This is a genomic window from Paraglaciecola arctica (assembly GCF_018861065.1).
Taxonomy (GTDB): domain Bacteria; phylum Pseudomonadota; class Gammaproteobacteria; order Enterobacterales; family Alteromonadaceae; genus Paraglaciecola; species Paraglaciecola arctica_B.
In genome coordinates this window covers 1-51,386 of sequence record NZ_JAHKQO010000042.1, presented here as the reverse complement: position 1 = coordinate 51,386, position 51,386 = coordinate 1, and the positions used below count along the sequence as shown (strand labels likewise).

Genomic DNA, 51,386 nt, shown 5'->3' with positions numbered 1-51,386 from the left:
GTTTTCTTAACTGATCGGCCTTAGCTTTTACAGCAGTCTATTCATCCCAATATTTTCATCCTGATGTATCACCACTGGCCAACCGGGAAATTGGTTTTCGCTATTGTTTTCGGTTGCATCAACCAAGAAACGGTAGGCTTGTATTTCATAGGTTTTGGCTTTGGTATCAAACTTAATAAATCCAAAACCCGAGCCTTTTTCATGAGCATGAATATAACGATTGTCTGATTTACCTACAATTGGATTTCCTACCGCATACACGTATATTTTGTTGCCAAAACTATCTAGGTATTCGCCAGTTTGCGATAAACCGTGAGAAGGACGATTGGAATGGGCCATGGGTAAATCATCAGGACGCCACCACCTTGGCCAACCAGCTGCAATTGCAGGGGTACAAAATGCCCAATTGCTATCCCGTTGTTTATCGACGCCATACTGAGATAACGTACCTAAATGGGTATCACCACAAATATGTAAGGCTTTAGATTGACGCATGATTTCAATGGCACGATTACGCGCTGTTCCGGGCCAACCACTACAATCAAAATCATATTTCAAATAACGATCTGGTAGCGGTTGATGAGTGGAAATACCAGCAAAAACTGTTTGGCTAATCACCGCTTTTAATGAATGCCCACGCCAGTCTGTGGCCCATTGCTCTAAAAAGGCTTCTTGACGTGTTCCCAACAATTGTAAGTCTTCTCGGTCAAATGCTGGGTTAATATAAGTTGGCGATTCACCTTGCCCCGTTTCACCCACTACAATTCCTAAACGATCTGGGCCACTTTTCCACTGGCGATCAGCCAAAATTGCAAACCCCACTCCTCCATACACCATATCAGTATAATAGACACTTAATCCTCTTTCTGAAGGAGTCGGGTCAACGGGATCAGGAAGATGAGCGGTATGAGTAAGGTGGCTTACATTTACCATTTTAATTGGATTGATGTAACCGCCCCATGCATCACTGCGACCTAGTTTATTGGCTTCTTCAGACATTTTTGCGCCTGCTTCGCCCCAAAGATTACCTTGCATTACGTCATGATCATCGGGTAAACAAATGGTTGGCGCATTACGCATGGCATCTCTAAATGCCCACCCAAATTGATAAAACTTGCGTAAGTAATTCAGTATCGCTAAAGAGGCTGGATTGCGGATCAGACCAAAACCTCCGTGATTTTCGTATATCTGATCGCCAGAAAATAAAACTAAATCAGGGGTGAGTTTTTCGACATTTTTAGCAACCGGCGCGTAGGGGAAGGCGTAATCGTTTTGGCAAGTTAGCGCCGCCATTCGCAGTTTTCGATTCTCTGGGTTAGCTTGCACAATACCATTAAAAAAGTCTGGCGCTTCACTGCCATCACGGCGCTTTTCTCGGTAAACCACTCGATAAGGTATATCTTGTTTTTCATCCCAGTTAACAACCCTAAAGGTCGCCACCCAAGCATCAGTGTCCAATTTTGCACTCGCAATAGACTGCCAGCGACCCGAGCGCTGTATTTCTAATTCAACATGATGATTATCTTTCGCCCCCAAAGGTCCTGTTAAGGCGCTGAGTTTTAGCACAAAACCTTCTGCACTACGAGTATCGCTGAGGGTATACATTGTCCATAAGATTGGTCCAAATTTTTGTTCTGGCTTATGGTTAAAAGCCTCACCCTCTATTGTCCATTGCGAGAATTGATACAGACTTCCTTTAGGGTCGGCTGCAATTTCCGATGACTGAGTAAAGTTACTCACAATAGCAACATTTCCCAATACTTTATCAATGGCAACCAGCTCATCTAGCTGACCAATTAGCTGGTTGTTTTCGACTAAACGTGCTTCTAAGGTGAGAGCAAATATTCCCGCACGCGGCTCACCTTTTAGGGTTAACACCAGATCGTTATCAGCAACCGACTGAGTTAGGTTAGTGCGTTGTTCACCCAGTGCTAACTGATTCTGAATAATACCGCCATCATAACCATGCTGTACAAAACAGTTACTGCGATATTCATCAATATCACTTTTGGCTCCTAAACGAATACCGGCGCCACCATCTATTGAACCTATCTTTGTTCGTTTAAGCTGCAAAGACAATTGAAAAGGTTGATGTGAACTTAATTGATGAAGCAAAGAATGCACGCTACGGTTTCCACCTGTACTTAAGCACTGAACGGCACCGTTAACAACCTGCCAATCTTCCATAGGGTTCGCCCAATATTCGCCACCAAGCCAAACACGATCATGAGTATTACTCCAGGTGTCGCTGCGCTTTTCATCTAGCACAGTAGACTTTTCTTTTTGCGTGGTGTTTACCGCTGACGAACAGCCCATAGTAGTTGCTGCCAGTCCTGCAGCTGCAAGTTTTAATGCATCACGACGGGAAACTTGATTTGTCATATGTCACCTTTTTAATTCGTATTTTGATTCAAATGTTTTATTCAACAACATATGGCTTATGTTCTTGCGCTTTTTGCAGCAATTGTTGATACCAATCCTCATAAAATTTCGCTCTTTGTTTCTTGTAAGGTTCTGCTTGTAACAACACATTTTGTTTGTTGTGACTATTCCATTGGTTCCACAAAGTAGCTAACTGAGCTTGAAGTTCAGGCTCTTGGCCATAAAGATTATTCGCTTCATAGGGGTCTGCCTGCATATCAAAGAAACTTTTGCCGACACCGGGTAAGGTTTGATGTAAATATTTATATTGAGGAGTACGCACTGCCCAAATATGGTCGGCTTCTTCTAAACGCCAAAATAATGCTGCGTGAGGTGAGCCAGATTTTTCCCTCGTGACATAAGGGGTTAAATCAACGCCGTCAAGATTGGCATCAGACGTGTCTGCGCCTGCCACTCCTAAAGCAGTGGCGGCAATATCCAAGGATGAAACTAAACCATCGATCTCTCCTGCCTTACCAAAACCTTGAGGCCAATGGGCGATGAATGGCACATGCACGCCCCCTTCGGTTAGACTTACTTTACCTCTTCTAAATGGAAAATTACTGGCCCACATGGAATTAGGCATCCAATATTCTGGGTACACTCCCCCGTTGTCAGACAAGAAAAATATTAAGGTGTTGTCGAACTTATTGCTTTGTTTGAGCGCCTCCACCACACGACCAACACCTTGATCCATCGAATCAATCATGGCGGCATAAATGCGTCTATTTTTGTCTTTAATATGGGTATATTTAGCTAAATCTTTTTTAGTCGCCTCCAAAGGCTGATGGGGTGCGTTGTAGGCCAAATACAACATAAATGGGCCTTTAGTTTCTGTGACAAACTTGGCCGCATCCCGACTTAACGCTGTGGTTAAGTATTCTTGCAACTGAGCGGGTTTACCGTTACGTACCATAGGCGCGTCGTAAGGATCACTGCTGACTCTAATTGATTCAGGGAAGTAATTATGCCCACCTGGTAAAAAGCCATAGAAATAATCAAAACCTCTATTGTTAGGGTGGAATTTAGGGTGTGAACCGACATGCCATTTACCGATTACCGCTGTTTTGTATCCAAGGGGTTGTAAACGAGACGCAAAGGTTTTTTCTTCTAGCGGCAATCCCATGTAGGGATCATCCGGCGAATGTGCAGCATTAACTTCCATACCAAATCGAGCTTGATGACGACCAGTTAACAATCCCGCCCGAGACGGCCCACAATAGGGATGACTGACATAGCCATTTTTAAATATCACTCCATTATTGGCCAGAGCATCAATATTAGGTGTTAAGATTTCTTTTGAGCCCGTAAAACCCAAATCCCCGTATCCTAGATCATCAGCAAAAATAACCACTATATTTGGCAGTTCATCGGCCAACACCATAGGGCAACGTATACTTAGCAACAAAAAAATGGCTAACATTGGTCGAAATATTTCCATATCGTTTAATTTATTAATCATGTCTTTGTGTTTCCAAGATGAAGATTGATGTTGAAGTAGGCTTCAAGACAAAAAAGTACACTGGGTTTACTGCTTCTTATGTTGCTGTGGAACCCTAAATTTATCCATACGACGCATGGCAGCGCCTTCATATTGGCGTTGCAGTTGCCACAAAGGGCGCTCTAAGGTCAGCTCCCACGCAAACAACAGTTGGTACAGTTGTTTCACTTTTTCAGGGTGCTGGCTAGCTAGATTGTGTTGTTCTGAAATATCCGTTGCTATGTTGTATAACTGAGCTGGACGGTCAGGGAAACGCAACAGTTTCCAGTCCATATCTCGAATTGCGCCACGGTTTTCCTTTTTCCAAAACAGAGTTTGGTGAGGACGAGTGAGGTTTTCACCTGTAATATAAGGAAGTAAACTTACTCCATCGATATCCTTAATCGCCTGCCAATCACCACCAGCGATGTCCACAAAGGTGGGAAGTAAATCTAATAAGCTCACTGGATACCCATAGGTCGCATTAGCGGCTAAACGTTTTGGCCAGCGCATCAACATTGGCACACGTATTCCGCCTTCAAGATGATTAGCTTTGCTGCCGCTTAGTGGGTAGTTGTTAGAATGGTTTGTATCTGACGGTCCACCGTTATCGTTGGTATAAATCACCAAAGTATCTTTTTCTACACCGCTATCGACCAAACTTTGCAACACTCGTTCAATGGCTAGGTCCATAGCATAAGTCATGGCGGCAAGTTGTTGGCGTTTCCCCTTTAGTTCTGGAAACAACGCCAAATGCTGGTTTACTACTTCCATTGGTGTGTGAACAGCGTTGAAAGACAACACTGCCATAAAAGGAGCTTTTTGGGGCTTTTGAATAAAGCGAATCGCCTCATCAGCCAATAGATCGGTAAGGTATTTATCGACCTTCTCAATCTTACCAAACCCACGTTCCCATTGATCTTGCGGGTGAACTTTTCTCTGTTGAGGACTAAGTTCGAAATAACTGCGCGATCCACCACGAAAACCAACAAACTCATCAAATCCACGCTTTAATGGGTGATATTTATCAGCATCTCCTTGATGCCATTTGCCAAACAAGGCCGTGGTATAACCAAGATCTTGTAAATAATTTGCTAGTGTTTTCTGGTTTAACGGCAACCCCATTTCCATGTCATGTAGACCTGACTGACTCATGTAACCAGGCACGTTGTTTTCTTCAAAACCAAAACGTTGTTGGTACTTGCCGGTGTACAATCCAGCCCGTGATGGGCCGCACGTTGCCGCGCTGACATAGGCTTGTTCAAATCGAATGCTTTGCTTCGCGAGTGCGTCTAAGCTAGGGGTTTTCATTTCAGAGCTGCCTTGGAAACCAAAATCGGCATAACCTGCATCATCACTTAGAATCAATAAAATGTTAGGTTGTTTAGCAGCAAAGGTATTGCTACTTAGCACCACTAACGAAAAAATGGCTAGGCGAAAATAGTGTAGCTTAGTCACTTCAGACCTTCCTTTTTAAGCGTGCTTATTTTGAAAAGTGCCCGCATCTAATATTTGTTTTCGAGTGGTGAATTTACAGATGTAATTCCAATTCCAGCTTGCGTCATATTTATGGGTCAACCCCCAAGGTATACCCGGTGCTGGCAGGGTGTTTTCTTTGAATTCTCTAAATAATCCTATGGCTTCAGGCGCACCTTTAACATAGGCCTTAATATCAAAGTTGATGCCATCTGGCGCAAACTGGATGGTATTTTTTTCTGGACCATCGGTGGTAATAAGCGAAGCGACGCCTCCTTGATAGTTCCAAACTACTACTTCATGACCGCTGTTAGAAATGGGGTTGTATGCCGATTTTTGGTAAGGCCCAAGTATGTCTTTAGCTATTGCCACACCATGTTTGATCTCGCGGCCACCTATGTTCATTTCTTCACCCATGGTTTCACCTTTGTAATAGAGGTAAAACTGATCGTTAAAAAGCAACAAACAAGGGTCATGGACCTTATGGCTATCGAAGCTGCCTTTAGACTTAACATGAAAACGGTTATCTTCCTCACCGTGCCATTGGCCATCCATTGAAGGACTTAAAATAGGCTTGTTACTTTTATGCCACGGGCCATTGGGTGACTCTGCCCAAGCAATAGCGATATGCTCATATTGGCGGTTGGTATAGGGAAACTGTACGGTTTGGTAAACTAGATAATATTTACTCTCATGTACAAAGATCTCTGGCGTAAATACGGCTCGGTCGTCAAACTCTCCGGCATTACCCCGTTGAATCGCAGGACCTTGTTCTTTCCATGTGATGGTATCTGCAGATGTCGCGTGCCAAACCTCTGTTAAATCCCAAGGAAACACTTTGTCGTCAGGATTGTTAGAGCCAAAACCTACAGTTTCTCCTTGCCCTTTGGTGTACCAGCAGTGATACACGCCATCAACAATAATGACGGATGTAGGGTCGCGACGTATCACACCTTCTTCAAAGGCAAAGTCCCCTTGTAAATCCACAACATCGAATTCAGTTAACCATTGTGGCCCTTGATTGTCATAGCCACGCTCAATGGCACGTTTGCTGGCTAAACTCAATTTGCATTGCGACATCTATTTTACACCTCTAAGTTAATGGCTTAAGCCATCCCTTTGTTTAACATTAATTCGATTTCTTCAATGGTTTTGTTTTTGGTTTCGGGCATGATTTTTAACATCAGAAAATAACCAATTAAACCGCTAATGGCGTAGAACAAGAAAATTTGCGAAGCCCCAAGATTGGTTAGTAACCAAGGGAAAAATTGCTGAACAAAATAACTCACCATACTTGATATAAAAGCAAAAGTCGGGATGGCGATACCACGCACATGCGTGGGGAATAGCTCTGAAAACAGTACCCAAAGTACTGGCCCAATGGTCATGTGGAAAGCCATGATAAAACTGATGATACCGACCATGATTATAGCTACCGGGATGGTACCGGCACTTTGCAAAATTTCACCTTCGAATTGTCTAAAGGTGCCCTCGCCTAGCACATTAATCAGCGCCGCTTTGAATTCAAAATCGCTATGGAATACCTGACCAACCAGACTTTCTAAGCCTTGCACTTGATGCTGAGTTGCAAGCTGCGCCACAAAATCAGCAGATAAACTATAGGTCGCCTGACCAAAACCGTAGTAACAAATAAACAGACTGATGGTTACCCAAGCCAGCCCCCATACAGCAAGTGGCCGTCGACCCACTTTATCAATAAGTAAAATACCTAAGACGGTAAACAGCATTCCTGTAAAACCAACGATAACCGCATTAAGAAAAGCAGCATCCGTACCCACACCTAACTGTTCAAATACCGTTGGTGCATAGAATAAAATGGCATTGATACCTGTCACTTGCTGGACAACCCCAAAAACAAAAGCGATGAACACCGCCATGCGCACACGTTGTTCAAATAAATATTTAAACGACTTCAAGAATGGTGTGTTGTCGTCTGTGCCTTTAAGGCTATCCTGAATCTGAGCTAACTCTTCATCAACTTTAGGGCCTTTACCAAAGGCATGTAACACCTCTTTGGCTTCATCCACATGCCCGCGGAGCACCAACCATCGGGGGCTTTTAGGAATGCTAAATAATAAAGAAAACCACACAACTGCCGGAACAATTTCAATCGCCAACATCCAGCGCCAAGTATGAGTTGTCAGCCCAAGATCAATCACCCATTGCGCAGTACTTTGCGATAACTGCAACATGCCATAATTAATAAAATAAGCGGCAGAAAAGCCCACTACAATACTAATTTGCACCATGGCCACCAAACGCCCTCTTAACGCTGGAGGCGCTATTTCGCCTATGTACATAGCGGCAACAGAAAGCGAAGTGAAGGCGAGTCCACCAACAAAACGAGCTACAACAAGGCTTTCATAATTGGGCGCAAAAGTAGAAGCAATAGCAGAGAATATATAAATGAAGGAAATACCAATAAGAGTTTTCTTACGGCCAATTCGGTTACAGGCAAAACCAGTGAACATCAGAGCAAACAACACAGCTAACCCTGGTGCACTCACCATTGTGCCTATTTGCATATCAGATAAGCCAAAGTCCGCTGATACAAATTTAATCGTACCCGAGATTAATGCAGCATCCAGCCCTAATATAAATGCACCGAAAGAAACAACGATAGCGCAATAATAGACACTGTGAAATTTTTGACCCATAACATTTACTCTGTTAACAAAAGCGTTAGCTTATACTAACGTAACAATCTTATTTTGTTAACAATTAAATAGATACAATTGAAATTAAATGACATCACCACTAACAACACACGCGACTTTATCAGCTGATGTGGCTTTGCTGGAGCGAGTCACATTTCTCATGGCATACATCGATAAGCAGTTTATTTGCTCGACCAATTAATTAACTTTTGTAAATGCAAAGTCGAACTCAATAACAGATGACTTACCTGCAACACCCCAGATTGATGGGCCTTTTCTAGATCGGCTCCACTGAGCTTAGTTAACGCCTCCTTATTAAATGCATACAACCCCTTTAGAGAGGCCTTCTCTTGATCAGCTAGCTCAATGTTTAAGGTAACAGGCTCTATTAGTTGAAGTTTATTGGCCTCTTCTAACACTACTTGTGTTTGTTCAGTACCCGACATTAATTCGGCAAAGGTTTTCTGTATTTTTTGTAAATATTCGCTTGCATTGCCTTGTTCATCAAACAAGGCTTGCCCCAACTTGGTACCTACTTGTTCGCTGGAAACATCAATGGCAATACGACCTTCACTTAAATGACTCGGATCTGGCACAAAGGCCTGAAACGGACGACGTAAAATATCCAAGGGCAAATAAGTCGCTTGCCATTGGTTATCTTTTAAATACAAATTTTCCCCAGACTTAAGACCTAAAATTGCCACTAACTGGAATTGTTCCGAACTGGGGCTTTTACTAATGAATATCGCATATTCATGCACTAAGGTACTTAACTCGCCAATAGTAACGGCTGCAGTATTTGTTTGGTTGTGTTTGCAATTCGTTAGCTGGTTGTTAATCTTCAATTTTTGGTGTTTTTCTTTATCTAATAGTTCTAACGTTGATGTCATGATTACCTCTGGCTCAATACTAATAAAGTTGCAAAGCCCTAACTGAACGGTGATTAACCCTAGTTCAGGTTCTAAAAGACTGCTGTTATAACCATAAAAGTTCAACAGACTGAATTGCGTTTTTGTTAGCTGCTACTGTTATACACCTTTAACACTTTGTCAACAATCAACAAAAAGCCCGGTAAAACCGGGCTTTGATTAAGTGTAGATCTCTCTCTGGTTTTAATTACATAGATTATGGGATAGCAATTAAACGCAAGTTATCAACATAGTACTGCGCATTGGCTTCAGTGAAAGTTATGTTCAACATCATTGTTTCCTGAGACCAATCGATATCAGCGGAACGCCCATAATCCTCAGAGATAATAATGTCTATTTCAGCTGCATCAGGCCCTGTAGTAGAACCATCCAAACTAGCTGCCACTGAGTCCGTACCGTTGGATAAGCTCACCATAAAGCCCACTTGGGTACTCGAGCCCACGCCAAACAAATCATCGTGGTTAATTAACTGTGCTTCCATCACAAGTGCATAACGCGCACCTGCTTTAATCGCACCTGTTTCTATTGGGAAGCTAATCGATACACCGGCGTCTGCGCCCGTTGTATCAATGAATAGTTTGTTAGCGCCTTCAACTTCCTGAATTTCGGCAATTCCACCATTTGAAGTAATAATTTGTTCAGTTTCAAATGTTCCAACATCGTCAACTAACATATCATGTGCCACTAAATCATAGTCACCATAAGCCACCACACTGAAGTCATCTAAATAATGAAGGCCATCAAAATCAGCATACTTCATAATATCCCAGCTCAATGTAGCGCCTTCGTAACCATCCCAGCTTCCTCCATCAAAGGTACTGACCACTTGAACGTGTTCCATCCACTGATCAATGGCAGTATCGAAGTAGCGTGATCCCAACCAGAAGCGATTCTCTGTCACACCTTCAGGTAAGGTTGAAGCAAAAATCGGGACATAAGGATTACTAGCAGCATTGTCACTGGCTAATTTATTTTGTATGCCATATGAAAACGCATACTTCTGATTATTAGGTAATTCTTCAATGATATTATTAATCAGTAAATCACAATACCGACCTTCAAATCGCATACCGTAATTACCCATTCTGGCATAATCCGCACCTATTGTTGGGGTTATACACCACCACGTTGCCCATCCAAAAGCAGAAAATCCCCCCAAATTACCACCAGCAACAATATCCCCTGATAAAGACTCATCTTCAAAATCATGATTGCTCATGGCCGATGCAATTAGATTGGTTTCTACACCATTTAAGGTAACGGCAAGTTCTGGCACGCCGTCAGAAGTATTGCCTTGATCGTCTGAAACAATATAGGTGAGTGTTTGCTCAATAGATTCGTCAGCATTAACCTCATTAAGAAATGCGTGAGGATCAATAGTTAACATATTGCCTTGTAGCGAATAACCATAGGGTAACGCTTTACCTCCCAACATTACGTCACTCACCACTATAGCGTCACCTTCACGCTCAACGATCTCATCAGTTAAATCAACTGTAATCACAGTTTCGGTTTCATCAAGCTCTATACTTTTGAAATAGTTAGTGACTAATGGCGCACCGGGAACATCTTGCACACCTAACACGTTAATAATCATAGTCTGCTCAATGTCAAACCTATGATCACTAACGGTATAACTAAATTTGAACTCCACTTTTTGACCATCAGGAATCGAGGACTCTACTGCCGCTATGTCCACATTGACTTCAGCACCATTACCACTAGCGGTAATAGGTAAATCATACAAATTACCGCTATCAGCCACTAAGTTAGTAATAGTTAACAATTCGTTATCTGCATCAAAAACAGTCGCCAAAAGATTGACCGTACCGACACCTGCATCACGGGTAAAGTTACCTACAACGGGTCCATTAGAAACAGGTGCAAAATCTTCGCCTGTAAAGGTTAAAGTAGCAGTACGCGGGGTTTTATTAACACCATCAGATATATTGTATGACACCACTATTGTGTGCATTTCACCATTATCTAAATAAGGAGCAATAGCAAGTGAGCGAACCCCTAATTGATTACCGTTAAGCTCTGCACCGGCATCCATAATTTCATCAGACCGAGAACCACTCCCTTCAATGACAACGTCAGTGACTCTTAGAAAATTACCGTCTGCATCTCTCGCCACCCCTTCGCCTGAAGAAGCGCCTGAAGGAGTCCCTAACAAATCAATAAAGGTTATCTCGTCTTTTTCATTAAAGGCTAATACGATATCTCCACCATGAGTAGGCGCTACCGTATTTGCTTGAGCTTCCGGCTTAAAATCACCTGATGAGTCATCACATCCTACCAAGGCAATTGCAATTGAGCTTGCTAACAAAGCTCTGAATGTTTTAATTGTATTCATAATATTTCTACCAATATCCTGTTCTAGACAAATGCGGAATTTCTTCCCCATAGCTATATAAATCCTTAGAAGTTCACCCTTAGGCCTAAACGATAAGTCGTACCGACTTTATACTTAGTGTAAGTACGATGCGTAGGGGCATCTCCGTCCAGTGGGTTGCCTTCTTCTAAAGCAACAAAGTCATAGCCCGCAGCATTGTCAGCATCTACTCGTACAACGTTTAACGTACGACTAGTAAAGTAGGTACGGTATGCTTCATCGGTTAAATTAATCGCTTGGAAAGTTAAGCTAATCTGCGGACTGATTTGATATGAAGCAGATATATCTAAGGTATTGCGCCCTTCATTCCAAATTGACCCTTGGTTCCAATTACGACCATATTGTCCATTAGCCCAGTCTTTGCCTACTAAGGAGTCGGTGGTCCCTCTAAAACTCAAACGTATCTGATGACCGTCTTGCTCCCAGAAACCGGTAAAGTTGTAACTATGTTTTGGTGTATCTGCTACAGGATATGACGGTAGCAATAAATTAGGATCTATGGATGAATACTCTGACTCATACTCACTTTCTTGGTAGGTATAGTTAGCTGAGACACCTAAACCAGCGGTCCATTGAGGTAACCCAAACGCTTCAGGTAAGAAGTCGTAAGTTTGCACATAACCCAGTTCTAGGCCTTGAATTTCTGCATCTTTGGAATTAACCGTTTTAGTTACGGTCATGTTGGCACAATTATCCGCTGGATCACCGCTGTATGTAGTGGGATCCCCAGGTTGGTAGCCAAACTCAGTTGTCGCTCTAATTGGATGACAAGCTGAAAGGTCACCATCACTCGTCAAAATCAAATCATTGCCACTTTCAGGCGCATCGGCTGCGTCCCTTACACTATTAACAAAAGATAATGTTGTTTCACGATCAGTAAAGTTAGACATATCTTTTCTAAAGTATGCCACGCTCAACATACTGGAATCGTTAAAGTACCACTCTAAAGATAAATCTAAGTTGTTCGATTCTAACGGCTCTAACTGAGTGTTATACATATCAACACGGCCAACATTTAAATTGCCACTCCCCCAGTAACTGCCTTCAGTCACTTTATAACCCGGGCGAAGTAAATCAATTTCAGGACGCGTCATGGTTTTTGATACGGCAAATCTACCGACAAATTCATCCGAAAAGGCGTAGTTTAAATTTAAGCTCGGTAGTACATTGCTATACTCATGAGTTTTATAGGCAGGTATTGCGGCAATTTCGTTATTCGTTGAAGTGCCCCAAGAATAATTAGTATTGACGCCAGAGGTTTGTCCGTTCCATTCAGGTAAGTTATCCCAACCATAGGTACGGCTAGTACCTACATCTGCATAACGCCACATTGACTGCCACAATAAATTGTAGTCCGATAGAGTTGGCGCATCCCCCTGCCCCGTGCGGAAAAGCGTTAACGCATCGGCATAGTCCGCAAATAAGGTATCGTGACAAGGACCTACATCAGGTGTTCTGACCCAAGTAGAAGGATCGGGTCCCGCGCTAGTATCCCACCCTAATCCATCAACACGCTGATATTTTTGTTCGTAATCTTGCACAATTCCGTCAGCCCCTAAATTTAACGTAGGGCATTCTGGTAACGACCTGTCCGCTAACTCCGAAAGGGTATGCCTATCAATCTCACGCTCTAAGTCAGAACCAGCTTGTTCGAAGTAACTAATACCTGAATAACCAAGTGCCTCGACTTCAGTTTCAACATAACGAACACCGATATCACCGGTTAACTTACCATCCAACAACTCAAAATTCGCTTTCAGGTAAAAAGCGTTGGTATCAATATTGGTTTCGCGAGAGGCAGTGTTATCTACATTTCTAATAACATCTCCGTCACCCAACACCATTTCTTTTGCTAACTTTACGTCAATCGGTGTCCAGTTTTGGGTTGCACCTTCTCGGCCATAACCGAGTGACGCCATAAAATCATCATATTCAATCGGATCGCCTGCTATTAAATCACCACGAATATCCGCTAACGAACCACCCAATTCAACAACCGTTTGGCCAGTAACAGGGTCTGTTATGATTTCAGTTGCTTGCAACGATTGGAAGCTATACGCTTGGTCATCAACGTCTTTATTACGAAAAGACACTTTGGCACCAAATTCAATAGAGGTAATACCAAACTCGTCAATATCCCAATCAAAATCAACTTGTGCATTGGTGATGGTATCTTCAACGATTCGCTCTGACTCGCCGATATAGCCTAAGAAAAAAGACGAAACGTCTTGAGGGTTAAAACCAGTTGAAACAACATTATCTATATTGCCCGCAACTCGTTGGCCATTTTCATCGGTGTAAGCGTATAAGTTTTCGCCTAAATCCACGAAAGAGTCACCGTAAACCATTCTGCAAGTGTCAGAACCGCCCGTACAGTCAACCCCCACGGGCTGAATAGCAGCACCGGCATCGTAAAGTGCAAAACCTGGTACTTGCTGGTAATTTTCCATTACAGTGTACGCATTAGGCATACTTTCTGAATTACTAAAAGAGTGACCAACTTGCGCTTCCATACGCAAAGTATCAGTGAATTCGGTTTTGAAATTTAACGTTGCACTGAAGTTTTCGTTTTCGGTGCCTCCATCTGAACGAACCATATTGCCGTTACCGTAACGGTTAACACGTTTGGTCATATCGTAAGTAGAAGTATCGACTTGGAACCAGTCAACTGGATCATTAAAAGGGTTAGGTGGTCTTACAAAACTTGAGGGCACCTCACCTTCAATCCAGTTAGGGTTGTTCGAAAAGCTTTTGGTTTGAATAGCATCATATGTTCTGACCAAATCTTGTTTGCTATAGGTCATGTCGAACATTAACTCGCTAACGTCGCTTGGCAAATATTGAATCCCCAAAGACACACCTTGACGATTACTTTCATTTTGATGAAGCTCGTAACTGGCGATGTTAGGCTCGATAACTTTAACACCGGATATCACGTCGCCATTTTGATCAACGGCCTGTGCATACTCTTGTGATTCAACAAAGTTACCGGCGTTATATTGGTCCTTACGATAGGCGTTTGATTCGTCATATACAGTCAATGCCACACCTAAAGTCTCATCTAGAAACTTCTCTGTAGCTGAAAACTGTATTTTATGATTGGTTTTGTCTGCAAAGTCATTATAGCGACCTTGCGCGGTAAACGAACGAACGGCTTCAGCCTGGTTTAGTGGCCTTATAGTAACCAGATTAACTGACGCTCCTAAAGACCCTTCATCATGATCAGCACTTGGGGTTTTTACCACTTCAAGCTTTGATAAAATATCAGCAGAAAAAGAGCTCAAATCAACAGCTTGTGAAAAATCTGTAGACGTCAGCGTTTGACCATTTAAAGTAATATTATTTTGGTTAGCATCAGCACCACGCACGGTAATCTGAGTTCCTTCTCCGTCGCTACTGACAACAGTAACGCCGGTAACACGTCCTAGAGCATCGGCAATATTTTGGTCGGTCGATTTGCCGATGTCTTCGGCATTAATCGAATCCATCACATTTTGTGAAAAGCGTTTATCATTTAAAGACTTTAAAAGACTGCCTTTAAGGCCCTTAATTTCAATAATCTCTGTATCGTCTTGCGCTTGTGTCTCGACATTATCTTCTTGCTGAGCATAAGCACCAACGCTTGTTGCGGCTAAAACCGCAGCGCATATCGTGCTAAGCTTAAATCTCTGCTTTGCCTTTATCATTTTGTGTGTCCCAAGTTTTTTTTGTGTTTCTAGTGTCATTTACAGTAAAGACATAGCTGAACCAGCAACCACGTCATTGTGTGTAATATATCGACACTTTAGACCTCCCCAGAACGACTTGTCAACACATTTTTGTTAACAATCTTCAGTTAACTATTCATATCATGTATAAATATTGTGAATAATAAAAACCATAAACCGAGTATCAACACCGCCACCCTTAATCCGTTGCAAGCATGCAGTATATAAAGAGAAAACCCTAAATCAAAGCTGTACAATAGAATGCAGCTCGTAAAAAAAATGTAAACAAACCTCATCAAAATTGGCTTTTTTATAATTACGGATCGTAAAATTATTTCCAGATATTGTTAACAATCTTTAATTAACAATATTGGAAATACTCAGGTTTGATGATACAGTTGAATCTAGGTTCTCATTCTAAATTTTTATAAGGTGTTAATAATGTTAAAGCGCTCACAATTTTACTTATTGGGCATGCTTAGTTGCCTGTTGGGTTGTCAGCAAGACACCACCAGTGCCTCGATTCAAAAACACGATATCAACAACATTGTGCAATTGGTTCACTTCCAAGAAGACAGCATTCCAGAGAACGTTAGATTAATGAATGCCAAAGCTAAGGTCACTGACAAAGGCTTGGAAATCAATTTCGAGTCACAACAGCATGCTTATTCATCTGTATCAATTGTTCCAAAGCAGCCTTATGACTGGGACCATCTGCAAGACTTTAACATTGCTTTTGATATTGCCAATCACGGACAACATTCTACGCAACTTAAACTTGATGTAACTGATATCGATGGCAAAAACTACACCCGCACTATTAGTATTCCTGTTGGCGGTAAACAAACTTACTACGGTAAAATGTCAGGGCATGATTTAATGCAACCCGATGGTGACGAAAGCATTGAACTAAACTTTGCTTCTGGACTGCGCTCTAACCCGGCCACTTGGAAGAGCGACGACAAGCAATTTATCTCTATGTGGGGATCCAAATTATTAAATTTGTCTGGAATTACGAAAATTTCCCTTAGTGTACAAGACGCATTACATAACAAATCCATTACCCTAAGCAATGTACGCTTACGCAAAAATCCTCCCAAAGATCCGGAGTTTCTTTCCGGCATAGTTGATCAATATGGACAGAATGCAAAAGTGGATTTTCCGACTAAAATCCACTCCGACAAAGAATTAGCCCAAGTTACAGCTGAAGAACTCGCTTCTTTTTCTGCTCCTAAGTTACAAGAGCGCAGTCAATATAATGGTTGGAAACAAGGTCCTAAACTTGCCGCCACTGGATACTTTAGAACACAAAAAGTCGACGGAAAATGGTGGTTGGTTGACCCACAGGGTTATTTATATTTCGCCACTGGCTTAGATATTATTCGCCTTTCAAATTCAACCACTATTACCGGTTATGACTTTGACAAAAAACAAATTCAAGAAAAAGCTAAAGACGATACGACCCCTGAAGATTCACAGGGATTAAATAGAGTGAATAATGAGGCAGTGGCTACTCGTTATGTTGCATCACAAAAACGTAAAAACATGTTTACTTGGTTGCCTACTTACGAAGAGCCTCTTGGTAAACATTTTGGTTACCGTCGCAGTGTGCATTCTGGAGCACTAAAAAAGGGGGAAACTTTTAGCTTTTATTCGGCTAATTTAGAAAGAAAATACGGTGATAACTACATGGAGCAATGGAATGAGGTCACGGTAAAACGCATGCTTAACTGGGGCTTTACATCCCTTGGCAATTGGACTGACCCGTCATTCTATCAAAATGACCAAATCCCCTACTTTGCAAACGGTTGGATCACCGGCGATTACAAAACGGTTTCAAGTGGCAATGACTTTTGGGCACCTATGCCTGACGTATTCGACCCTGAATTTGAGCAAAGAGCCAATTTAACTGCCAGCACTGTTGCCTCTGAAGTACAAGATAATCCTTGGTGTGTGGGTGTTTTCATTGATAATGAAAAAAGTTTTGGTCGTCCAGATTCCGTCACTTCTCACTATGGAATTGTACTGCATACACTTAGACGTAACGGTGCTGATGTTCCGACAAAAGCCGAATTTACTCGACTAATGAAAAAACAGTATACTGATATATCAGCATTAAACACAGCTTGGGATAAGGATATCGCAGATTGGGATTCGTTTGATGCTGAGGTCAACTCTGACATCAACACGGAGCAACAACTTCAAGATTACGGTGTGCTATTAGGTGCTTACGCAGCCAAATATTTTAAAACAGTACACGACGCAGTAGAGAAACATTTACCTAATCACATGTATTTGGGCTCAAGATTTCCCGACTGGGGAATGCCAATTGAAGTGGTCAAAGCGGCGGCTAAATATGCCGATGTAGTCAGTTACAACGCCTATAAGGAAGGACTACGTAAAGATAAATGGGCATTTTTAAAAGACATCGACAAACCTAGCATAATTGGGGAATTCCATGTGGGCGCGTCTGACTCGGGTCTATATCATCCAGGGTTGATCCACGCAGCCAATCAGAAAGACCGTGCAAAGATGTTCGAAGATTATATGCAGTCAGTGATTGATAACCCGTATTTTGTCGGCGCTCATTGGTTTCAGTATATGGACTCTCCTATTACTGGTCGAGCCTATGATGGTGAAAACTACAATGTGGGATTTGTTAATGTCACTGATACACCTTATCCCCATATGGTAGAGTCAGCGAAAACAGTCAACAGCAAAATTTACCAAGCTCGATTCAACAATATCCAGTAAATGAACTCACACCCTCAGTAAAACCGTGCTGGGTGCCTAGAATATGTCCCTTACAATTGACATATTCTAGGCACCTTTCCCTCTTTTTAAGCAAATAAAACTTCAACACATTGCCCTTTGACTAGGTCCAAAATAGTCGAAGATTGTAAACACCCAATTATTGTTAACAATTTACTGTTTACATAATTTCAATGATTGTTACAATTCAGTTTCAATATGACAAGTGAATGAGATTTTTATGCCAATACCTAACACAACTTGCCTATGGGTTTTGTTGCTTAGTTTGTGTGTTACTGCTTGCGGAGGCTCTAATGGCGCCGCTACGTCTCCTGACTCAACCAGTCTCAATTCTCAGACTGATAACGACACACTTCCCAATGCATTTACGTTCTCTAGTGTGCAAAACGTAAGCTTGAATACCCTACTCCACTCAGAAACAATCACTATCAGTGGCATCAATGCGGCTTCAACAATAAGTATCAACAACGGTCAATTTAAAATAAATGAGGGGGAATTCAGTTCCACAACAACCACGGTAGGCAATAATGATAAAATCACTGTAAGAATAACTAGTGCCAACGAGTACAACACCACCCACACTGCAACTTTAACCATAGGCACTGTTAGCGCTACCTTTGACGTGACGACCTTATCGAGCCCGATTCTAAGTAATCTGATAGATGTTAATTTGCATATCAAACACAGTGTTGGCGGCATTGATCATTTCGCTCGCGAAAAGTTTATAACTATCCACGCTAACCACACCGAAAACGACTGGTACACAGTAGGTAAAAATAAATTAGATGACCTAATCACCGAATTTACAGAAGGCTTTGATGTCTATTTTGGTCGCGATGCGGGGGGTATAGGCTGGAATTTAAGTAATCTTCCCCAAGATCCAAACAATTTTGGGTTTGTAGATCCAGAGGCCACCTCACAACGTGGTTTCGATGTTCGTTGGAATTACACTAACCAGACTGACCAACGGTCAGTCACACAACGAAGTTTACAATACCGTAATCACAATCTTATCGTTAGCGGTCAACAACATCCTTACTGGCCAGATGGTAAACTAACAGGCCAATATAGTGCTCAAAGCTGGGCCTTCACGCAGAATGACTCACTCGATGAACCTTTTGGTAGCGCCACAGGGGATTACATAGGGCGTTATGTGTCAGAGTTTTTCAATAATGCTAGTAACAACGCAATAGGTGCACCGCCACCTGCTTTTGTTGAAGTGATGAATGAACCACTCTACGATTTGTACGACGTGGCCGACAACCCGGTGGAACTGCGTCAAGTGTTTGAATTCCATAAAACAGTCGCCGATCGTATTCGCAATATCAATATTAATAACACCACACCGAATAGCAATATAAAAGTTGGAGGCTACACCGCGGCCTTCCCCGATTTTGATGCTCATAATTTTAAAGAATGGGAAGAGCGCGATAAGCGGTTTATCGATATCGCCGGTGCCGACATGGACTTTATTTCTTTGCATTTATACGACATGCCACGTTTTAACAATACAGTGCAATTACGTAAAGGCAGTAATATCGAAGCCACGTTTGACATGCTTGAACACTATACCAACCTCAAATTTGGAGCGCCAAAACCGCTTATCGTATCGGAATACGGCGCGCAAGTGCACAGCATGCTGCAATCACCTTGGTCTCCTGAGCGCGACTGGTTGATTGTTAATTCTCTTAGTGCCCAGCTAATGAACTTTCTAGAACGTCCACATTTAATTGCAATGACTATTCCTTTCATAACAGTCAAGGCCGAATGGGGACGAACGTCAGAGACCGTACCCTACACACATCGCTTGATGCGCCAGCAAAAAGAAGCAGAAGGTGAAACTGGCGATTTATGGGTATACACCGATTTAGTGAAGTTTTATCAGCTATGGTCTGACGTCAATGGCGTCCGCGCAGAATCAAAAGCCAACGACTTAGACTTGCAAGTTGATGCCTACGTTGAAGGCAAAAAAGCTTACATAATAGTCAACAGTTTAGAAATGCGAGCCACCACTTTTTCATTGGCGGTACACGGCATAGACATGGATGAGGTCACGGGTATAACGCTGAAACATCTATACCCACTCAATGACCAATCAGTATTAGATCAACAAACCCTAACCACTATTCCAGATAACATTGAGATCGGCGCTGAAGCCACCATGATTTTTGAGGTAAGCATGCAAAATAACATTGCCATGCCGCATACCGCTTTTGAACAAAAATACTACGCCACCCATTACAAAGAGCCAATTCATGCCGACATCAGCCACACATTTTCTATTGAAAACGTGGTAACAGCTGATGAAGGCGAGGCCCTACTGCGTCTAGGGCTTGGCCGTGACCACGACTTAAGTTTGCTTCCCACAGTTACCTTCAATGATGTAGCGGTATCGGTACCGCAAGACTATCGCGGTTACGACCAATATTTTGAGGGTAAAGGGCGTGCCAACTACTTTGGCATAATTGAGATCCCCGTGCCATTAAGCCTGTTACAAGAGAACAACTCAGTCAAGGTCACCTTTAGCGACACCGGCGGATTTATCTCCTCTGTAAGCCTACAAGTGCTAAATAGCGATACACAATTAATCCGAGGTTATTAAATCATGAACACTCTATTCCGTTATACAAAAGCAGCCTTGTTAACAACTGTGTTAGCTTCGCTTCAAGGATGTAGTCACTCAAATTTAGACAACAACGCAAAAACAACAGATGCGTTAACAAGCGACGCAATAAAAGAAAATACAGCAATAACAGTCATTGCCAATATTGCTGATTTTGATAGCAACATCGACAATTACACCCTTACCACTATGAATGCACAATCCCGTATTGTGGGGGACGATGCGAGTAACAAAGAGTTGCAAGTGCTTTACTCGCCGCAATCTGCTAAATCTGCTGTTGATATTGAATTTAAACAGCCGTTAAACTGGCAAGACTTTAAGGAATATCACCTCGCCATAGACGTACACAATACGGGTACAGAATCTGTCCAGCTTTATTTGGGTATCACCAATAACAACGGCCAAACGGCGACTCAACCATGGTCGACTTCAAATCGCTCAATCAATGTTGCCGCTGGGGAGTCGGCGACCTACTTCGCGGTGTTAGATGGCAGTTTCAGCGAGACCTACCCTGGGCTAAGAGAAAGTCCTAAACCCTGGCAAACCAATGAAGACATGTTCATCTGGCGCTATGGACATAAAGAAATGACGTTTAACAAGATTACCAAAATCAGCTTATTTACCCGAGGAAACTTAAACCCCAAATCCGTTATCGTAGATAATATTCGATTACGTAAAAACCCAGAATACAACAAAAGTTACCTAGCTAATTTAGTCGATGAATTTGGCCAAAATGCGCAACTCGATTATCCCATTAAAGTAAACTCTATTAGTGAACTGCAAGCGGTGGCGAAACAAGAACTCGCAGATCTAGGCGATGGCGATTTAATGGCCGACCGCTCCCGTTTTGGTGGCTGGAAAAATGGCCCTCGCCTTGAAGCAACGGGTTATTTCCGCACGACTAAAGTTGAAGGCCAATGGTGGATGGTTGACCCAGAAGGCTATTTGTTCTTCTCTCATGGAGTCGCCAATGTGCGCATGGCGAACCTTTTCACTTTAACTGGCGTCGACTTTAAAAACCCTGAAGCACGTTATGTTGATCCTAATGAAACCACCCCCGAAGATTCAATCGGTATTGTGACTTTGTCAGATAACATTCGTAGTAGTCGTTATGTGTCATCTTCAATTCGCCATGATATGTTTACATGGTTACCCGAGTATGATCACCCGCTAGCAGACCATTACAGCTACCGCCGCAAGGTTCATATGGGGCCAATGACATCCGGTGAAACCTACAGTTTCTATCGCGCCAACGTAGAACGCCGCTATGGCGAAACACAACCTCAGTCCTATTTGAAAAAATGGCAGGAGGTTACCCTTAAACGCATGCGAAATTGGGGATTTACCTCTATGGGTAATTGGGTTGACCCCGCGTTCTACCCTAATCAACAAGTGCCGTATTTTGCTAATGGCTGGATCATCGGTGATTTTGCCACCATCAGTTCTGGTATGGATATTTGGGCACCATTGCCCGACCCCTTTGATCCAGAATTTGTACGCAGAACCCAAATAACTATCGATGTGATTGCCGATGAAATACAAGGCTCTCCTTGGTGTGCCGGCATTTTTATCGATAATGAGAAAAGTTGGGGTTTACGGGAAGGTAGCATTGAGCAGCGTTATGGCGCGGTACTCAATGTGTTAGCCAAAACGCTAGACAAAAGCCCAGCCAAACACGCTTTTATTAAGCAACTAAAACAACAATACAAACAAATAGAAACTCTCAATACTGCCTGGCAGACCAAGTTTAGCGCATGGCAACAACTCAATGGCAGCGTCAAGCTGAACACTTACACAGCGCAAGCCGAGAGTGATTTTTCGCAGCTTTTGGAATTATTATCTAATGAGTACTTTCGGGTTGTTCACGATACATTGGCGAAAACCTTACCTGAGCATTTATATATGGGGGTAAGAATGGCCAGTTGGGGCATGCCTAAAGAAACCGTTAGCGCCGCGGTAAAATATTCTGATGTATTGAGTTTTAACATCTATCAAGAAGGAGTCCAGCCCTTGGCATGGGAATTTTTGAAAGACATCGATTTACCTAGCATTATTGGCGAATTCCATATTGGTGCGACCTCAGATAGCGGTGTATTTCACCCAGGATTGGTACAAGCAGCGGATCAACATGATCGCGCCAGAATGTACACTGACTATATGCAAAGCGTTGCCCGTCATCCGAATATGGTAGGGGCACACTGGTTTCAGTATGTTGACTCACCAATTACAGGTCGAGCTTTTGACGGTGAAAACTACAATGTGGGTTTTGTATCCGTTACCGATATCCCCTATCAACCAATGGTCGATGCGGCCAAGGCGTTTAACCGCAATATTTACCCCAAACGTTTTAGCAAAAAGATAGGCCAATAATGCAAAATCGACACGCCCCCCAAGATACGGCTATTCCTGTCCATGGTGACATCATTGGCAATGGTGACTTCCAGTATCGTATTAATAGCCATTGGGGCAAGCTGGATGCTGAAACAACGCCGGTGGAGAATTGCCATGATTTCGCCATCGACTCCCAAGGACGGATCATCATGGTGACAGATCATCCGGTGAATAACTTTATTGTGTATGACAAACAAGGTAATTTACTCGATGCTTGGGGGACGGAATATCCCGGAGCACATGCGATTGAAGTCGTCAACGAGAACGGTGAAGATTTTATCTATGTGGTCGACTGTGGTTGGGTTATTAATCGTCACTGGGATGGCAAATCGACCGATGCGTGGGACTCTCCTTTCAATAAAGTCGTCCCACAAGCAGGCTTTGTGGCCAAACTTACAATTGATGGTCGGCTGATTTTTACCATTGGTCATCCACAAACCGTGGCTGCTTACAGGCCCGACATGCCGTTTCGTCCTACCGATATAACAATAGCGGCCAATGGCGATATCTATATCACCGATGGTTATGGCTCTGACTTTGTATTGCAATATGATTCTCAAGGGCGATTTATTCGCTGCTGGGGCGGACACAACAATACCGATAGCCGTTATAACCTAAATAATACTCATGGCATCGCTATTGATAACCGCCAAGTAGATAATCCAATTTTAGTTGTCAGTTCCCGAGCGGATCAGTGCCTGAAACAATTTTCGCTACGAGGTGAATATTTAGGGTGCATCGATACCCCAGGCGCTTGGATCCATGGGCCAGTGTTTTACGGCAACCATTTTTATGCAGCGGTTTGTTGGTCTGATATTAAAGGCAAAAATGTCGATGACTCTGGCTTTATCAGTATTTTCGACAGCGCCAACAAAGTTGTTAGCAACTTAGGGGCTCACCCTGCTGAATATATACATGAAAAACTTCAACCCATGTGCAGCAACTGGCAAGTATTTAAACATGTACACGGATTATGTATTGATGACAAAGGCAATATTTACGTAGGCCAATGGCGTGCAAACCAAAGTTATCCCATCAAACTAGAAAAAATTAATTCATAACACTGGAGCGCTAATCATGCAAAGACGCGATTTTTTAAAAGCCAGTGCTGCAATTGCGGCAAGCTCTACCCTATCCTCTTGTGAAAGCCTAAATAAACAATCTGCTAATGTCACTTTGAGTAATATAGCTGTGCTACCTCAAAATCAAACTAGCCATTGGTTGGGACATGGGTTTTGGGGAAATCGTCTGCAAGATTGGCGTTTACATCAAGGACGTTTGCAGTGTTTACGGGGTGAGAAAAGTTTTGAAGTACGCACTGTATCCCTATTAACCCGGGCCTTATCCAACAGTTCGACAGCTGCGAAGTTACGTATGACGGTAGGCAATATAACACCTGATCAATCGGGATTTTGTGGTTTTTTACTAGGTGCAGGTAATCAACTTGATTACCGTGGTGCGGCTTTGGTACAACGTTTTGCGGGTATGCACGGTGGTGTAATGGCCCGTCTACACAGTGACGGAACCTTGAGCTTTAATGATTTTTCAGACCAATCTACCCCCCTTGGATTTACGCCATTGGCCAATCAAACCACAGGATCTATTGGTGAAGTTGCCGCTCGAACTATCACCCTAGAATGCCGTTTACTACCGCAACACAATGGCGATTTTACCCTACAACTCGATGCGTTTGACGCCAAGACACAACAATTACTAGGACAAGCAAGCTGTACTGATGTCGATGCCTATATTCTACAAGGCGGCATTTCTTTGTTGTCCTCTCCCGATGTTAAACAAGCTGGGGCCCGTTGGTGGTTTACGGATATTCAAACCGGTGGGGATAAAATCCAGCAGCATGACAATCGCGGTTTGGGCGAAGTCATGGGTTGTATGTATAGCCTGAATCAGAATGTATTGAAACTCACTAGCCAGTTTATGCCGATTGATTTAAACCTTCATCAACAAGCGCAACTTGAATACCGCTATAAGGGCGAGTCAAATTGGCACACTGGTCCTATTGCGACTATTGAGGACGGCTACGTAGCGTTATTCCGCATCAGTAATTGGGATCATGGCCGAGCGGCGCAGTATCGTATTCGTTTTACTAATGATGAAAAAGATTTATTCACTGGCGAAATAGTCAAAGATCATGGCAGTGCTCAGGAACTAAAAATTGCCCTGTACTCGTGTATCATCCCCACAGCCAAAAGTTTAGACCGAGACTTTTATACTAAACTTCACCCAAAAGAACGCTTGCTTGGTCGCTACACCACAGACAATGTGTTGTTTCCTCATAATAACTTGGTTAATAATTGTGATTCCCACCAACCGGATTTATATGTATTTGCGGGGGACCAATATTACGAAACCTATCCCACCCGTTACGGTAACAACACTAAAGATGCCAAATTAGATACTCTTTATCGGTGGTATCTTTGGTATTGGACGTTTAGAGACTCTATTCGAAATCGTCCGTCTATTGTACTGGCTGATGATCACGACGTGTTACAAGGCAATTTGTGGGGAAATAGCGGCAAAGATCCCGACACAGCTAAAGAAGAAAACGGTGGATATGTTTGGGATAAAAGCTTAATTCGTATGATTTACAACATCCAACATGGCCACAATCCTGATGCTTACGACCCCACCCCTATTGCCCATAACATTCCGGTCACTTACGGTTCATTTATATATGGCGGAGTCAATTTTGCGTTAGTAGAAGATAGAAAATTTAAATCTCCGCCTAACTACAAGGTGGATTTGTTAAAAACCACTGGGGAATTATTAGGGAAACGCCAGGAGCAGTTTTTATCCGAATGGAAAAATACTGCGCCCAACCTCCCCAAAATTTGTTTAACCGCCTCAATTTGGGGCTCGCCACAAACCAAAGGCATCAATACCCCCCTGTTAGATTTCGATTCTAATGGTTATCCTGCCGATGGCAGAAACCGTGCTGTGCAATTGGTGGCCGATGCTAAAGCTCTGATGTTAGCGGGCGATCAACATTTGGGCCTTGTTGCCCACCAAGGTATTAACAGTTTTGATGATGGCGCGTTATTTTTTGCGGGCCCTGCTGCGGCCGCCTTTTGGCAACGTTGGTTTGAAAGTGACGGAAGCTTAGCTAATAGTCTCCCTAACAGTCCGAATACCGGCGACTATATTGATACTTTTGGTAATAAAATGCGCGTTATGGCTGTGGCTAATCCGACAATTAGTTACGCAGACTTTGCTGCTGGTAATCAAACTTGGGGGATGTTTTTGGCCGATAACAAACTAAAAACTGAAGGTTATGGATTAGTTCGCGTGAACCATCAACAACAACATTTTGAGTTAGAATGTTGGCATTGGAACGCCAAACCTGGCCGTGATGAGCAGTTTGCAGGTTGGCCGATTGTACATGCTTTTCCTAGACACACGATCTAAATCAACAACCTAAAGAATCGGGGCTCATCACCTTTGAGCCTCGCAAACATTTTAATGTCCTAGGGATAAACCCTCATATTAACAACCCAATTGTTGGCTAATATTCTCTGCCGTTTGGTGCATATCTTGGATAATATCCATCTCATCGCCGTCCTGTACCATTTTCATACCTAATTTCGATACCACTAAACACGCAATAATTTTTCCTTCCGCTGAGCCAACGAGCACCGCGTGATCAGTCACTCCCTCAATAACTGGGTTATCGGCGATAAGTATTTTCTGCTCGCGAATATTATCGAGTTCTTTAGTTAATGCAGATTTTGCTTTGGTAGTCAGCAAGGCATAGTCTTCACTACGCTGTAAAATCATATCCCGCACTTCAGAATTACTGTTGGCTAATAATACTTTGCCAGAAGTAGTGGATAAGGTAGGAAACAACGCGCCCTCAGTAATATTAACCGACATCGGCACTTGGCTACGAGCTTGCACTATCACCATGGTTTGACTCTGATACAACATGGTTAAGTGGCAGGAATGATCGATACTCACGGCTAAGTCTTCCATATGAGGTAACGCACACTGACGTAATTGGTCGATGGGAGAAATTCGCCTCGATAAATTATAAATTTTTAACGAAGCGCGATAGAGCCCTGAAACCGCATCACGCACCAGATAACCTCGGGATTCTAAATTAATGAGTACTCGATAAATCTCATTGGCACCACGTCCTAATGCCGACGCAATTTCAGTTTGTGACTTTGGCAATTCCTGTTCAACTAAATATTCCAATACATCCAACGCCTTATCTAAAGCGGGAACGGCGTACTTGTTTTTACTGACTTGCTCGGTAGCGGTTTCACTTTTATTGGTTGGGTTTTTACTAGTTAACGTCACTTATTGGTTCTCAGTTAGTAAACGGGACAAATGTATCTTAACGGTATCATCAAAAAATTGGCAACACTTGCAACATATTGTTGACAATCAACATTAAGCAGCTATCATTATTTGTATTGGAATATTGTATTTCTATATAAATTTTAAAGCTATTTAAATTTTTATTCTCAAAACAGGTGATCCTATGACAAATAAGATATTGTCCGCTGAACAAATTAACGATTTCCATCGCGATGGTTACGTCATTGCTCGTGGGTTTTACAGCCAACAAGAAATAAAGCGCTTACAAGATAAAGCCTTTAATGACGATTCACTATACGAGCGTGCTTGGGACAAGAAAGATGCAAAAGGCACTGTCAGTAAGGTCTGCTTATGGCAAGAGTTGGGTGATGATCTGTATAGTATGTTCTCTCGAGGCCGTCGTTTATCCGACTCGGTAGATGCCATTTTGGGTGAGCCGGTTTATCACACCAGTACCAAAATCATGATGAAAGAACCCTTTGTGGGTGGCGCATGGGAATGGCATCAAGACTTCGGCTATTGGCACAACGATAACATTATGCTGTATCCCAAATTAGTCAGTTGTATGATTGCCGTCAATCAAGCTACCATTGAAAATGGTTGTTTGCAGGTACTAAAAGGTTCTCATCATATTGGTCGAATCAACCACAATAAAACCGGAGATCAAAAAGGCGCTAAATTACAATTTGTTGAAGAAGCCATGAAACATTTAGAGCTAGTCGATGTTGAACTGGAGCCTGGTGATACACTGTTTTTCCACTGTAATTTGTTGCACAAATCCAATCAGAACCAATCATCTGAACCACGCTGGTCGATTATCATGGCTTACAACGCAGAAAGTAATAAACCGTTCAAAGAAAATGAAGCCTTATACTTCCCCCTTAATCGCGTTGACGACGATGCTATTTTAAATTGGAAAGAAGCAACAACAGCCTAAAATTTGCAGTTATGTTGCCATGATAAGGTGCTATCGACTCCCCTATCTTATCGAATGATTTGGGGAGTCTATCTGATGTATCTAGAGCTTCGACCTGTTGAAACAATAAAACATCATAAATGCCGAGCTAGTTTACCCTACTGTGCCCTTCTTTTTATCGCCGTTATGGTTCTCTTTCGGTACCTCATCAGTTATTGTTAACAGTAAACCAAATGCGAATATTCGTTGATATAGCTCAGCCAACCGATATCCATTCTTAGCAGCAAATACTGAGCCTGATTTAAAGAGTCCAATATGAATCAAAAAGTGAATAATGTGGTTATTTTGGGAGGGGGTACCGCAGGCTGGATGAGCGCAGCTTTGCTGTCTAAATCCCTTAAAAACATCAATATTAAATTGGTCGAATCAGAACTGATTGGCAGTATTGGAGTGGGTGAAGCGACTATCCCTAGCCTGCACTTTTTTAACGATATGTTGGGGATCAATTCCACCCACTTTGTCAAAAAGACCTCTGGTAGTTTTAAACTGGGTATTCGATTTGAAAATTGGCACAAAAAAGATGCGAGTTATTTTCATGGTTTTGGCACAACAGGCTTAGGAATGTGGGCGGCGGGCTTTCATGAATATTGGAGACGAGGACTTGATTTAGGTATCAGTAAATCCTTTAGTCACTATAATTTTGAAGCCATGGCTGCGCTTAGTAACAAATTTGCGCATCAACAAAATGGCCCCAATTTTGCGTATCACTTAGATGCCAGTTTGTATGCCAATATGCTTAAACAAGAAGCTGAAAAAAATGCGGTGACACGCATTGAAGGGTTAGTAAAACAAGTTAACACTGATGTCGAAAACGGCGATATTTTGTCACTCGAACTGGCTAATGGCACAGTTGTCGAGGGTGATTTATTTATTGATTGTTCGGGCTTTAAAGGTGTATTAATCAACGAGACCTTAAAGACTCCCTTTGTTGACTGGTCCCATTGGTTACCCATGGACAGCGCGATAGCAGTACAAACCAAACTCTCATCCCCTCCAGCCCCTTATACACGCTCCATTGCTAACCATGCAGGTTGGCAGTGGCGTATTCCGCTGCAACATAGAATGGGTAACGGCATTGTTTATTCCCAGCAATATATGAGTGACGACGAAGCGCGAGCCTTATTGGTATCTAGCATAGAAGGCGAAATGCTAACCGAGCCGCGAAAACTGAGTTTTAAAACAGGCTGTCGAGAAAAACAATGGAACAAAAACTGCGTGGCCATTGGGCTGGCAGGTGGGTTTATTGAACCTTTGGAGTCCACAGCTATTCATATTATTCAGCAAGGGATGATGCAGTTGATTAAGTACTTCCCAAGTTACGGAATCAATGATCTGGAAGTCGAAGAATATAACCGCTACATGATGACAGATTATAACGAAATCAAAGATTTTATCGTGCTGCATTATTGTCAAACCGAGCGAGATGATTCGCCTTTTTGGCAGTTTTGTAAAAATATGCAGATCCCCGAAACTCTTAAATCTAGAATGGAATTGTTTGAAAAGACCGGGCGTTATGTACATCGTGATAAAGAAATATTCGTTGATTCTTGGTTACAAGTGATGATTGGCCAAGGTTTAATCCCAGAGCAATATCATGGTTTAGCCGACGAACTGTCAGAATCTGAATTGCGAGAGTTTTTGCAGCAAATAGAAGAGGACATTGCCACTAAAGTGCAGCAACTGCCGAGCCATGGTGAGTATTTAAATACTCACTGTAAGTCTTAGGTTTGAGCTCAGAAAAAGGTAGAGGAAAGCAGTGAACGACTAAAGTACTGCTGGGTCGATAGAGAAGATTTGCTTGCAGAGAGCGTTGAGTTGAAATTGACTGCAGCCCTTTTATTTCAACTATTAAGCATTTTGAAAAAACATTAACACCAATGTAAACGTTAAAATGGATTCCAGCTAAAAGACTGCTGGAATGACGTTGGGCATAGCGGGCTGATTTTTCATAAATTTGGGATAACCTGCTGTCTCTTCATAAGTTTGGGATCGCCTACTGTCTCTTCATAGGTTGGGGATAGCGTGTTGTTTCTTCACAAGTCGGGAGTCGCTGCTGGCTCTTCATACTTTCTATTCATACTTTCTACTCATAAATAGTGGGTACATTTAGATCTTAGTCGGCAAGGTCGGTACTTTATGGACGAAGTGGATAATCTAATGAGCGACGAAGATATTCTGTCGTGCAACTATGTCTTATGAGCAAAGCTCATGTTCCGGGCGCAAAGCGCATAAGTGAAAAAACTGAACCCAACTGTACCCATAAAAAAAAGGCCAAGGATTTCACCTTGGCCGTTTTATCAATTTATCAACTCAACTCAGATGATTTACACTTCTTTTAAATAAACCGTTTTCTTCTCTAGGTATTGCTCGAGGCCAAATTTGCCGTCTTCGCCCCCAAAGCCACTTTGTTTCCAACCGTTGTGGAAGCCTTGGTGTTGCTCTCCCATGCCGCGATTGATGTAGACCTCACCCACTTCTAAATCACTGATGGCTTGATTGATGTTAAAGAAATTTTGGGTGAATACATAGGCGCTTAAACCGTAGATACTGTCATTACAATATTCGATGGCTTGCTGCATACTGCTGACTCTGATGATAGGTAAAATAGGACCAAATGTTTCTTCATGCACCACAATATTGTCTTGATTCACATCGACTAATACAGTGGGTTGATACCAACAACCGCCTTCAAAACCGCTGACCTTAGCTACGCTACCGCCAGTCGCTACCGTGGCACCTTGTTTGATACTTTGTTGCACTATGTGGTCAATATTAGCAATTTCACGCTGGTTACACTTAGGCCCCATTTGTGTTGTAGGATCCATTGGATCACCCACTTTTAAGCCTGCAACCATAGGCAAGAATTTAGCCATAAATTCTTCATAGATAGCGTCGTGAACATATAAACGTTCTACACAAGTACAGACTTGACCACAATTAGCAAAACGTCCCCATAACGCGCCTTCAAGGGCCTGCTCTAGGTCGGCATCATCCATCACTATCATGGGCGCCTTACCACCTAATTCAAGCATCACCGGCGTCATATACTCTGCACTAGTTTTATAAATTTGTTTACCGGCAACGGTAGAGCCAGTCATAGTGATCATTTTAGTAATCGGGCTTTCACACAATGCTTGGCCGACTACCGAACCGGTACCGTTAATCACATTTAACACACCAGCCGGAATACCTGCTTCATTGGCTAAACGTCCCAATTCAGTGGTGGCCAGCGGGGTTTCTTGAGTTGGCTTTAGTACCATTGTATTCCCGGTGATTAACGCAGGGCCAATTTTACGACCGGCTAACGCCAATGGAAAATTCCAAGCGGTTATACCAACCACTACACCCCGAGGCACTTTATGGATATAAATTTTTTCATCTTCGTTATCTGAAGGAAGAATATCGCCTTCGATAGTTAATGCATTGTCGCAAGCGTAATCAATGAAGGTGGCAGTCACATCCACTTCCATCTCGGCAACAGACAACAATTTACCTTGCTCAGCGACAATCATAGGTGCGAGAACAGCTTTGTTTTCGCGAATTTTATTGGCAAATTTTCGTAAAATATTTTGGCGGGTTCGCGCGGTTAATTTGGCCCATGGCTTTTGTGCTGCCTGCGCCACATCAAGGGCGTGTTGCGCATCTTCTGCACAACCTTCTGGGATTTCACCTATCACCTTACCAGTAGAAGGGCTCAGAATTTCAATCATGTTAGTGGAATGAGAGCTAAGATATTTGCCGCCAACGAAATTAACATTATTTTGAAACTTTAAATTTTGTGCCGTCATTGCGTTTATCTCCCCATCCAGCCGCCATCGACCAGCAAAATTGCACCATTTACATAGCTTGCAGCTTCAGAAGCCAAAAATACGGCAGGACCTTTAAAGTCTTCGGGGTTTCCCCACCGGCCTTGCGGAATTCGGCCTAAAATAGCAGCCGAACGTTCTGGGTCATTACGTAACGCTTCAGTATTGTCGGTATCGATATAGCCAGGCGCAATAGCATTAACATTCACCCCTTTACCCGCCCATTCATTCGATAATGCCATCACTAACTGCCCAATCGCACCTTTACTAGCAGCATAACCGGGCACTGTGATACCACCTTGGAAAGTTAACAGTGAAGCGGTGAAGATTATTTTACCGGCACCACGTGTCACCATATCTTTGCCTATTTCGCGGCTGAGGATAAATTGTGAATTTAAATTAACATCAATAACCTTATCCCATAAATCATCGCCATGTTCAGCCGCTGGCGCGCGTAAGATGGTGCCTGCATTATTCACCAAAATATCGATATTGGGAAAGTCCGCTTTTACTTCTTTAATAAAGGCATATAACGCGTCGCGATTTGAGAAATCACACTGATAACCTTTAAAGTTTCGGCCCAATGCAGTCACTTCTTTCTCAACCTCAGACCCTTCAAGTTCTAGGCTAGCTGAAACACCAATGATGTCAGCTCCTGCTTCTGCTAAACCTAAAGCGATCCCTTTGCCAATACCACGTTTACAACCTGTAACTAAGGCAACTTTTCCGGCTAAACTAAATTTTTCAAACATATTATTCATTACTCAAACCTTGTCTTTGGTATCAAACTATTCTGCGTTACATTCAACCAACGCTTTCATACCTTGTGGATTGCCATCCATATTAGCGAATGCGCTACCGATATCAGTCAAAGGGCTAACAGAACTGATAAAGGGTTTAAGGTCAATTTGCCCAGATGCAATCAGTTGAATTGCCCAATCAAAATCAGCGGCTTCATAAACACGCGCGCCTAATAACTCTAACTCTTTCCAAAAGAATTGGAATAAGTCGATTTCGGGTTTTGTACTATGAATTGCCACCATCACAATACGACCTCGACGACCGGCTATTTGAGTCATGGAATCAATAGCAGGTTTAACACCCGACACTTCAAATACTACATCAGCGCCTTTGGTGCCGGTCCACTCTTCTACATAAGCGGCTAAATCTGTATCAATAGGATTCACTGATTTAACACCTAAGTCATCTGCAAACGCGCGGCGGCTTTCATTGGGTTCAGACACTAGCACCTCTGCCCCTACACTTTTAGCGACAGCGGCCACAAGCTGTCCGATAGGGCCACCGCCAAGTACCACTACTTTTTCGCCTGCTTGCAAACGCGAACGTCGCACATCATGGCAAGCCACTGACAAAGGTTCGATTAACGCACCTTGCTGTAAACCAACGCCTGCCGGCAATTTATGTAAGGTGCGAGCTTTTACCGTCCAGCTCGATTGAAATGCACCGGGAGTATCAATACCCATAAATTTAAGGTTTTGACAGATATGGGTATGACCCGCTTCACAAGTTGGGCATTCACCACACCAATCAAGAGGGCGCACCACAACTTTTTCTCCTATTGAAAAACCTTGCACCCCTTCGCCGATTTCTGCGACTACACCTGAAATTTCGTGTCCTATGGTTTGCGGAATAGATACTCGCTGATCCATTACACCGTGGTATATATGCATGTCAGTACCACAGATTCCTACATAACCAACGTTCAAGCGAACCTCGCCAGCTTGAGGGGTGATAGCTTGACCTTCGACAACCTTAAACGATTTGTTTCCAATATATTGTGCAGCTTGCATATGTTTCACCTTAAAAATGTTTAATTAAATGAGGGGCCAATAACTTGTCATCAAAAATAACCCCAGTCCCCGGCGTGTCGGGTGCTACAGCGAATCCGTTGTTGAGTACAATGGGATGTAACGTGTATTGATCTATTGGGAACGAATGTACTTCTAAATAACCTGCATGGGGTTGCGAGGCCAACAGTGACACATGCAGTTCATGCATGCCGTGACTGCATAATGGTAAATTATGCTGTTTAGCTAATTTTGCAATGTGTAAAAAACCGGTTATACCACCTATATTTGACGCATCTGGCTGAACAAAACCTAACTTGGATTGCGCAAAGGCATACTCAAATTCATGAATGGTATGTAAGTTTTCACCCATAGCTAAGGGAATATCAATGGCATCAGCGATACGCCCAAACCCTAAATAATCGTCAGGAATAGTGGGCTCTTCAAACCAGGTGATATTGCAATGTTCAATAGCTTTACCAAAACGAATCGACTCCTCTACCGACATCGAATAATTAGCATCAACCATAAATACTCGGTCAGGGCCTAATAGCGCCCGCACCGCTTCAACACGATGCACATCTTCTTGGTAATCCTCTTTGCCAACTTTAATTTTCACCGCTTCAAAGCCGCTGTCTACATAACCTTGAATATTGCTTAACAATTTGCTTTCAGTAAAATTAAGATCAATTCCACCGGCATAACACTTAGTCTTATTGCTTGCTCCACCCGCAACCTTCCATAGAGGAAGTTCTGCGCGTTTGCATTTGATATCCCATAAAGCAATGTCGACTGCAGAAATAGCAAAACTCAGAAGTCCTCCTCTACCTACATAGTGATATTCCCACTGCAACTTGTTCCAAATACCATCAATATCAGAGGCATCTTTACCTATCAACAAAGGCCGCATTTCATCATGAAGTAATGAACATATCGCACGGCCACCTTTACCGCCTGTATAGGTGTATCCAACACCCTGCATACCATCAGCGCAAGTCACACGACACAGCATTAATTCAAAGTGGGTATGGTCGCCGTGCTTAGCATCAGACAATACTTCTGCTAAAGGCACTTTGTAATACTCAACATCTATTGCCGCTATTCTATTTATATTCATTCTCTAGAAATCCAACTAATACTTAACAGTTTTGATTTAATTGTTAACAATTTACACCAATACATTGTTAGTTGTAAAGATAAATAATGGCCAGAAATTTGAGGTATTCTAGCGAAAAACAAAATGTTCACTTACACACGATAGTGGCTAGTGAATAAAACGGGATAGTGACAATGAGATTTAATAGCGCGTAAATTGAATAGACAGTCTTGTTATTTTTATAGACGCTACATTTTAAGCAACGCTAATTGTGAGGTATTCCCGCCTTGATGATTGTTAACAATATTCATACAACTCATTAAAATTCTAAGTAAATTTGCTTTAAAATTACTATAGGTCTTAATTCTATTGGCTTTGTTATGTTTTTTGTAAACAATAAAATATAAATCAAAAATTATCTAAAACCATTGTATTTCCCTGTCTGCTTCACTTATGATTCGTAAATTGATGACAACAAAGGAAAATTTATGAGCGGTAGTAGAGCACCCAAAATTCTGTCAGTAAAAGATCAAATTGCAGAACAAATGCGCTCAGATATAATTTCTGGCGATTTAGCACCCAATACAAAATTGAATGAGAAAGAACTTGCTGAAAGATTTGGTTTATCGCGAGGACCTATCAGAGACGTTATATTACAGTTGACTAAGGAAGGTTTATTGGTCTCTAAAAACAACGTGGGGGCTTCAGTCAATAGCGTGTTAGATCCGAGTCTGCAAAAACTCATGATAAGCCTTAGACGCAATATAGAAGTGTTTGCAATTGAACAGTTAAAAGAAAAGTTGACTGAAAAAGACTTTGCCGCCTTAGAAAAAATCTTATTCGATCTGCAAAGTGCTTTTGAAAGAGAAGATTTTACTGAAGTCACAAAAATCGACATCTCATTTCATAACTATTTAGTTCACAAAGCCGGCGGTGATGATCTCGTAAATATTTGGTATCCATTTGTAATGCGTATGCGCTTAAATTACAAAAGAATTACGTCTGGCGTGGAGTGTGTAAATGAACATGAAACCATACTCAATGCACTACGCGCTGGAGACACAGCCAAAGCCGTAAAAGGGTTAAAAGCGAATATCCGCTAGCCTTAAATTAGAGGTGCTAACTTTATGTTAGCGCCTGTGTAACCATTATTTATGTATTCTAGGTGTGAGTACTGCGCTTTCTCTGAGAGTGATGTTGCAATAGTGGTTAGGGTGCAGTACTCGCGCGTAAACGAATTATTACAAATGACGACTGAATCTAAACAGAGACCCTTGCTACAATTTGAATTCTGACTCACTAGCAGACGCCACACTACTCATAAAACCGCCTATATCAATGTGCATAATGTTTGCCGTTAGTTTCAAAAAGTTCTGGCCCTAAGTTTTCTTCAGGCAAAGTTGCCGGCCATGTTTTATCTCGCTGTTGCCACATTAGTTCTGCTTGTTGATAGGCTTCGCTCCATTCAAGATTATTGACTAGTACCAACATTACGCTCAGAGTACCTACAACCGCGTGGTCAGCGTAATGATTGTGTGACTGCCCCGTCCAAACTGCGATCAGTTGTTTGGGATCTAAGGCTTGGGGTTTACTGACAAAAGTATCGTAGGTGGCGCGCACGTCTTGACATACTTGTTGTGCATTACGACTGATATGTAAGGTGACATCCCTCAATGGGTTAAATTCAACTTCACCGCCTTCGCCTCTAAAACACAGTACATTTTGATCATTTAACAAAGCGGCGGTTTTGCGATGTTTTTCATCAACCAGACGATGAAAAATGCCTTGCAGACTGTGAGATGCACTTGTTGGGTTTAACATTCTGGCTAAGGTATTGGCGCAAGAGCGCAGCCCAAACTGTTCTCGTAATTGGATAATGGCATCGAGATGTGGGTTAATCTGTTGTAAATCCATATAGGCAAATCCGCAGCTATCAAGCGCCTTTTTTGCTTGTTGTGGATTTTTAGCAATGTCATAGCCCAACTGTGGTAACACTTGTTTTAAATACAAACGTTTTGAATCCGGCTCATGGGTACCATGTAAAAATATTCGTTTACCACTTTTAGCAAGCAATAAAACTGACAATAAAAACCAAGGTAGATGCCTACGTTTACCCGCATAACACCCCATATCTAAATCAACACTAAGTTGCGAAAACGGACTAGCAGTCAACTCACGAAACGCCTCACTAAAACCCGCTAACTCTTCTGCAGTTTCTTCTCTAACACGAAGTAACATCAAAAAGGCACCTTTTTGCTCAGCTGTAGTTTGACCATTAATGATCATACTCATTGCCTGTTTCGCTTCAGGCATGGTTAAAGTACGCCCTGCCCTTTGGCCACGGCCGATAATACGAATAAAGTGTTTAAAATCTAGAGGGGTGTCTGACATGGATTAACATTCTTATTTATTACGTTGGCCATGCTACCTTGAGCTTTGCGGCGACATGACATCAATCACACAACATCAGTTAAATAACAAAAATCAATCAAGAGTTAGGCGTTGGCGTATAACGGCTTTACGGAATTTGACAGTAGCGATAAATTAACCTGATAGCGCTTATTTACCACTTCTCCCACTATTGTTACGGCTGGCCCTTGAAAATTTTCACTGCTCACTCGTTGCGCAATATTGTCTAATGTACCAACACAGACTTGCTGTTGCGTGGTGGTAGCTTGGTCAATCACCGCAACGGCTGTGTTAGATGGCAGCCCATGTTTTTCTAGGCGTTGCATGATAGTGCCGATACGTTTAAGCCCCATATAAAACACTAAGGTTTCACCATAGCAAGCGCTAGCCCCTGCCACCAATGCCCGCCAATTGGGTTCGTCGCTTGCTGACTTTAAATGTGCTGTAATAAATCGCACTGATTGTGCACACTCTCGGTGTGTGAGTGGGATACCTGCATAGGCTGATGCACCAGACGCAGCAGTGATGCCAGGCACTATGGCAAAGTCGATTTGGTGTTGCGCTAAAATCTCACACTCTTCAGCAGCTCTTGCAAATATAGCCGGATCACCGCCTTTTAAACGTACGATATTTTTACCAGTTTGCGCCACCTCTACCATCAACTGACAAATATCCGCTTGTTGCATACTGTGTTGTCCGCACTTTTTACCAACAAAAATTCGTTCTACATGTCTTGGGATCATATTGATAATATCGGGATTAACTAACCAATCGAACATCACCACGTCAGTTTGCTGAATTAAGCGATAGGCTTTTAAGGTGAGTAACTCTGCATCACCTGGTCCAGCACCAATCAAATACACCTCACCATTTTCACCTCGAGTACGACGGCGCTCAAACTTCTTAGTAATCGATTCGTGGTTAATCCAATTAGCACGCTGCTTATTTGGAGTCAGGTGAAGGTTCGATAAAAACTGTTGAATTCGCCATAATCCCCAAGGCAAAGGTGATTTTTCGATTATCATGATACAGCCTCCAAGGCGATAATATGTTGTGACTCTACATGCAATTTCTCAGGTTTATGTTGTTTCAAAAGTTGGCTTAATTCAGTTTTACAAGAGCCACAATTGGTGCCACATTGCAGTTTACGCCCAAGGCCGTCGACTGAATCACAGCCGTCATTGATGGCATCAACAATGGTATTTTCACCGACTTTAAAACAACTACACACCAGTTTTCCTTGTGTGAATTGTTCGTCTGGCTGCTGATTAAGTAAACCATGTAGCTGTTCGGGTGTAATATTTTCAATGGTGAGTAAGCTATTTATCCAACCAAGGTCAAGGTTAATGTGCTCAGTTGATACAAACATGATTAACGACATTTTTCCTTGGCGCAGTGCACAGGTACTATTTAAATCGCTGCTAGATGCGGTAATCCATTCGTCATACAGTGGCAACTCAAGTTGCAAGCTTTGCTTAATACCAGCTGGTTGTTGGTCAGTTGCAAAATACACTAAATGACCATTTTCTAATGGGCTGGTGACAAAATAATCAAAGTGTTTCTTTAATAATTCGACATTAAGATCTTGCTGAATAAATAACTGACCAGAATATTCAAACTTCACCTTTTGTAGGCTTACCGCAGCGTGTTTCAGCTCTGGCTGCCCCGAAATTTTGTCGTTTGCATCGGTAAATAGGTGGGTAACATTGGCACTAGAAGCATTGCTCGCGCTCCAATGGATTGGAGCAAACACTTCACCTTGGCGTTGACTATTATCTATGGATACGGCTAAACAAACCGGCGACGCCAGCTTATCCTTTTTAAGGGTATGAGCCGCGTTGAGGGTCACTAAGTCATCGACTCTTAGCCCCAGATTTTTAGCATCTTCTGGGTGTATGGCTAAATAGGGCCGACTCACGTGAGAGGTTAACTCTGAAGACTTCCCAGTGCGTGTCATAGTATGCCATTGGTCACGGATCCGCCCGGTATTCAAGACAAAAGGAAAATCACTGTTAGTGAGTTGTTGTGGGGCGTTAAACTCGGTGACCACAAACTGTGCCTTACCACTTTGAGTATAGAACTTTCCGTCTGTAAACAATCTTTTGGTACCGTATGGCGCTGCCTTATTTACTGGCCACTGTACCGGCTTTAAGCGGTTGTATTGGCTGTCTGTTAACTCAGACAGAGCAGATAAATCTAAGTCACGGCTGCCGTTATTTTCAAATTGTGTTAGCCCTGCATACTCGGCAAATATCTCACTGGATGACTCAAAGTTAAAACCAGATGCAAACCCCATTGCTTTGGCAACGTCACAAATAATTTTCCAATCGTGCTTTGCTTCCCCAGTGGCAGGTAACAAACCTCGTTGACGAGAAATTCGACGTTCAGAGTTAGTGACTGTGCCGTCTTTCTCTGACCATCCGGTTGCAGGTAATGCAATATGGGCAAAGTCGAGAGTATCGTTTTTAGCGACACAGTCAGATACGACAACTAGCTCACATTTGTTAAGTGCATCAGCAATTTTTTGGCGGTTGGGCATACTCACCATTGGGTTAGTCGCCATCACCCATACCGCTTTCACTTTTCCGGTATTAATATTGTCAAACAAGTCGACCGCTTTAAAGCCTGGTTTGTCGGCAATAGTGGGTGACTGCCAATAAGTTTGCACGGTTTGTCTATGTTCAGGGTTTTCGATATTCATATGACAAGCCAACATATTCGCCAAACCGCCTACTTCTCTGCCCCCCATAGCATTTGGCTGACCCGTTAGTGAGAAGGGACCACAGCCTTCTCGCCCTATTTTTCCGGTGGCTAGGTGGGTGTTGATAATACTATTGGCTTTATCTGTACCCGAGCTTGATTGGTTGACCCCCATACTATAAGCCGTCACTACCTTGTCGGTTTGTGCAAATAATCGGAAAAAATTCAACAACTCTAATTCGCTAATGTCACATTGCTTGGCTACCCTAGTCAGCGTCCAAGACTGACAATGTTCGATGACCTGCTCAAAGCCTTGAGTATGAGAGGAAATATAGGCAGCGTTTAGCGCTTTGTGGCTGTCTAAGTGCGCCAATAAACCGTTAAACAAAGCGACATCAGTGCCAGGTTTAATTTTAAGATGAAAGTCTGCCAGTTCTGACGACGCGGTTGTGCGCGGATCAATGATGATTACTTGCATTTCAGGGTTGAGCTTTTTGGCTCTTTCTATGCGTTGAAATAAGACAGGGTGTGTCCACGCAGCATTGGAGCCCACCAATATCAGCAATTCGGCCTGTTCAAGATCCTCATAACAACAAGGTACTGCATCGGCGCCAAATGCACGTGTATAGGCAGCCACGGCAGACGACATACACAATCTCGAGTTAGTATCGATATTGGCGCTACCTATGTAGCCCTTCATTAGTTTATTGGCAACATAATAGTCTTCTGTCAATAATTGACCAGAAACATAAAACGCCACTGAATCGGGTCCATGATCGCTAATCAGTTGCTTAAATTTATTGGCTACTTTGGTAATGGCATTGTCCCAACTGGCTTTTTTACCACCAATCATGGGACTCAGTAAACGACCGGATACTGAGTTGGTCTCTAGTAATTTATTGCCCTTAACACATAAACGTCCAAAATTAGCCGGGTGATCACTACTTCCCTTTAAATCAGTTAACTTATTATCAGCGGTAGTTTGCACTTCTACTCCACAACCCACTCCACAATATGGGCAAGTGGTGTTGAGCAAGGAGGCGCAGGTACCTAGGTTACTTTTAAGCATAGTTAGACTCTTGGTACGATTCATTGCAACTTAACTCGCGACTAGAAGACATCAATTAGTCAACCAACTGTAACTGCACTTGATCTTGTTCGATACGCACCGGATACACCCGTAACTTAATCCCTTCATCTTCTAAACATTGACCAGAAGCTAAGCAATAACGTTGCTTGTAAAGAGGCGAAATAATCACCTTAATATCTTCAACCGAACCCAACAAGCCGCGATATAACACGTTGGCTTTACCGATGGGATCCCAATTACTGACTGCAAAAACCTGTTCACCATCAACCGTCCTGACCTTAAACAAGGCAATTTGTTGCTCGTTTAACAAGGCACAAACACCTGAGTTTGCGACTAAATCAGCGTCGCTACATACTGTTATCCAGTTATTTGAAATGCTCATTACATGTCTCCTTAAACAAGCTCAATGGCGAGTTCAGTTTCTTGGGATGGCGAATTTTGAATTTTGTCGAACTGCTGTTTTTCAGATTCTGTTGCTGGGCGTATTTGTTGGCGTTCTTCAACAAATACGATGTTCAAATCAGACTTGTCACTATTCACAAATTGACGGAAACGTTTACGTGACTCTTGGCTTTCAATGGCTGTTTTCCATTCACACTGGTAAGTATCCACCACGTGTTGCATTTGTGCTTCAAGCTCTGCACATAATCCTAGTGAATCTTCAATCACCACTTGTTGCAAATACTCTAACCCCCCTTCTAAATTTTCCAACCATACCGAGGTACGTTGTAAACGATCACCGGTTCTAACGTAAAACATCAGTACACGATCTATATATTTAACTAGCGTCTCAGTATCTAAATCGGTAGCAAACAAATCACCATGGCGCGGCTTCATGCCGCCATTACCACAGACATATAAATTCCAACCGTTTTCTGTGGCGATGATGCCTATGTCTTTGCTTTGTGCTTCTGCACACTCTCGGGTACACCCCGACACTGCAAATTTAATTTTGTGAGGCGCACGTAATCCTTTGTAACGGTTCTCTAAATCGATAGCTTGACCTACTGAGTCTTGCACACCATAACGACACCAAGTACTGCCAACACAGGACTTCACCGTTCTCAGAGACTTGGCATAGGCATGGCCGGTTTCAAAACCGGCTTCGATAAGTATCTGCCAAATATCTGGGAGCTGTTCGACACGCGCACCAAATAAGTCGATGCGCTGCCCACCGGTAATTTTTGTATATAAATTGTAGTCTTTGGCTACCTGGCCTAACACTAGGAGTTTATCAGGGGTAATTTCGCCTCCGGCTATACGGGGAACCACTGAATAGGTGCCATCTTTTTGCATATTACCTAGGTAAGTGTCATTGGTATCTTGCAAACTTACGTGGTCTGGTTTGAGTACAAAATCATTCCATACTGACGCAAGGATAGAAGCCGTTGCTGGTTTACATATTTCACAACCTAAACCTTTGCCGTGCTTAGCTAATAATTCATCAAAGGTTTTGATACCGCCCACTTTGACTAAGTGAAACAGTTCTTGTCGTGAATACGCAAAATGTTCGCAGATGTCCTTTTTAACTTCCACACCACGTTTTGTCAGTTCACTGTCAACAACGGTCTTAAGCAGCGCCGTACAGCCACCACAACCGGTACTGGCTTTAGTACAGGATTTGATATCTGCTAAATTACAGCTTCCTGTATCAAAGGCCTCAATAATGTCGCCTTTTGATACGTTGTGACAGGAACAAATTGTGGCGCTATCAGGCAAAGCGTCAGCCCCTAAAGCAGGTGCGGCATCGGCCCCTGCTGGTAAAATTAAACTTTCAGGGTGTGCGGGTAACTCAATATCATTCAACGCATATTGCAATAAGGTATCGTAATCACTGGTGTCACCAATAAGTACTGCACCGAGTAACTTTTTCTGCTGTGCATCAACCACAATTTTCTTGTAGATTTCCAATGGCTGGTTTTCATAGGTGTAGCACAAGGCACCCTGAGTTCTGGCATGCGCATCACCAATCGAACCTACTTCGACACCCATGAGTTTTAGTTTGGTGCTCATATCTGCACCTTGAAACGTCAACTCGCCACCAATAATATGACTAGCTGCGGCTCTGGCCATAGTATAACCAGGCGCCACTAAGCCAAATATGAAATTATTCCACAACGCACACTCACCAATCGCGTATATATCCGCGTCACTGGTTAAACAATGGTCATTGACCACTATTCCACCGCGCTCACCAATGGCGATATCAAATTCCCGCGCCAATGCATCTTGTGGTCGAATACCTGCCGAGAATAAGATCATATCAGTTTCTAACACTTCGCCATCGGCAAAACACATTTTGTAGCGACAAGTTTCACCTGCCTCAATGCTTTGGGTCGCTTTTTGGGTATGGACTTGTACGCCTAACTCTTCGATTTTATTGCGAAGTACGCGGCCGCCGCCGTTATCAACTTGCACCGCCATAAGCTGCGGTGCAAATTCGACTACATGGGTTTGCAACCCTGCTTCTTTTAACGCGTTAGCGGCTTCTAAACCTAGTAGTCCGCCACCAACTACAACCCCTACTTTACTCTCGGCAGCTGAAGCACTGATATTTTCAAGATCTTCTATGGTGCGATAAACCAAACAATGAGGTTGGTCGTTGCCTGGAATTGGGGGGACAAAAGGGTAAGATCCAGTAGACAACACCAATTTGTCGTACTCAAACTCTTCACCAGCTGCGGTTGTAACAGTTTTGGTTACCTTGTTGATATGCTCAACTTTGGCGTTTAAAGCGAATCTAATATTGTGTTCTTGGTAATATTCTGGGGTAGTTAACGCCAACTCTTCAGCGGTTTTTCCTGAAAAATATTCGGATAAATGTACTCGGTCGTAGGCTAACCTAGGCTCAGCTGACAACACCACCACGTCTAACTGTGATTCATTGTTAGCACTGTTTTCTTGTATCAATTGGTCAACAAAATGATGGCCTACCATGCCATTACCTACTACTACTATTCGCATGTTATTCCTGTTGAGACCACTATTTAAGTTAGACATGTGTCACCTCTGCATTTTCTGAGCACAAAAAAAACCCACCATTCCAATACAGGAATAGGTGGGCTTCTTTGCCATGTCACCTTGCATGCTGTTTTGCACACGAGATGAAAAATTAATTTCACGAACACTAGGTTTACTTAGTTCGCATTCTTATAGGAAACTTTATACAGAAATAGTGCCAACTTTTAATTACTTATAATTCAATCAGTTATAAAATTCAAATTTAGGCGAATGAGCCAGAATTGCTCTTATTCAATGCAGTGGCACCAACTTAGGGCATCAAAAAACAACTTAATTCTATTGCGTTCATTAATAAAGCAAGGCTATTCTCCACAATGGTTCTGTACAACAATTTGGCAAAATTTAACAAGGGAAATAGTGACAAAATGACTTTATTAAAAGCACTCACATTAAGTACCACTCTATTTTTTACTCTAAGTATTCACGGGGCGTCCGTTTGGAAAGTTTCAAACGAACAGCATAGCCTTTACATTGGTGGCACTATTCATTTTCTAACGCCTAAGGATTACCCGTTAGCCAAAGAATATGAAGTGGCATTTGACTCATCAGATAAAGTGATATTCGAAACTGACCAGCAAGAGGTACGCTCACCAGAATTTGCTCAAAAAATGATGAAAAAACTAATGTATAGCGACGGTACGACCATTAACAAGGTATTAAATCCTGAGACTTACAAAGCACTCGCGGTACATTTATCCTCTCGAAACCTGCCTATATCGGCGTTTGCGTCCCATAAGCCTAATTTTCTGGCAATTTCCTTAAGTATTATTGAATTACAATCTATGGGTTACACCAGCGAAGGCGTGGATTTGTTTTATTCCAATAAATCAAAGCGCCAAAACAAACAACAGAGCTGGTTGGAAACCCCAGATGAACAACTTGCTTTTATGGCAAATTTAGGAGGTGAAGACCCTAACGTAATGGTCGAATACGCTCTGCAAGATATTAAAAAAATGCCTGAATTATTAGGTAAGTTACATTCGACTTGGTTATCAGGGGACATGCAAGGCATGGCTGAGGTAGGCATTACTCCATTTAAAACAGATTACCCAGAAATCTATCGGGACTTATTAGTCACACGTAATAACAACTGGATGCCAAAAATAGTCGACATGCTGAATGACCAAGCGGTTGAATTCATTTTAGTTGGCGCATTGCATCTTTCTGGACCCGATAGTGTCTTAACAAAACTCGAGGCTAAAGGTTACAAAATCGAAAAATTATAAAACTAGCGCGATATTCACGGGTAAAATTGAATATCGCTTAAATTTTGGTTTTATAAAATTATTTCGCTGGGAGATGGAAGAACATGAAAAATCTCACTAATTCGTCAAATTTAGAGCTTAAACATCTACAACTTCTAATTGTTGTTGCCATCATTTTTATGATGAGTTTTATGGTGGCTGATTTAGCTCTCCTTCCAGAAGTATTACATCCAGTTTATTTTATTTCGCGGTTGGGTATGCAATTACCTATTATGCTGATTTTTCTTGCCTTAACGTTTACTCCATTTTACCACCGAATACATCATCACGTTCTGTGGATTTCAGTTCTTGGTATTACCTACGCAAACTATTGGGTAACAGTACAAAGTTGGCTGATAGCTGAATTTTCGTTCCCTTATGAAGGGATCTTATTATATGCGTTATTTGCCACCTTTATTTTACGTTTGAGTTTTAAATACGCACTTATTTATGTAGGTTTCAGTTTGATCGGTTTTACTTTAATGGTAACCATTTACCCAGTTTATGGGGAGTTAACCAGTGTAAAGCTGGGGTTTGTATTATTCGGCCTTGCGGCGGTCTTAATAGGAGTCAACCGAATAGAACAAACCTTTAAAAAACTCGAAGTGGCTAATAGTAAGCTCGTTATTCTAAGTGAAATTGATCAACTTACCGGTATTTACAATCGCGGCACATTTGAAACCAAATTTTACGACATGTTGGGCTTTGCTAAACGAACCAACACTCAGATCGTCACTTTTATGTTCGATTTGGACAATTTCAAAGACTACAACGATGCCTATGGTCATTTGCAGGGTGATAAAGTCATAAAGTTACAAGCGCAAATATTAAATGAAGTTTTTTCTCGAGAATTCGATTTAGTTGCGCGTTACGGAGGTGAAGAATTTGTTGTCGCCTGTATACACAATTCCCCGCAACAATGTGAAACCTTGGCACAACAAGTCATCGAAAAATGGCAGCAACTGCAAATAACTCACGACGCTGGAAATGGTGCGGCATTTGTGTGTTGTTCTATAGGTTTTTATTGCTCAGTGGCGAGTCGCTACCATACGACCAAACAAATCCTAGAAAAGGCTGATAAAGCCTTATATAAAGCGAAAGAATCTGGTAGAGGTAGATTTGTAAATGGCAGTGACTAATTAAATATACAGGCGCTCAAGTTAACAACTTAATATTTGATAAAAACAGCTAAAACTCTACGGCTATTGGTATCGGTTTACGTTAATTTTTGCGATAGTACGTCTTGCTTATTCGCCTGTGAATTATCCCCATTTTAATAAGGTAGTATAAAAGTCAATGATCCAAAGTTGTGACACGCCCAATCCCAATGGTTCTGCTTTACTTGGGATAAAAGACGCTATAGAAAAAATGTTGGCGCAAATCATTAAAGTGAAAGATCAACAAAACCTGCCGCTTATAGAAGGGCTCGGTAGAGTATTAGTGGACGATGTCATCTCACCTGTAGATGTGCCACCAGCAGATAATTCAGCAATGGATGGCTATGCATTAAATCACCGAGATTTAAAGCAGAGCAATACACTACTAATGGCTGGAACAGCGTTGGCAGGACAACCCTACCCTAACACTCTCTTGCCTGGACAATGTGTCAGGATCATGACTGGCGCAGTCATTCCTAATGGTGCAGATGCGGTGGTGATGCAAGAAAACACGGCAACTAATGGCGACACTATTGAATTTAAAGAGCTTGTGCAAAAAGGGAATAGTATTCGCCAAGCCGGTGAAGATATTCAGCGATCACAGATAGTGGTAGAGAAAGGCACTCAACTGAAAGCGGCACATTTAGCTTTGATTGCCTCCGTAGGTGTTGCTCAAATTACGGTTACACGTAAGTTGAGAGTTGCCCTAATTGCCACCGGAGATGAACTGACTGCCCCAGGAGAAAAGTTATCTCAAGGTGCAATTTATGAAAGTAATCGCTTTGCACTACTTGCATTATTAGCCGACTTTCCGGTTGACGTTATCGACTTAGGTATAGTTAAAGATGACAAGACCAGTTTACTGGCAGCATTTAAACAAGCTGATCAAAACTGTGATTTGGTGATTTCCTGTGGTGGCGTTTCAGTGGGCGAAGCTGACTTTGTCAAAGAGGTTTTATCGCAGTTAGGCTCTATTAATTTTTGGAAAGTGGCCATTAAGCCAGGTAAACCTTTTGCTTTTGGAAAACTCAGCAATGCTTGGTTTTGCGGGTTACCCGGTAATCCGGTTTCATCATTTGTAACCTTTCAACAATTGGTTACCCCAGTTTTGCAAAAGTTAAGCGGTCAAAACAGCACATCCACTCCACACTTTGTAGCGAAAGCCGCCTGCTTGATCCGTAAACGACCAGGGCGAGCGGATTTCCAACGAGGTATATTTTATCGCGATGAAAATGCCCAATTATGGGTAAAACCTAATGGCAAACAAGGTTCGGGGATTATGAGCTCTATCGCAAACGCTAATTGTTATATGATTTTAGAACGCGAATCAGGTGACATTCAATTGGGTCAAAGCGTGAATATCCAACCGTTTTAAGCTAAGTGTAAGCCAATTACCTTAGTGTAATTTCAATTTAACCAACAAAATAAGAAGCAGGATTTGTGGCATTTAAAAAAGAATTAAAAACAATTTGTCATTTAGCGTGGCCATTACTGGTTGCACAAATTACGCAAACCTTAATGGGGGTGTCGGATACCATTATGGCGGGTCGCTATTCTGCAACCGACATGGCGGCTGTAGCCATAGGTTTTGGATTTACGTTACCCATCATTGTATTTATTCAAGGGATCACACTAGCATTGCCAGCAATCATTTCGCGTTTTAACGGCGCCAAACAGATTGATAGAGTCGCTAATTACACGCAGCAAATGGTGTGGCTGGCATTAATTTTTTCATTGCTTGCCGTATTGTTTGGTTTTGTATTTGAACCTTTAATGCAATACATCCAAATGGAAGAGGACCTAAGACGTATCACAATCGATTACATTCATTATATTTTGTATTCGATGCCAGCTTTCGCTCTATATCAAGTACTCAGAAATTACTGTGAAGGCTTATCCATTACCAAACCTAGTATGTTAATTATGGGTATTGGTTTATTGGTCAATATTCCTGCTAACTATGTGCTTATTTACGGAAAGTTTGGCTTACCTGAAATGGGAGGAGCTGGGTGTGGTGTAGCTACGGCATTAGTATTTGTTGCGATGTTTATTGCAACTTGGTTATACACACTCAAATCACAAAAGTTGGCTAAGTACGATTTGTATAAGCAATTATATGGCCCGCATTTTAAAGATATGCTGGAATGCCTCAAATTAGGCTTACCTATCGCTATGACGATCTTATTTGAGGTGACATTGTTTGCAGCTGTCGCAATTTTATTGGCGCCATTTGGCTCAATAGTTGTGGCATCACACCAAGTTGCACTCAACTTTTCAGCATTAATGTTTATGATCCCCCTGAGTATCGGAATGGCGACCAGCATTCGTATCGGGCATTTACTTGGGGAACAAAATCCTCAACAGGCCAAAATAGCCACAAAATGTGCATTTGTTTTGGGTATCAGTATCGCAGCGTGCACCGCTACTTTATCTGTTTTAGGCCGTGAATTTATTGCCAGGTTATACAGCATTGATCCGCCAGTCATTGAGTTGGCTTCAGGTCTATTATTATTGGCCGCGATGTTTCAATTTTCGGACGCAGTGCAAGTCATTTCGGGCACGGCTCTGCGTGGGTACAAAGATACGACAGCGATGTTCTATTTGAGTTTTGTTTCCTATTGGGTGGTAGGAATGACTATTGGTTGTATTTTAGGTCTGACAGATTGGATAGTGCCGCAAATGGCAGCCGCAGGTTTTTGGGTAGGATTTATTTGTGGGTTAAGTACCGCTGCTGTCACCTTAGGATTAAGGCTCAAATACATCCAAAATAAAACCGCTCAACTTGATTCTATTGCCATCTAAAAGGGAGCTCACATGCAGTTACTGGATATAGCCGTTCGCCCGAAATCAAGAGCCCCGATGCAAACCAAGTTTGAATTGATGGTAAGCAAGGTTGCGGGATTGGAGGGTGATTTTAGAGGTAAACCAGGCAAACGTCAGGTAACAGTGCTTAGTTTTGAACAATGGCAACTTGCTTGCAATGAATTGGGTAGCGAACTTCCATGGACCACTCGGCGGGCTAACTTATTGGTAAAAGGAGTGAGCTTTAACTCCAACATGGTAGGGCAACAAATTAAAATTGGACCATTGCTATTATTAATCACTCGCGAGACCGATCCCTGCCCCAGAATGGACGCTCAGCATCAAGGGTTAACACAAGCTCTCACCCCCGATTGGCGTGGTGGTGTTTGTTGTAAAGTGATTGCTGATGGCCGAATCAAAGTGGGAGATCCCATCAAAATCCTTGGTGGATGATTTAAAAGAGTTTATTATTGAGCTTGTTACTCACCAACCAAGTTGAAATTATTTATGAAAATATCTTATTTATTAATCGTTGTATCCGCCCTTGCCTTTTCACCTCAAAGTCATGCCGAAGGCTGGTTAGACTCAATTAAAAGCATGTTGGGAATGGAAGCTGAATCAGCATCTATGCCAAATGTAGCGGATATGATTAGTTCTGTAAGCGAATCTGTTGGAATAGATGAATCTCAAGCAGAAGGCAGCTTAGCGTCAATTTTTAATTATGCTAAAGACAATATATCATCTGAGCAATTTAGCAGTTTGAGTGAATCACTTCCTGGTCTGGATTCGTTGATGGATGCAGTACCTAGTATTAGCGAAGTCACTTCAGAAGGTGGCCTAAATGGATTGATGGACAAAGCGGCTAATTATAATGAATCCCTAAAAGCCATGAACGAACTTAAAAAGCAATTTGAAGCCTTAGGCCTAAGCCCTGAAATGATTACCCAAGTCATCGCCAGTGCTAAAGCATATTTAGATACAGACGAAGGCAAAAAAATCAAAGATCAATTGATGCAAGGCCTAAGTAAACTAGCCATCTAATACGAAAGTCTTAGGTTCCTCACTTTCCGTCTAATAACTTGATAATTAGACGGAATTTTTCTACAAAATGCCCCGCTTTTGAAAATTAAACCTCAAAAAACATTTGCTGTATCTTCATATTCCACCCATAGTAGCAAGGAATTATTATTTCACTATAAGGAAGCAAAATGGATTCAGTTGAAACACAATTACAAACCTTCTACGACAAAGCTATCACCTTAGCGACAGAATACGGCAGTCAATTTATTCTCGCGTTAATTGTATTAGTCGTAGGGCTGTGGATTATAGGCAAACTTAGTGATGTCGTTAGACGTTATTCAATTAAAGGCTTGCCGGACGAAACCTTAGCAAAATTTTTAACCAACATTTTTGAAGTCATTCTAAAAGTACTGTTAGTGATTAGCGTTGCTTCGATGATCGGCATCGAAACGACCTCATTTATCGCTATTTTGGGTGCGGCCGGTTTAGCTGTTGGCTTGGCACTTCAAGGCAGTTTATCTAACTTTGCAGGCGGAGTGATGGTACTTATATTTCGCCCATTTAAAGTTGGCGATTATGTTGGGGCTCAAGGATTAGAAGGTGTAGTGACCGATATTGGCATTTTTGTCACAACTTTTATGACTTTCGACAAACGTATCATTATTGTGCCTAACGGCCCATTAGCAAACGGTAATATTATTAATTACACTGCCAGTGATGTTAGAGCGGTAGAGATATCCATAGGTATTTCCTACTCAGACGACATTGCAAAAGGTAAAGCGGCCATGGAAGCGGTATTAAAACAAGACCCAAGAGTGCTGCAAGATGAAGGCAATGTAGTGGCTGTGGTTGATTTAGGCTCTAGCTCAGTTGACTTTTTAGTCAGGGCTTTCGCCAAAACCGATGACTATTGGGATTTGTATTTTGATATTCGTCCAGCCCTTAAGGCAGCTGTGGAAGAAGCAGGTTTAACTATTCCATTCCCACAACGGGATATACATATGATCCAAGACGGTGCTCAAGATTAAGGAAGTACCTTAAAAATTT

General features: G+C 42.3%; 33 protein-coding genes. 15 read left to right on the top strand and 18 right to left on the bottom strand.

The features are described from left to right. Positions 1-27 precede the first annotated feature (27 nt). The 8 genes from KO534_RS18840 to KO534_RS18805 form a co-directional block, all read right to left on the bottom strand. Positions 28-2,382: an alkaline phosphatase D family protein gene (locus tag KO534_RS18840; protein WP_215932091.1), complete on the bottom strand. Its 2,355-nt coding sequence runs from the start codon at positions 2,380-2,382 to the stop codon at positions 28-30. A 37-nt stretch (positions 2,383-2,419) separates the two neighbouring features. Then, positions 2,420-3,883 carry a sulfatase family protein gene (locus KO534_RS18835; RefSeq protein ID WP_354667962.1) on the bottom strand — a complete coding sequence of 488 codons (1,464 nt, stop codon included), beginning with the start codon at positions 3,881-3,883 and terminating at the stop codon, positions 2,420-2,422. 66 nt (positions 3,884-3,949) lie between these two features. Further along, positions 3,950-5,359, bottom strand: coding sequence for a sulfatase-like hydrolase/transferase (locus tag KO534_RS18830; protein ID WP_215932089.1), 1,410 nt, complete (start codon positions 5,357-5,359; stop codon positions 3,950-3,952). Between the two features lie 15 nt (positions 5,360-5,374). Continuing rightward, positions 5,375-6,457, bottom strand: a complete 1,083-nt coding sequence (locus KO534_RS18825; RefSeq protein WP_215932087.1) for a glycoside hydrolase family 117 protein — start codon at positions 6,455-6,457, stop codon at positions 5,375-5,377. Between the two features lie 26 nt (positions 6,458-6,483). Then, on the bottom strand, positions 6,484-8,055 hold the full coding sequence (locus KO534_RS18820; protein WP_215932084.1) for an MFS transporter: 1,572 nt from the start codon (positions 8,053-8,055) through the stop codon (positions 6,484-6,486). Between the two features lie 182 nt (positions 8,056-8,237). After that, positions 8,238-8,945, bottom strand: a complete 708-nt coding sequence (locus KO534_RS18815; protein WP_215932081.1) for a SapC family protein — start codon at positions 8,943-8,945, stop codon at positions 8,238-8,240. A gap of 235 nt (positions 8,946-9,180) precedes the next feature. Beyond that, complete coding sequence (locus tag KO534_RS18810) at positions 9,181-11,340, bottom strand: hypothetical protein (protein WP_215932079.1); 2,160 nt, start codon at positions 11,338-11,340, stop codon at positions 9,181-9,183. A 65-nt stretch (positions 11,341-11,405) separates the two neighbouring features. Further along, complete coding sequence (locus tag KO534_RS18805) at positions 11,406-15,065, bottom strand: TonB-dependent receptor (RefSeq protein ID WP_215932077.1); 3,660 nt, start codon at positions 15,063-15,065, stop codon at positions 11,406-11,408. A 462-nt stretch (positions 15,066-15,527) separates the two neighbouring features. Here KO534_RS18805 and KO534_RS18800 point away from each other — a divergent pair, with 462 nt between their 5' ends. The 5 genes from KO534_RS18800 (at position 15,528) to KO534_RS18780 (ending at position 26,295) form a co-directional block, all read left to right on the top strand. Beyond that, positions 15,528-17,840 (top strand): beta-galactosidase, encoded by a 2,313-nt coding sequence (locus KO534_RS18800; protein ID WP_215932075.1) that lies wholly within the window; start codon positions 15,528-15,530, stop codon positions 17,838-17,840. Between the two features lie 238 nt (positions 17,841-18,078). Next, positions 18,079-20,460: a hypothetical protein gene (locus KO534_RS18795; protein ID WP_215932073.1), complete on the top strand. Its 2,382-nt coding sequence runs from the start codon at positions 18,079-18,081 to the stop codon at positions 20,458-20,460. 3 nt (positions 20,461-20,463) lie between these two features. Then, the gene (locus KO534_RS18790; protein WP_215932071.1) at positions 20,464-22,851 is read left to right on the top strand and encodes a beta-galactosidase; all 2,388 of its coding nucleotides are present in this window, start codon (positions 20,464-20,466) and stop codon (positions 22,849-22,851) included. Beyond that, a complete protein-coding gene (locus tag KO534_RS18785) occupies positions 22,851-23,933 on the top strand; it encodes a 6-bladed beta-propeller (RefSeq protein WP_215932069.1) in 1,083 nt (360 codons plus the stop codon). The genes KO534_RS18790 and KO534_RS18785 overlap by 1 nt, the downstream gene beginning before the upstream one ends. Before the next feature lie 16 nt (positions 23,934-23,949). Further along, positions 23,950-26,295: an alkaline phosphatase D family protein gene (locus tag KO534_RS18780; RefSeq protein ID WP_215932067.1), complete on the top strand. Its 2,346-nt coding sequence runs from the start codon at positions 23,950-23,952 to the stop codon at positions 26,293-26,295. 78 nt (positions 26,296-26,373) lie between these two features. Here the strand turns inward: KO534_RS18780 and KO534_RS18775 are convergent, their stop codons facing one another. After that, entirely contained in the window at positions 26,374-27,093 is a 720-nt protein-coding gene (locus KO534_RS18775; protein ID WP_252732273.1) for an IclR family transcriptional regulator domain-containing protein, read from the bottom strand. 280 nt (positions 27,094-27,373) lie between these two features. Here KO534_RS18775 and KO534_RS18770 point away from each other — a divergent pair, with 280 nt between their 5' ends. Both KO534_RS18770 and KO534_RS18765 read left to right on the top strand, forming a co-directional pair. Then, complete coding sequence (locus KO534_RS18770; protein WP_215932063.1) at positions 27,374-28,147, top strand: phytanoyl-CoA dioxygenase family protein; 774 nt, start codon at positions 27,374-27,376, stop codon at positions 28,145-28,147. Between the two features lie 294 nt (positions 28,148-28,441). Continuing rightward, positions 28,442-29,911, top strand: a complete 1,470-nt coding sequence (locus KO534_RS18765; protein WP_215932061.1) for a tryptophan halogenase family protein — start codon at positions 28,442-28,444, stop codon at positions 29,909-29,911. A gap of 599 nt (positions 29,912-30,510) precedes the next feature. Here the strand turns inward: KO534_RS18765 and aldA are convergent. From aldA to KO534_RS18745, 4 genes are read right to left on the bottom strand one after another with little or no spacing between them, the layout of a single operon-like run. Beyond that, the gene (gene aldA, locus KO534_RS18760; RefSeq protein ID WP_215932059.1) at positions 30,511-31,974 is read right to left on the bottom strand and encodes an aldehyde dehydrogenase; all 1,464 of its coding nucleotides are present in this window, start codon (positions 31,972-31,974) and stop codon (positions 30,511-30,513) included. Positions 31,975-31,979: 5 nt separating this feature from the next. Further along, positions 31,980-32,744: a 2,5-didehydro-3-deoxy-L-galactonate 5-reductase gene (locus tag KO534_RS18755; protein WP_215932095.1), complete on the bottom strand. Its 765-nt coding sequence runs from the start codon at positions 32,742-32,744 to the stop codon at positions 31,980-31,982. 36 nt (positions 32,745-32,780) lie between these two features. Continuing rightward, on the bottom strand, positions 32,781-33,803 hold the full coding sequence (locus KO534_RS18750) for a zinc-dependent alcohol dehydrogenase (protein ID WP_215932057.1): 1,023 nt from the start codon (positions 33,801-33,803) through the stop codon (positions 32,781-32,783). A gap of 10 nt (positions 33,804-33,813) precedes the next feature. Continuing rightward, positions 33,814-34,917 carry a mandelate racemase/muconate lactonizing enzyme family protein gene (locus KO534_RS18745; RefSeq protein ID WP_215932055.1) on the bottom strand — a complete coding sequence of 368 codons (1,104 nt, stop codon included), beginning with the start codon at positions 34,915-34,917 and terminating at the stop codon, positions 33,814-33,816. A 467-nt stretch (positions 34,918-35,384) separates the two neighbouring features. Between KO534_RS18745 and KO534_RS18740 the strand changes: the two genes are divergently transcribed. Beyond that, on the top strand, positions 35,385-35,999 hold the full coding sequence (locus KO534_RS18740; protein ID WP_215932053.1) for a GntR family transcriptional regulator: 615 nt from the start codon (positions 35,385-35,387) through the stop codon (positions 35,997-35,999). Between the two features lie 232 nt (positions 36,000-36,231). On the opposite strand, the gene KO534_RS18735 is transcribed toward KO534_RS18740, so the two are convergent. The 5 genes from KO534_RS18735 to nirB form a co-directional block, all read right to left on the bottom strand. Further along, a complete protein-coding gene (locus tag KO534_RS18735; protein WP_215932050.1) occupies positions 36,232-37,287 on the bottom strand; it encodes a glycosyl transferase family protein in 1,056 nt (351 codons plus the stop codon). A 104-nt stretch (positions 37,288-37,391) separates the two neighbouring features. Beyond that, positions 37,392-38,330: a uroporphyrinogen-III C-methyltransferase gene (gene cobA / locus KO534_RS18730; RefSeq protein ID WP_215932048.1), complete on the bottom strand. Its 939-nt coding sequence runs from the start codon at positions 38,328-38,330 to the stop codon at positions 37,392-37,394. Continuing rightward, a complete protein-coding gene (locus KO534_RS18725; RefSeq protein ID WP_215932046.1) occupies positions 38,327-41,074 on the bottom strand; it encodes a nitrate reductase in 2,748 nt (915 codons plus the stop codon). The genes cobA and KO534_RS18725 overlap by 4 nt, the downstream gene beginning before the upstream one ends. A 55-nt stretch (positions 41,075-41,129) precedes the next feature. Further along, a complete protein-coding gene (gene nirD / locus KO534_RS18720) occupies positions 41,130-41,477 on the bottom strand; it encodes a nitrite reductase small subunit NirD (protein WP_215932044.1) in 348 nt (115 codons plus the stop codon). Positions 41,478-41,488: 11 nt separating this feature from the next. Continuing rightward, positions 41,489-44,059 carry a nitrite reductase large subunit NirB gene (nirB, locus tag KO534_RS18715; RefSeq protein WP_436836594.1) on the bottom strand — a complete coding sequence of 857 codons (2,571 nt, stop codon included), beginning with the start codon at positions 44,057-44,059 and terminating at the stop codon, positions 41,489-41,491. A gap of 422 nt (positions 44,060-44,481) precedes the next feature. Here nirB and KO534_RS18710 point away from each other — a divergent pair, with 422 nt between their 5' ends. The 7 genes from KO534_RS18710 (at position 44,482) to KO534_RS18680 (ending at position 51,367) form a co-directional block, all read left to right on the top strand. Next, complete coding sequence (locus KO534_RS18710) at positions 44,482-45,342, top strand: TraB/GumN family protein (RefSeq protein ID WP_215932040.1); 861 nt, start codon at positions 44,482-44,484, stop codon at positions 45,340-45,342. An 83-nt stretch (positions 45,343-45,425) separates the two neighbouring features. After that, positions 45,426-46,499 (top strand): GGDEF domain-containing protein, encoded by a 1,074-nt coding sequence (locus KO534_RS18705; protein WP_252732271.1) that lies wholly within the window; start codon positions 45,426-45,428, stop codon positions 46,497-46,499. 157 nt (positions 46,500-46,656) lie between these two features. Continuing rightward, positions 46,657-47,892: a molybdopterin molybdotransferase MoeA gene (gene moeA / locus KO534_RS18700; protein ID WP_215932038.1), complete on the top strand. Its 1,236-nt coding sequence runs from the start codon at positions 46,657-46,659 to the stop codon at positions 47,890-47,892. A 65-nt stretch (positions 47,893-47,957) separates the two neighbouring features. Beyond that, positions 47,958-49,319 (top strand): MATE family efflux transporter, encoded by a 1,362-nt coding sequence (locus KO534_RS18695; protein WP_215932036.1) that lies wholly within the window; start codon positions 47,958-47,960, stop codon positions 49,317-49,319. A 12-nt stretch (positions 49,320-49,331) separates the two neighbouring features. Beyond that, the gene (locus KO534_RS18690; RefSeq protein WP_215932033.1) at positions 49,332-49,772 is read left to right on the top strand and encodes an MOSC domain-containing protein; all 441 of its coding nucleotides are present in this window, start codon (positions 49,332-49,334) and stop codon (positions 49,770-49,772) included. A 54-nt stretch (positions 49,773-49,826) separates the two neighbouring features. After that, positions 49,827-50,360 carry a DUF2780 domain-containing protein gene (locus KO534_RS18685; RefSeq protein WP_215932031.1) on the top strand — a complete coding sequence of 178 codons (534 nt, stop codon included), beginning with the start codon at positions 49,827-49,829 and terminating at the stop codon, positions 50,358-50,360. Between the two features lie 167 nt (positions 50,361-50,527). Continuing rightward, a complete protein-coding gene (locus KO534_RS18680; RefSeq protein ID WP_215932029.1) occupies positions 50,528-51,367 on the top strand; it encodes a mechanosensitive ion channel family protein in 840 nt (279 codons plus the stop codon). Positions 51,368-51,386: the final 19 nt, after the last annotated feature.

Coding starts and splice junctions, on each gene's coding strand:
- KO534_RS18840 (WP_215932091.1), bottom strand. CDS start 2,382: ATGACAAATCAAGTTTCCCGTCGTGATGCATTAAAACTTGCAGCTGCA.
- KO534_RS18835 (WP_354667962.1), bottom strand. CDS start 3,883: ATGATTAATAAATTAAACGATATGGAAATATTTCGACCAATGTTAGCC.
- KO534_RS18825 (WP_215932087.1), bottom strand. CDS start 6,457: ATGTCGCAATGCAAATTGAGTTTAGCCAGCAAACGTGCCATTGAGCGT.
- KO534_RS18820 (WP_215932084.1), bottom strand. CDS start 8,055: ATGGGTCAAAAATTTCACAGTGTCTATTATTGCGCTATCGTTGTTTCT.
- KO534_RS18815 (WP_215932081.1), bottom strand. CDS start 8,945: ATGACATCAACGTTAGAACTATTAGATAAAGAAAAACACCAAAAATTG.
- KO534_RS18810 (WP_215932079.1), bottom strand. CDS start 11,340: ATGAATACAATTAAAACATTCAGAGCTTTGTTAGCAAGCTCAATTGCA.
- KO534_RS18805 (WP_215932077.1), bottom strand. CDS start 15,065: ATGATAAAGGCAAAGCAGAGATTTAAGCTTAGCACGATATGCGCTGCG.
- KO534_RS18800 (WP_215932075.1), top strand. CDS start 15,528: ATGTTAAAGCGCTCACAATTTTACTTATTGGGCATGCTTAGTTGCCTG.
- KO534_RS18795 (WP_215932073.1), top strand. CDS start 18,079: ATGCCAATACCTAACACAACTTGCCTATGGGTTTTGTTGCTTAGTTTG.
- KO534_RS18790 (WP_215932071.1), top strand. CDS start 20,464: ATGAACACTCTATTCCGTTATACAAAAGCAGCCTTGTTAACAACTGTG.
- KO534_RS18785 (WP_215932069.1), top strand. CDS start 22,851: ATGCAAAATCGACACGCCCCCCAAGATACGGCTATTCCTGTCCATGGT.
- KO534_RS18780 (WP_215932067.1), top strand. CDS start 23,950: ATGCAAAGACGCGATTTTTTAAAAGCCAGTGCTGCAATTGCGGCAAGC.
- KO534_RS18770 (WP_215932063.1), top strand. CDS start 27,374: ATGACAAATAAGATATTGTCCGCTGAACAAATTAACGATTTCCATCGC.
- KO534_RS18765 (WP_215932061.1), top strand. CDS start 28,442: ATGAATCAAAAAGTGAATAATGTGGTTATTTTGGGAGGGGGTACCGCA.
- aldA (WP_215932059.1), bottom strand. CDS start 31,974: ATGACGGCACAAAATTTAAAGTTTCAAAATAATGTTAATTTCGTTGGC.
- KO534_RS18755 (WP_215932095.1), bottom strand. CDS start 32,744: ATGTTTGAAAAATTTAGTTTAGCCGGAAAAGTTGCCTTAGTTACAGGT.
- KO534_RS18750 (WP_215932057.1), bottom strand. CDS start 33,803: ATGCAAGCTGCACAATATATTGGAAACAAATCGTTTAAGGTTGTCGAA.
- KO534_RS18745 (WP_215932055.1), bottom strand. CDS start 34,917: ATGAATATAAATAGAATAGCGGCAATAGATGTTGAGTATTACAAAGTG.
- KO534_RS18740 (WP_215932053.1), top strand. CDS start 35,385: ATGAGCGGTAGTAGAGCACCCAAAATTCTGTCAGTAAAAGATCAAATT.
- KO534_RS18735 (WP_215932050.1), bottom strand. CDS start 37,287: ATGTCAGACACCCCTCTAGATTTTAAACACTTTATTCGTATTATCGGC.
- cobA (WP_215932048.1), bottom strand. CDS start 38,330: ATGATAATCGAAAAATCACCTTTGCCTTGGGGATTATGGCGAATTCAA.
- KO534_RS18725 (WP_215932046.1), bottom strand. CDS start 41,074: ATGCTTAAAAGTAACCTAGGTACCTGCGCCTCCTTGCTCAACACCACT.
- nirD (WP_215932044.1), bottom strand. CDS start 41,477: ATGAGCATTTCAAATAACTGGATAACAGTATGTAGCGACGCTGATTTA.
- nirB (WP_436836594.1), bottom strand. CDS start 44,059: ATGCGAATAGTAGTAGTAGGTAATGGCATGGTAGGCCATCATTTTGTT.
- KO534_RS18710 (WP_215932040.1), top strand. CDS start 44,482: ATGACTTTATTAAAAGCACTCACATTAAGTACCACTCTATTTTTTACT.
- KO534_RS18705 (WP_252732271.1), top strand. CDS start 45,426: ATGAAAAATCTCACTAATTCGTCAAATTTAGAGCTTAAACATCTACAA.
- moeA (WP_215932038.1), top strand. CDS start 46,657: ATGATCCAAAGTTGTGACACGCCCAATCCCAATGGTTCTGCTTTACTT.
- KO534_RS18690 (WP_215932033.1), top strand. CDS start 49,332: ATGCAGTTACTGGATATAGCCGTTCGCCCGAAATCAAGAGCCCCGATG.
- KO534_RS18685 (WP_215932031.1), top strand. CDS start 49,827: ATGAAAATATCTTATTTATTAATCGTTGTATCCGCCCTTGCCTTTTCA.
- KO534_RS18680 (WP_215932029.1), top strand. CDS start 50,528: ATGGATTCAGTTGAAACACAATTACAAACCTTCTACGACAAAGCTATC.